A 57,671-nucleotide genomic window follows, 5' to 3' on the forward strand; every position below is an offset into this window, starting at 1 on the left:
GTCCAGTTGCAAGTAGTCATGTGATTTACACGAATGAAGTGAGGGGAAGGCGAAGTTGGTGTGCGCCAGATGTCTGTTCAGCTATTGGCACAGCTTAGTTGAGATTGGTATGAGTGAGAGGAACAAAAAAGGGGGCCTAGGCCCCCTTTTTATTGCTCAATGCTACTGCAGCTTTAGCCGAACAGGCCCTTGAAGAAGTAGAAGAACAGGATCGCAATACCTGCACCCGCTGGGAGGGTGACCACCCAAGATGCGGCGATAGTGGTGATCATACGCAGGTTCAGGGCGCCAATACCCCGCGCCAGGCCAACACCCAATACCGCGCCCACCAGAGTGTGAGTCGTGGAGATTGGCAGGCCGGTACCAGAAGCCAGTACGACGGTGGAGGCCGCACCCAGCTCGGCAGCGAAGCCACGGCTCGGGGTCAGCTCGGTGATTTTCTTACCGATAGTGGCCATTACCTTAAAGCCGTATGTCGCCAGGCCCACCACGATACCGATACCGCCGAGTAGCAATATCCAGGAAGGCATAGTGGATTTAACGGTGATAGCACCGCTCTGGATGGTGTTAACTACGGCAGCCAGGGGGCCAACGGCGTTGGCGACATCGTTGGAGCCGTGAGCGAAGGCCATGGCACAGGCGGTGAAGACCATCAGGATCGCAAATACGCGCTCGACGTTGGCGAAACGGTTTTCAGCTTCAGCTGCCGGGTCGCGCTGGACACGCTTGAGCATGGTGACCCCGATACCGGCGACAGCAAGGCCCACCAGGGCGGCGATACCGGCATCCTGGATAAAGCTGAGCTGGATATTGGCATCTTTAAGAACGTGCTTGAGGCCCTTAGTAAGGGTCACCATGGCAATCATCCAGCCCACTGCAAACATGTAGAAGGGGATGTAGCGCTTGGCATTGTTGAAGGGGTCTTCCGTGTCCAGGATCAGGCGCTGGACACTGCGGAATAACAGGAAAGACAGGGTGCCCGCGAGAACCGGGGAGACCACCCAGCTAGCCACGATGCTGCCCACTTTACCCCAGGCCACTGCATCTGGGGATATACCTACCGCAGAGAAGCCGACAATTGCGCCGACAATAGAGTGGGTGGTGGATACCGGCCAGCCGAGAATACTGGCTACCAGCAGCCAGGTGCCCGCCGCCAGCAGTGCCGAAAGCATACCGTATACCAACAGCTGCGGTTGGGCGGCGAAGACTTCAGAATCGATAATGCCTTTGCGGATGGTTGCGGTAACCTCTCCGCCTGCCAAATAGGCGCCGGCAAATTCAAAGATCATGGCGATAACAATCGCCTGCTTGATAGTCAGTGCACGGGAACCTACGGAGGTACCCATGGCGTTGGCTACGTCGTTGGCACCGACGCCCCAGGCCATAAAGAAGCCTGCCACACAGGCCAAAATCAATAATATATGGCCGTATTGACTAATAATTTCCACGCCAAACCCCCTAACGTGCTAACAACAACTGCAATCGGTTGCCCACGCTGTGGGCGCGATCGGCGAGTTCACCGATCCATTCAATAACCCGGTAGAGGAACATAACGTCCACCGGAGGTAAGTTTTTCTCAATAGCAAACAGCGACGCGCGAATTTCGACTTCAAGCTTGTCTGACTTGCGCTCCAGTTCATCCAGCTCTTCGGTCATGCGTTTGGCGATATCCACCTCGCGCCCGGCAAAGCCGCTTTCCAGCAACTCGTCCAGTTCGTTGATCGCGCGCAGTGCTTGTGCAGAGGTGGCGACAGCGCTCTCCACAAAGGTGGTCATCAAGGATTGGAGAGGTGCGGGAATCTGCATCTTCCTGCCTACAGCCAGACCAGCGATATCCTGGGCAGTGTTGGCTACCTCATCCTGGGCATGCAGCAATTCCAGCAAGTCGGTCCTGGACACAGGCATAAACAGGCTGTCCGGCAGATGCAGGCGCAGGTCTCTCTTGATATCGTCAGCGCGGTTCTCCGAGGCGGAGATGCGCAGTTGGATCTGTTCTGCCTCTTTGAGGTCACCTTTGATCAGTGCTTCAAAGAAGGGGATCAGGTCAGCCGATGCCTCGTGGGCCGTAGCCATATGCTTCTCGATTGGCTTAATCGGAGAGCGGCCAAATAAGTTGGCAATATTCGACAGGGCCATGGTTAGCTCCATTGCTCAGAATGCGAAAACGGCGGCATGGTACCCCAATCGGGGCAACTTCGTAACAGTGCGTTAACAGCGCACTTTCACAGCTTGATGATAGGGCTACAATGCAACGTCGCCATATGAGAATAAAGGGGTTACCAATGGCAGAGAGCAGAGTTGCAGACCGCATACTGGAACTGCGCGGATTACTGGAAGATTTGGTGGGGCAGGGCTTTGTTAGCCGAGAGGATGCCAACCGTATTGTCGGGACCCCGCGGACAGCAGAGCAGGCCCAGATGCACCCGCTCAGCTATATCGCCAGTTGTGACCTGGCCAACCGCAAGCAACCGGGTAGTCTGCTCAATAGTAAAATCCTTAGCGCCTGGTTAGCGGAGAGCTCCTCCCACCCTTTGTATCATATTGATCCTCTGAAGGTTAATGTGAGCGCTGTCACCGAGGTGATGAGCTTCCAATTTGCCAAGCGACACCAAATTCTCTGTGTTGAGGCGAGTACCGAAGAACTTCTGGTGGCGACAGCTCAACCGTTTAACCATGGTTGGGAGGAGCAGCTGGAACATACCACTGGCCGCAGAGTACGCCGTGTGGTGGCTGATCCGGCTGATATCAAGCGACACTGCGTCGAATTCTACTCCCTTTCCAATTCGATCTCTGGTGCAAGCGGCCTTCAGGGAACCTCAACGGCAAATAACTTTGAACAGTTGCTGGAGTTGGGCGCCTTAAAGGACCCTGAAGCTAACGATCAACACATCGTCAATATCGTCGATTGGTTGTTGCAGCACGCCTTTGACCAGCGCGCCAGTGATATCCATATTGAACCGCGCCGGGAAGTGGGACGTATTCGCTTTCGTATCGATGGCGTATTGCACCCGATTCACGAGCTGCCAGACCAGGTAAATGCTGCGGTGACCAGCCGCCTGAAAATCCTCGGGCGCATGAATGTGGCGGAGAAACGCAAGCCTCAGGATGGACGCATCAAGACAAAAAGGCCTGATGGCAACGAAGTGGAGTTGCGCCTCTCCACTCTTCCCACAGCCTTTGGCGAGAAGCTGGTAATGCGGATCTTCGATCCAGAGGTCCTCGCGCGATCTTATTCCGACCTGGGACTGGGTGGTGATGACTTGGCTCGTTGGCAGGCGATGCTGTCACGGCCCAATGGTATTGTGTTGGTTACGGGCCCTACCGGTTCGGGTAAAACCACCACTTTGTATACTGGTCTTAAGCAGTTGGCCACCAGTGCAGTGAATGTTTCCACGGTTGAAGATCCTATCGAAATGGTGGAAGAGAGCTTTAACCAAACCCAGGTTCATCACTCTATTGGCTTTGATTTTGCTGCAGGTATCAGAACCCTGATGCGTCAGGACCCCGATATCATTATGGTTGGTGAGATTCGTGACCTGGAAACCGCTCAGATGGCAGTTCAAGCGGCACTGACAGGCCACCTGGTTATCTCAACCCTGCATACCAATGACGCTCCAACAGCGGTTACCCGCTTATTGGATCTGGGCTTGCCGCATTATTTATTGAAGTCCACCATTCTCGGGGTGATGGCCCAGCGCTTGGTGCGCACACTATGTCCCAGTTGCAAGCAGGAGGACAAAATTGAAGAGGCCGATTGGCAGTCTCTGGTGAAACCCTGGAGAGCGCCGTTACCGGACAAAGTCTACCGGCCGGAAGGTTGCCTGGAGTGTCGTAATACGGGCTATCGTGGGCGTCAGGGAATTTATGAAATCCTGCCATTTAGCGAGTCGGTACAAGCTATTGTCACCTCCGATTGTGATCTACAGCAACTGCGGCGCCAGGCGATGCGCGAAGGTATGAATAGCCTGAGGCTTTCCGGCGCGAAAAAAGTAGCGGCGGGTTTGACCACTGTGGCAGAGGTATTGAGGGTGGCCCCACCGCCGGATATCGCTTTCTAGCTTGGGTGGCCTCTCTGAGATAACTGTTTGAAGATGTAGAGGCCAGTGAAGTGACGCGAGGGGCGGGCTTGCTCGGCCACTCATCATTATCCGATACCATCGCTAGCTATCGGAATGCCGATAGCTAGGCAGAATTGCCCGCTGATATTCGCACCAAGGATCGACCCTCATGTTTGACAACATTCAGTGCCCAAAACCCATCCGCGCTCAACTTCAGTCACTTTGGAATGACTGGTGTGAACTGGCGGAGGCCGCGCTTGTTGTTGAGATGGAGAGCTTGCTGGCAGAGCCATTGCTTGCGCAAGGAGTGGCTCGGAGCTTAATTGGTTCAGAATTTTTTTATCAACAGTGCTGTCGCCGCCCAGAGCTTTTACGGGATTTGTTGCTTAATCAAGATCTTGGACTCTCCCTGCCGACCATAGAAAGTGATGAGGAGTTAGACCTTCAATTGCGCTTATTGCGCAACCGGGTAACGACTGAGGTCATATTTCGCGATTTTGCCGGACAGTGGGATATTCCCCAGGCATGTCTGCGCCTTAGTGAATTGGCAGAGCTATCCATTCGCACGGCGATGCAATGGCACCATGAAAAGTTAGTGGATCGCTATGGGGGGCCTCGTAGTAGAGCTGGCGATAGTCAGTCGATGGTGGTGTTGGGGATGGGCAAATTGGGAGCCCGGGAACTCAATCTCTCATCGGATATTGACCTGATTTTTGCCTACCCTGAGCCCGGTTATACCGATGGCGAAAAGAGTATAGAAAATCAGCAGTTTTTCCAAAAACTCGGTCAGCGCTTGATTAAATCGTTGGATGGAATCAATGCGGATGGTTTTGTTTTTCGTGTAGATATGCGTTTGCGTCCCTACGGTGACAGTGGTCCCCTGGTAAGCCATTTCGCTGCTCTGGAGGACTATTACCAGACTCAGGGGCGTGAATGGGAGCGCTACGCCATGGTCAAAGCTCGCCCTGTTGCTGGCAGGGAGGCGTTTTCTGAAGAGCTGATGGAGTTGTTGCGCCCATTTACTTATCGCCGCTATATCGATTTCAGTGCTATTGATGCTTTGCGTGAAATGAAAGCCTTGATACAGCGGCAAGTGCGCGCTCGCGGTTTAACGGACAATATCAAACTTGGGCGGGGCGGCATACGCGAGTTGGAATTTATTGCCCAGGCATTCCAGTTAATTCGCGGAGGCCGCGAACCCGCGCTGCGCGAGCGCAGCTTGCTCAAGCTACTGCCCCTTTTGGAAAGTGATGGCCATGTTGAACCGGGAGTGGCCAGTGAACTGACCAATTGTTATTTGTTGCTGCGGAGAGTTGAACACGCTCTTCAGGCATACCGGGATCAGCAGACACAGGCGCTCCCAGCTGAGGAGGAAGAAAGGGAAAAATTGGCATTTGCCCTGGGCCGCGATAATTGGGAGCAATTGGAGAGTGAGCTGGTCGATGTTCGTTCCTTAGTTGAGCGGGAGTTCGATACTGTAATCGCTCCACCAGAGGAGATGGCCGCCCCCAGTGTGGCTGAAGAGTGGCAGGGACTCTGGGCAAGTTGCGCCGATGAAACTGCGAATGAAGAGAATTTGCAGATTTTGGAAAGTGCAGGGTTTCTTCCTCCACCGCAGGCACTCGAGCACTTAAAGGAGCTGTGCCAGTCAACAATGGTTGCGGCACTACCTGCTTCTTCCCGTGCGCGCCTGGACCAATTTATGCCTACGCTACTGGCCGCAGCAGGGTTACAGGCTGATCCCTTGTTAGTGCTAACCCGTGTTTTACCTTTAGTGCGCTCAGTACTGCGTCGCAGTGCCTATCTCGTCCTGATTAATGAAAATCCCCCCGTGCTCAACCAGCTGGTGCGCCTCTGTAGTGCCAGTCCGTGGATTGCTGAGCAACTTGCGCGCCATCCAATTCTGCTGGATGAGTTACTGGATTCCCGCAGGTTACTAGCACCCTCTACGGCGGCAGATATTGCCAATGAGCTGCGTCTCGAATTGTTGCGGATCGATCCTGAAGATCTGGAATTGCAAATGGAGGCGCTTCGATATTTTAAACAGAGTCAAAGCCTGCGCATTGCGGCACAAGAGGTGAATGGTGCCCTGCCTTTGATGAAAGTCAGTGATTCCCTTACTTGGTTGGCAGAGGCGATATTGCAGCAGTCATTGCAACTCGCCTGGGCACAGATGGTGGATAAATACGGTGTGCCTGCGGGGGCCTCGGCAGAGGATATGCACTTTGCCATTATCGCCTATGGAAAGCTGGGGGGATTGGAGCTTGGCCACGGTTCTGACCTGGATATTGTTTTTGTGCACGATGCAGATGCGATGCAGGTTACCGACGGTAAAAGCAGTATTGATAACCTGAGCTTTTTTACCCGACTAGCACAGCGACTTATCCACATATTGCAAACCCGTACATTGAGCGGGCCTCTTTATGAGGTAGACACAAGACTGCGCCCTTCGGGTAATTCAGGACTCTTGGTGACTTCATTGGCTGCCTTTGAAAAATACCAGAGGGAGAGTGCCTGGACCTGGGAGCATCAGGCACTGGTGAGAGCTCGGTCTGTCGCCGGTAGTCTCCGCCTGAGTGAGTCGTTTCAACAGTTGCGTACGAAATTGCTTTGCCAGTCGCGAAAGAGCGATAAATTGCGTGATGAGGTGGTGGAAATGCGCAATAAAATGCGTGCGCACCTCGATAAGAGCAACGATAAAAAGTTTGATCTAAAGCACGGTGAGGGCGGTATTGTCGATATTGAATTTATGGTTCAATATGCTGCTCTGGCCTGGGCAAAAACTTCGCCCTCGATCGTGCGGTATACCGATAATATTCGCATTCTCGAAAGTCTAATTGACGCAGGCCTGATGCCGGCCCAACAAGCCGGACATCTGATCGACGCCTACAAAGCCTACCGATCTGAAGGTCATCGCCTGGCACTACAACAACTGCCAGGGATTGTGAGCGATGACCAATTCACAGCGGAAAGAAAGACCGTTCAAACAAACTGGCAGCAATTACTCGGTTAACACCGGGTTTCTACCTGCTGCCCGATTAAACTGTTTTTCAGGATTTGTAGGAGTTACCCATGTCTTTTGCCGACCGCGACGGCGTTATCTGGTTTGATGGTGAATTGGTTCCCTGGCGCGATGCCCGGGTGCATGTCCTCACTCATACCCTGCACTATGGAATGGGGGTGTTTGAAGGCGTACGGGCTTATGAAACCGGTAACGGCGCCAGTATCTTTCGTTTGCAAGAGCACACCCGTCGGTTGTTTCGCTCTGCAAAAATAATGAATATCCCAATGCCCTATAGCACTGATGAGCTGAATGAAGCTCAGCGGCTTGTGGTGCGCGAAAATAACCTGCGCCAAGCGTATCTAAGACCAATGGTATTTTATGGGTCAGAGGGAATGGGGTTGCGCGCAGAAAATCTTTCAACCCATGTGATTGTCGCTTCCTGGGAGTGGCCCAGCTATATGAGCCCCGAGGCGCTGGAGCAGGGGATTAAGGTGAATACCTCCTCATACACCCGACACCATGTGAATATCAGCATGTGTAAGGCGAAAGCCAATGGTAACTATATAAACTCGATGCTGGCGTTACAGGAGGCGGTGCGCAATGGTTGCGAGGAGGCGTTATTACTGGACCCTGAGGGTTATGTTGCTGAGGGTAGTGGAGAAAATGTCTTTATTGTTCGCGATGGGACTATTTATACCCCTGAGCTGACGTCGTGCCTGGATGGGATTACCCGCGATACAGTTATTGAGTTGGCTCGGGAGTGTGGCTACAGGGTAGTAGAGAAGCGTATCACGCGAGATGAAGTCTATATCGCTGATGAAGCGTTTTTTACTGGCACAGCGGCGGAAGTATTGCCTATTAGTGAATTGGATGGGCGTTCTATCGGCAGTGGTCGTCGCGGCCCTATCACAGGGCGTTTGCAAAATCTTTATTTTGATGTGGTACATGGGCGTAGTGCTGCGCATCGGGGCTGGCTCAGTGATGTGGCGGGCCAGGCGGAAGTAAAGATGCGAATAGCATGATGGAAAATAAAAACCCGGCAGATGCCGGGTTTTTATTTTAAGTAAGGCTTACTTAGTAAGAGCTGGTGGTGTCCGGGCGCCCTACGCAGTAATAATCAAAGCCTGCCTCGCGCATTTCCTCTGGTTCGTACTGGTTGCGTCCGTCAAACACAACCGGGGCACTGAGAGCGCTGCTTACTTCATCGATATCAAGAGATTTGAACTGTTGCCATTCGGTCGCGACAATCAGGGCGTCGGCACCCTGTAAAGCCTCTGTCTTGGAGTCGCAAAGGGTCAGGTCTTCGCGATCGCCAAAAATTCGCTGACACTCCTCCATGGCCTCAGGGTCAAATGCCCGCACCTTCGCACCCTGCTCCCACAATCGAGCTAACAGCACACGGCTGGGGGCTTCGCGCATATCATCTGTATTGGGTTTGAATGACAGGCCCCAGAGCGCAAAAGTTTTGCCCTGAATATCTCCGTTAAAATGACGTTGTATTTTTTCGGCGAGATAGTGTTTCTGGCGCTCGTTGCGGGATTCCACGGCGGCGAGAATATCTGCAGCAATGCCCAGCTGTTGAGCCGAGGAAATCAGGGCTTTCACATCTTTCGGGAAACAGGAGCCACCGTAGCCGATACCTGCGTAGATAAACTGGTAGCCAACTCGTGGGTCTGAGCCGATTCCGGCCCGAACTGCTTCAATATCAGCGCCCACTTTATCGGCAATATTTGCCATTTCATTCATAAAGCTGATCTTGGTTGCCAGCATGCAGTTGGCGGCATACTTGGTCAGCTCTGCACTTTTTACGTCCATCACCAGGATTTTTTCGTGATTTCGGTTGAATGGTGCGTACAGGTGGCGAAGCTTCTGCTCTGATTCCTCTTCGGAGGTGCCAATAATAATTCGATCCGGGCGCATACAGTCATTGAGCGCCGACCCCTCCTTGAGGAATTCAGGGTTGGAAATAATATCGAATGGCAGATCAGACCGGTCCCGCTTGGTGAGTTCTTCCTCAACGGCAGCCCGCACCTTATCGGCAGTCCCCACGGGTACTGTGGACTTATTGATAATATATTTCTTGCACTCCATGTATTTGGCGATGGTTCTTGCAACAGTTAACACATGGCGAAGATCTGCTGAGCCGTCCTCATCTGGAGGGGTGCCCACAGCGATAAAGATCAGTTCACCGTGTTCTACGCCAAAGGCGGCATCGGTTGAAAAAGATAGATTGCCTGTGGTGATACTGTTCTTCACCATAGGCTCGAGGCCGGGCTCATAAATGGGGATAATGCCCTGTTTGAGACGATCGATCTTGTCCGCGTCTATATCGATACAAACTACTTTATTGCCAGCTTCAGCTAAGACTGCTGCTTGCACCAGGCCCACATAGCCGGTGCCAAATACGGTTACATTCATCAGTGTGACTCTATCTCTCAGCGGTTACTGTTTTTGAGGGTTACTTTCCTGGATAGTTTTAAAATGGCTCAAACCCCGCTCTTCAATGCTGCTTCGCGCCAGCAGGATAGCTAGGGGAATCCAGTAAAAGAACCAAATATAATTGGGCTTGGCCAAAGGTTGCTGGGCGTATGTCAGCATTGCCAATACACCGAATAGGAACCAGGTGAAGTACAAACCGGGAATCCAGCTCAGAAGCCTCTCTTTGGACCTCACTGTCCACAGGGCTGCGAGTCCTTGCCAGGCACAAGTGGCCACCCCCAATATTCCACTGAAGCGTGCGATATCCAGGAGGAAATTATGTGGATGGGGAACCATTCTGTTTAGCTCGATAAACTTTTTGTGCACTAGGCCTTGACCAAACAGTGGGGATTGCAGGAACTCTTCAAGTGTCTTTTGCCAGAGTGTCATGCGAACGGAATAGGCACTACCCCGGTGTAGAAGAGGCAGATCACCATACAGCGTAAAATAGGCTAGGGGCAGCACGCAAACTATGGCAACAACAACGAGAATCTTCAGCAGTCGTGAAAGGTTGCCGAATACAACCAAAAAGATTGAAAAGCCCGCCATAACAATCGGGACTTTGGTTTGTGACAAAACTATATAGATACAGGAGGTGAGTAAACCTGCTCCTGATAGCCAGCGCCAAATACGGGGTTCTTGGTAGAGACCGTAGCAGCAGAAAAGAGCGTGGAAGCCGAACAGCATTCCTGTTTTATCAATATTGCCCTCTAGAGATACACCTCCAATCCGACGCAGATCTTGTAGGCCCCCTTCAAGGGCATAAGCAATTAACGAAGCAATACCAGATAGCAGCCCAATCGCAATAAGTGCGAGTAACAGCTGATGGAGGATAGTGTCGCCATACTGTTCCAGTAGGAAGTAGGTCGCACAGTAAAATAGAGACAGGTATAACACCAATTTCCAATAGTAATCAGGTTGCCTGTAAACGTCAGCGGTGTCAGGTGAGGCCCACAGGGTTGACAGCGCTAGTATGATTGGGAGGCTGCAAAAGGTTATAAATTGCCAAGAGAACAGGAAGTGATAACTCTTTCTCCATGCCAACAGTAAAAAGGCTGTGGGTAGTAAAGTCAGGTAAAAGCTGGTTTGTATCCCTGAAACCTTAGGAAAAATATAGAAGCCACATACCAGCAGAAATAGTCCCAGAAAGGCCCATTTAAGCAGACCTGAAATCCACAATGAGCTTTGCTGACGGTAAACGGGTTGAGAAAGCTTTTTTAGAGTACTTCCAAGTTCAGGCATATGTGCAGCTATCGACCAAATAGAAAAGGTTGTGTTAGGTGTGCGGAAATAGGCTGTATGGTTGGGTACTATATAAAAGTCTGTTGTCCATGAGCGCTCGAAATTTGGTTTTTGGTGATAATTACGGGGCTCTACACAAAGTAAAAGCGGATATCTGTTTTGTTGAGCGCTTTAATAGGCCTCCTGAGGGCACGGATTTACAATGGCACTTACCGGGTACCCCGCTAACGCCTGAAGGGCAGTATACTGGATGTTTTGGGGCTCCCATAGCCTTGTCACAGTGGCCTCACTGACGGGGGCTAGGTACACTGCCTTATATTCCGGTGATTCAGTAGTTTAGGGGCCTATCTTGCAACTTACTATTTGGCGTTTTTTAGATGGCAACCGGGCCCATGAAAAGCAGAGCGCAGCTCTGATTGAAGGGTTGCGCAGGAGCTATATCGGGGAAGTGCAGGCTTTTGATATATCGCCAGAATATATAGCCAGCCGTATTCTCCTAAAAGCGGGAGAGGATCTGGAAGAGCTCCCCCCCCCCCACTTTCTGATTGGCACAGGTCGCCGCAGCCGACTACCGATGCTAGCTGCCCGTTGCCGGTTTGGTGGTCGCACGGTGGCAATTAACCGCCCTTTGTTACCCTACAGCTGGTTTGATTTTGCGGTCGTCCCCGAACACGATCGTCCGCCCCCTCTACCTAATGTGATTGTGAGTCAGGGTGCGCTGACGGAACCGCTCGAGAGCGATGTGCTGCAGCCCGGAAGGGGGCTTATTTTATTGGGTGGACCCAGCAAGCACTACAGTTGGGATACCCTCTCAATCCGAGAGCAGGTTGAGAAATTATTGGCTCACCCCTTGAGTTGGTGTATCTCTGACAGTCGGAGAACACCGGCGGGCACCATGGAGCAGCTGGAGAAAAGTCGTGTTGAGTTGGTTGACTGGCGCTCTTGTCCGGCGGGCTGGCTTCAGAAGCAGTTGTCGGAAGCGGAAACAATCTGGGTCACTGAGGACAGTATCTCTATGCTATTCGAGTCGTTACAAAGTCGGGCCCAAGTCGGTGTAATTCGGGTTCCGAGTCGCAGCAAGTCCAATAAGGTGCGTTCAGCGGTATTAAGACTTTTGGATCAAGGCTTGGTTAGTGAAAAACTCGAGCTGAAGGCGAGAGGCCAGCGTGAACCCCTGGATCAATACCTATTGTGCGCTCAAGCATTGTTGCGTCGATCAGGCTTGCCTAGCCGTTAGCGCTTGAGCCCCTCAGCTTCAAATTTTCGCCAGGGGGTTTCCTTATCGGAAATCTCCCATTCGACTCTCAGCCACATCCGCTCGATACGGCGACGGATATAGCGTTTCGCAAAGTAGCTGGAGACTTTTGGTAGGGGCAGAAAAGAAGCGCAACCCAGTCCATCTATCAGGTAGGTTTGCAGTTCGCCCTGCTCTTTTCGCAAGACCAGGTTGTGGGCAATCAGGTTTTTCGTGAGAACCTCATACTCAAGCAGCCACTCAGAAAAACGCTGTAAAGATGTACGTACCTCTACATTGAGACCGTATTTGTTCAGGTATTGGCGCAGGGTGGGCGCTGGATTTCCATCACTGTCCAGAATCATATCGGTGACAGCTGCGGGGCCTAGGTTGGTCTCCTGAATTCCATACCAGCGTGGTAGATGCTGCCAAAGCTCATCTCGATTATCGGCAAGCGCCCGTTGGCTGTAGCCTTCCAGCTCGCGAAGATTGTCGTCGAAATATGACTCTCCACGCCAAGTTTTATACCAGGGCGCCCGTCCCAGTAGTTCAGCCGTTCGCCCTGGTCGCATCACTTTGACACAGATTTCAGGCCGCTCCGGGTGTCGGTAGCAAAAGCGATTGCCTCCACTGGCAAAAGGCTCGCTTTGGCTCAAATTAATCACTCGGGTTCGCTCCGGTACGCTCTGTGAGTAGGCTTTTGTAGATTTCAATGGTGTGTTCGGCCTGTCTTCCCAAAGTGAAATCGGTAGATAGGTGAGGCTTCTGTTCAGGGCTGTCGAGCAGCTCTTGAGTACGCACGAATAAAGCTTTTGAATCATTGATATCAACTAGCCCTTGAGGGAAACAGGCATTTAGCGACTCTGCCGGGCCCCCAATGTTATAACCGATAATAGGTGTGCCAATCGCAGCGGACTCTATAACGGTTCTGCCAAATGGCTCGGGTCGACGTGATAGGTTATACACCAAACTGGACGCACTATACCAGTGGCGTATATCACTACGATGACCAACCAGGGTAAGGTGGTTCTCAAGCTTCATTGAGCGAATTTTTTGTTCCAATTCATCGGCATAGTGCTGCTTATTCTTCTCCGCTCCGCCGAGAATGATGCCGTGGACATCAGAACGGTTTTGGATTAGCTGATGAATTAGATCGATAAAGTCTTCTTGTCCCTTCCAGCGGGTCAGCCTGCCGGGTAAGAGGAGCCAGCGCTTGCCAACAAGCTGGGGGAAATCCTGGTGTACTTTTTGGTACCAGGACTCCGGTGGCTGTACATCAGGATTGAACTCATCTGTATCTACACCCCGATAAACGATCTGTGGGGGACGCTTTAGATCGTTTGCATAGTTCTCCAGTAAGTAGCTATTCACACACTCTGATATTGCGATTACCTGCTCGGTTTTCGCCATAATTGCACTGTATCGATTTATTGAGTAAAGGCCATGAGCCGTGCTGACAAGGCGGGGGCGCCCAGCGGAGTCAAGACTTCGCCAGGCAAGATAGGCTAGCCAAGCCGGAACCCTGGAACGCACATGGATGATGTCGGGCTTCTCACGAGAGATAATCTCTCGAAGTGGCCTGACCTGTAACAGGCTAAAGAAAGACTTCTTGTGGATTGGAAGTTCAATATGGGCTGAGCCTTCAGCTTTCAGTTGCTCGACCATGCTTCCCCCGCTGGAAACAACGATTGACTGATGACCGCCTGCTACCAGATAGCGGGCAAGATCAACGGTCCCCCTCTCAACCCCCCCAGAGTTCAGTGCGGGTAAAAGCTGCATAATTTTCATGGGGAGATATACCAGGGCTTATAAGAATAGTTTTTTGAATTAATTTGACTAATGGGTTGCGTTTTAGCAGGGAAGGTCAGGCACGAGCATATAAAATGGATCATAGATGCCCTGATAAAGCATTTGGCAAAAGTGGTATTATAGACAGGTCATTCTTAAGGGTATAGGCTGATTCTTTTTTAACCCAGCTCAGAAAGCTTATATCCGATTTGTTCTTGGCCGTAATCTGGAGTTTACATTGCACCCCTTGTTAGTGATCTGTATTTGTACTTATCAGCGACCAGAGCGGCTTCGCAGTTCTCTGCAAAGTCTGGCCAAGCTCCAGCTACCTACAGGCTTAAATGTGGCTGCACTGGTTGTCGATAATGATTCGGACACTCAGGCTGGTAGAGAAGTTGTGGAGGAGTTGTCGGGAAGCTTTCCCTTCTCCCTCAACTGTGCTGTAGAAGAGCGGCGGGGAATCCCTTGTGCACGCAATCGCTGTATCGATGAACTGGATAACATGGGGGCTGACTACCTGGTTTTCATTGATGATGATGAGTGGGTAGAGCCCGATTGGTTAATCCAGCTATATGATTACTCGCAAAAGCTGGGGGGCAGTAGCGTGGTTTGTGGCAGTGTTGTTCGGCGTTGGCCGGATTCTGTGCCTGCCTATTACTCACGTATTTTTTATCGACAGAAACGAAAGACTGGAGAACAGCTCAACTACTGTGCGACCAGCAATGTATTAATACCGATGAGCAGTACTCGCTCGTTAGGCCTGAGGTTTAATGAGCAGGATCCTCTTGGTGCCGGTACAGATGTGATTTTTTTCACAGAGTTTAAGGCCAAGGGCGGAAAGATTGTTTACTGCCTGGAGGCGAGGGTTTACGAAGCTGTGCCGGAGAGTCGCGCCAATATGCGTTGGTTGTCGCGTAGAAAATTCTCCGCTGGTATCACTCTGGCAAAGCATAAACTTGCCAAAGGTCGCGGTCATACCAGTATCTTTGTATCGGCTCTGGGGCAATTGTTGATCTCCAGCATAGGCTGTATTTTAGGATTGATTTTCGGTGGAAAGCGCTTGGGTTCTGGGCCTTGGCTCCGCGCCTGCCGTTCAGCCGGCATGGCTTGTGGTGTTTTTGGGGTGCGCTCTGAGTTTTACCGGGTGGTCGATCACTAATGGCCTGAGGCCTTCCTTACGGGGGTGTTTTACCTGGGAGAGATAACCGTCATCATTGCACTTTCTTTGGTGGCAATATTGATCTTTAGGTGATCCCTGCTTCATGCAAATATTTTATTCCTGGCTCTTCCGCCTGTTTTTACCTGTTGTCCTTCTACGTCTCTGGTGGAGAGGGCGTAGTCAGCCGGCCTATCGGTTGCGTTTAAGAGAGCGTCTGGGGCAGGTTCCAAAAAGGCACAGCCGTGCACCGTTAATCTGGGTCCATTCTGTATCTGTAGGGGAGACCCTAGCCGCCGTACCAGTTATCTCTAAATTGGCTGCGCGACATACAGACTGGCAGTGGCTGGTAACGACTACAACTCCAACCGGGTCTGAGCGGGTGAAGGAAGCCCTGCAGCCAATTCTTGGCGGCCGCTTACTTCACTATTACCTCCCCTATGATCTCCCTGAATGCCTGGTACCATTTCTCAATGCGCTTAGCCCGAGTGCATTGGTGATTATAGAGACTGAGCTTTGGCCCAACCTACTCAAGCTCTGCTCGAGCAGGAAGATCCCAATTTTATTGGCCAATGCACGTCTCAGTGAAAAATCTGCACGAGGTTACGGGCGTTTTCCCTCTTTGAGTCGAACAATGTTAAACAACCTGGATCGTGTTGTTGCGCAATATCCCGCGGATATGCAGCGGTTTGTCGATCTGGGATTACCAGAGGAAAAAGCAGTAGCCAACGGAAATATCAAGTTTGACCTCAGTATTGATATGGGACTGGCCAGTGAAGCCCAGGCGCTGGCGCACCAGTGGCGGGGGGAGTCTTCCAGGCCTATATGGCTGGCGGCTAGTACCCATGTGGGTGAGGATGAGGTGATCTTGGATGCCTTCTCTATTTTGAAGAGAGAAATTAAAGATCTATTACTCGTGTTGGTGCCCAGGCATCCACAGCGCTTTGATGGTGTTGCCCGCCTGTGTCGGGAGCGTGGCTTTGCCTTGGTTCGAAGGAGTGAAGGCACAGCCATTAAAGCTAGTGATGAGGTTATTCTGGGAGACACCATGGGGGAGTTGCTGCGCTTCTATGGGGCCAGTGATATTGCTTTTGTGGGAGGTAGCCTGGTCTCTGTTGGTGGCCACAATATGATTGAACCCGCTGCCTGGGGTGTACCAGTTATTTCCGGTCCCCACCTGCATAACTTTGCCACTGTATCCAGTTTGTTACAGGAGGCTGGAGCCATGGTTGTAGTCGAAGACAGTGAATCGATGGCTTCACAAGTTCAGGCTTGGCTGGAAGATGTGGGGCAAAGAAAAGCCGCCGGTCAGAGAGGGAAAAAAGTAGCTTCAGAAAATAGTGGTGCTTTGCAGCGCTTACTGGGCGAAGTGGAGCGGCTGGCTACACAAAATGAAGACCAGAGAGAGAATAAAAATCCTGCTCTCTGGTAGATGCGTATACGCAGTTACTTCGAAGGTGCTGGAAGACTGGTACCGCCAGTTTCCTCCACGCGAGAGACGTTACTTGCAGGGTTCAGCATCATATCCAGATCCTGAAGGTCTTTAGGGGATAAGAGTCCTGCAGCTTGCTTCAAGCTCAGTGAGTTTAGAATGTAGTCGTACAGCGAGTTGGCGTAGTCAGTTTGTGAGTCAAACAGGGTCCGCTGAGCCAGGAGCACATCTACAATATTTCGGGTGCCTACTTCGTATCCTGCCTGAGTGGCATCCAATGCACTCTTGGCAGAAACGACGGCTTGCTCTCGGGCCGCTACTCTCGATACATCGGTGACAACAGCGCGGTGCAGGGTGCGCGTGGTTTGTATGGTATCTCTCTCTGCAAGGACGCTAAGGTCCTGGGCCTGGAAGGCTTGGTTTCTAGCCTGGCGACGGTTGGCACTGAGAAGGCCACCAGTAAAGATGGGCACATTTACAGTTACCCCTGCACTTGTTCCCCATTGGTCAATATCTTGCGGGTAACGTACAAATTGGCTGCCCGTTATGTCGCTGAATCGATTTTTCTCGTTACCATCTTGAGTGAGTTTATTATAAGAAAGCGAGCCAGTGACTGTGGGTAGGTGTTCACTGGCTTCCGCTCGCGCGTTATAGCGGGCGGCATCGGCGCCAAGTCGTGCAGCTTTAAGGACAAAGTTGTTGGCGAGGGCAAACTCAACCCAATCGGCGCGATCTGAAGGCACCGGCGGAGCTACCTGGAAGTCATCTACCAGAGGAGCTACTTGATCATGGTAGCCTCCGGTCAATACTGATAGGGCATCAAAGTTACTGAGGAGGTTGTCTTGAGCTGTTAAACGCCGGGCAACGGAACTGTCATAGGCAGCCTGGGAGTCGTAGACATCAGTAATTGCTGTTAGACCGACTTCAAAGCGCTGTTGCGTCTGTTCCAGCTGTTTAGCCAGGGCTTGTTCTTCGGCAGCAGCTGCCTCGAGGACGTCATAAGCACGCAATACATCAAAGTAGGCGGTGGCGACACGAATCATCATTTCTTGCTGGTTAGCACTGAATTCTGCTGTCGCCTGCTCTGTTAATCTCTTGCCCTGTTGATAATCGAACCAGGCTGGGGCGTCAAAAATAGCCTGGGTCAGGTTGGCACTATAGGTTCTTTCCTGTAAGGAATTGCTAGTTTGGCTTCTAAAATCCACTAGTTCGACATCATTGTCGTCGTCATTATCAGTCAAATCCAGTAACTGAGCAGAATTCCGGCTGCTATCAGAGTGAGTTCTAGCGGCTTCGAAAGTAGCATTAACCTGAGGAAGCAGGAATGCGCGGAACTGATATTTGGCCTCGATACCCGCGTGGTAAGCGGCGCGATCAGCTGCTAATTGAGGATCATTCTCCAGGGCCTGTGTATAGATATCCCACAGGGTGTCGGCTTGCGCCTGCATGGCGCCCAGGCCCAGCAGCGTAGCGGCGATTAGTTTTTTCAGCGGACGCAACTTGCGGCCTTGCGGCTCTGTGCGGTTACTTCTTTTCATCTGTTTCGACTTCCTGTGGAGGGTACGGTCTTCAAGCTTTTGCAAGTTATTTGGAGCTGGTGTCATGTAGTGGGGATTTAGAGGGCTCCAGCTTGCGGTTATTACTAATATTGCCAGTCTCCCCAATAGCAGTCGCGAGAGTTTACCCGGGGTCAAACCGACCGTCGAGACGGCAATCGGCTTTTTGCTATATCTTCGTTAAACCGACACCTATGTGCGTTTATCGGTAATTTCTTGGCAATAACTAGGGCCCATTGAATAAGGTTGAGGGCCTATATTTCAATAGACGCGCCTCATAAGCATTTGGATGCGGCAAAAATTGTGCAGAATAAGGCAAGGACTGACTGTCCATGAATGAGGAGCGCAACGCAGTGCTGACCAATTGGCAGAGGGTCTGTCACGAATGCGATCTACTTTTAACCGGCGGCTTGGCGCCTCCGGGACAAAAGCTAATTTGCCCACGATGTCGCTGTACTTTGCATCGCAATGGCAATCATAGTATTTACTACACTCTGGCTCTCAGTCTAACCGGCCTATTACTGTTCATTCCCTCTGTTAGCTTGCCGTTGCTCGACTTTTCCCTGTTCTCATTTGGTGCAGAAAGTACCTTGCTTAATGGCGTTTACTCTCTTTTCAAGGCAGGGTTTATTTGGCTCTCGGCGCTGGTGCTTTTCTGTAGCGTTTTGGCTCCGGTAGGTAAATTCGCCCTGTTGTTATTTATTTGTTGGGGCAGTGCTTGGGCCTGGCTTGACCGACCGGTATCCAATGCTGTTCGTTTTTACCAGCACGTAAAAGAGTGGGGCATGCTCGATGTCTATATGCTCGGAATTTTGGTGGCCCTGATTAAATTACGGGATTTGGGCAAGATGGAGGTAGAACCGGGGCTGTACTGTTTTGGTGCCATGATGCTACTGGCAAATCTCTCTTCCCTGAGTTTTGACCAAACAGCAATTTGGCACCGCTTAGCACAGCGTCGTGCGCTTAAGGGACAAGCTTGTGAATAGCGTACCAAATAAAGGTTTAAAAAAAGGCTTAACCAGCTGCCTGTGCTGTCATCAATTAATTATTCTTCCCCAAAATGGTCGTTGCCGATGTCCGCGCTGTGGAGCGAGAGTACACAGCAGAATCGAAGGAAGCTTGATGTTAACTTGGGCTCTGACGATTACTGGCACTTTATTGCTTTTACCTGCCAATGTGTTACCGATAATGACAGTAGTTTATTTAGGTGCCGGTGACCCCAGCACCATCATTAGCGGGGTCATGCAACTCTATAACTCGGGAATGTGGGGAATAGCTTTAATTGTCTTTGTTGCCAGTATTGCAGTTCCTGTGATGAAGCTACTGGGATTGGGATTGCTCCTGATCCAAATTCAGTTGCGCCTGTCCTTCGACCCCATTCAGTCCATGAAAATATATCGAGTAGTTTCCGGCATCGGGCGCTGGTCACTCTTAGACTTATTTATGATTTCAATTTTGGTGTCGCTAGTGGATATGGGATTTATTTCCCAGGTAACTGCTGGAGCTGGTGCTACGGCTTTTGCCTCTGTGGTAGTGGTGACCATGTTGGCGGCACGAACTTTCGATTCCCGTTTAATTTGGGATGCCTATGACGGAGATTTATATGAGTCTGCAGTAGAGCCAGAAACGGCTCATAGGAGCGCCGCAGAAAATGGCTGATGAGCTGCCCCCGCAGGATACGAGTGATGCGTCTCGCTTGGATGGAGGTGCTCAGCGGGGAGTAGTGCGCGCAAGCAGGGGATTACCCCTAGTGTGGATTTTACCTTTGATCGCGGGGCTGATTGCTCTCTGGTTGCTATATCAGGATTTGTCAGAGGGAGACGTTAAAGCCACTATTTTATTTCATTCTGGCGACGGCCTGGTAAAAGGAAAAACGGTGGTCAAATATTCCGGGGTCGATATTGGTATGGTCCAGGATGTGCGCCTTGTACCTAATGCGAAAGAGCTGAATGGAGCCGATGGCGTTCTGGCCGAAGTTAGTTTAAATCGCAGTGCAGAATATTTATTGGTAGAGGGCACTGAGTTTTGGGTAGTAAAACCCGAGTTATCTATTACCGGTATTAGCGGTTTGGAAACTCTACTTTCAGGCAATTACATTGCCGTTGAATCAGGTAGTGGAAAGCGCAAGCGCAACTTTGTTGCCCTGGATCAGCCTCCTGCATTTATCCGTGGGGATGGTTTACGTGTTGTTTTGCAGTCCCGTCGTTTGGGCTCTTTAAGTCGAGGATCGCCAGTATATTATCGTCAGTTGCGAGTCGGTCAGGTAGCGGATTACCGTTTGGATCGAAACGGAACTGAAGTCAGTATCGAATTATTTATTCGTCGGGAATATGCCTATCTGGTTCATCGGGGCAGCCGCTTTTGGAATAGTTCGGGGATCTCTATCGAAGGCGGTATTAGCGGTATCAGTGTCAATTTAGAATCCCTGGCAGCACTTTTTGCCGGAGGCGTAAGTTTTTATACCCCGGAAAATCAACGTCAGTCTCCACTCGCTGTAAATGGTAGTGAGTTTGAGTTATATAAAAATTTTGCCGCAGCAGATGCGGGAATTCCAGTGACATTAAATTTCGATCAGGGGGTGAATGTTACTCCGGATTCTACGAAGGTTTACTACCAGGGCATACAGGTAGGCGAAGTCAGTGGGACCAAGGCAAACCGCCGTTTGAATGGTATGGAAGTCAAAGTTCTGATGGATCCGACAACGGATGAATTGCTCACCGAAAATACACGTTTTTGGCTAGCCCCCCCGAGCTTCGATTTTACTGGCGGACTAAACGATTTAATCCAAGGTAATCGCATAGAAGTAGATTTGCGCAAAGGACAGCGCTCCCAGCGCAATTTCACTGCGCGAACCTCTGCGCCACCGATGGACCCCCGTGTGCCGGGGCTGCATTTACGCCTCACTTCACGCAATCCCGGGTCTTTGCAGCGGGGCGCGCCGGTTTATTTTCGCCGTATAGAGGTAGGAAAAGTGCAGGGAATGGAATTGCGTAGGGATGGCGAGGGGGTAGAAGTTTATGTGGTGATAGAGCCCCGCTATACCCACTTTGTGCAGGAAGGCGTTCGGTTCTGGAATGTGAGCGGATTGCGGGCTACAGCAAGCTTGACCGAAGGGGTGGAAGTGGAGGCAGATTCGCTGATGTCACTTCTGCGCGGCGGTATCGCCTTTGGCATACGCCGGGAAGACCTTGGAAAAGGCGGGCAGGCAAAAAATGGAGACCAGTTCCCTCTTTTCAGCAGTCGGGAAGCGGCTATGGAGGGGGGAATACAAATTCAAGTCAGCCTTGTCAGTGCCGAGGGGCTGAGAGTTGGAGCACCGTTGCGCTACCGCGGGGTACAAGTTGGAGAGATTACTCGCCTGAGACTCGATCGCTCTTTGGGCGAGGTGTGGGCCAGGGCCAAGCTTTATCATCGCGGAGAGCAGTTTGCTCGGGAGGGCACACGTATATGGGTGGTTTCCCCGCAAATTAGCATCGATAAGATTGCCCATTTGGATACCCTGATTACAGGGCGCTACCTGGCGCTTGAGCCTGGCTTAGGAGATCCACAGACAAAGTTTTACGCTTTGGAACAGGCACCGGAAGAGGATCTTGCAGAAACTTTTACTCGCCCTGGACTGGGAATTATCCTGGATGCTGCGAGGCGAGGATCTCTGGTAACAGGGAGTCCGGTTTATTATCGTCAGGTAAAAGTGGGAGAGGTTACAGGTTTTTCCTTGGGGGAGTATGCTGATCGAGTGTATATCTATGTTCATATCGAACCCCAATACCAGCCCCTGGTGCGAGAGCACACGGTGTTTTGGAATGCCAGTGGCGTCGATGTGAATTTCGGCCTGAAAAGTGGGCTTAATATCAACACAGAATCGGCTCAGGCCCTGTTACAGGGGGGGATCGCATTTGCCACGCCAGAAGCCCCTTTTATGGGATTTGAAGTGGAGTCGGGCAGCCATTTCCCTCTCTACCCGAAAGCTGAACCCAAGTGGTATACCTGGAGTCCTAAGATAGAACTTTACGGCACGGTCGAACCAGTAAAATAAGTACGGGAATGTAGGAGTTTTTATGCGCTATTTATTAACAGGCTTGCTGAGTATCTTGGTATTGGCGGGTTGCCAGGAGATACAGGTTGAAAAAGCCGCTACCGGGGAGCCACCGGTTGCCTTTGCCACGTATAAATGGGGGGTAGCGCCGTTGAGTGGCTCAGAAGATGCCTCTGCCCAGCTGGTGGAGTTGGATGAAGAAATGCGCGATACCGTTGCCGCAGAGTTACAGCAACGAGGATATCGCCAAGTCTCCCAGGACCAGGATGCGGATATGGTGGTGGATTACCAGGTTGCAGTAGTCGATGAGTTTTTCTCCGGTGATACCCGGGATCCCAGCTGGGACAAACAGTTTGATAGCAATGCTCCACAGGATGTAGTGGAACTACCGCCCCTGACAGATGCCCCCTTGGTGATTATGAGTGTGGGTATTGGGCGCCCGGGCGGGGCTGTGATTTGGGGGGGGAGAGCCAGCGAATTGTTAACACGCCCCGATAGTATTGAGCAGCGTCAACGACTGATCGCCAATGGGGTTAGCGCTCTTTTGCGGGATTTGCCCCCGGCCTATCAATAAGTACGATTTGGCACGAAATGAAAAATACGATTTAGCAGCCACCGGGTATTCGGTGGCTGCCATTCTCCGCTAGCGCCCTTTCTTCATCAGGTTTTCGTATAGATCAATATAGGAATCGACGATAACCTGTTTCGCATATGTCGTTGCGTACTCCTCGGCCGCATTTTCGATCAAGCTTTGGCGCAATTCCGGCGACTCGATAACGGACTTCATGGCTTTGGCCAGTTCATCAGCATTATCGATAGGGGTAATCAGACCGGTTTTGCCACTGGTAATCACTTCTCCAGGGCCCTGAGAGTCCGTCGCCACTATAGGGCAGCGATGGGCCCAGGACTCCATCACAATAGAGCCCAGGCCCTCATGTCGAGAAGGGCACACGAACATATCCGCAGTGCGCATTAACGTGGTGACATCGTTGCGCCAACCCAGGAAGCGTACTCTCTCCTCCAGGCCAAGCTGGTGACACAGAGATTTCAATTTACTCTCTTCGGGACCGCTACCAGCGAGCCACAGAGTGGCGTTGGGTACCTGGGTGAATGAATGCAGGAGGGTGTCGAACCCTTTATTGATATGTAGGCGGCCTGCAGCCAGGATCAGGGGCCGGTCTTCCGGAGTATTGAAGCTATTTCTAGGCAGCGGATTAACTGGTGTCTCATCGGCAAAATTGGGGATATGGAAAATCTTATCCTTGGGGATGCCTCCGTCCCTTAAATGCTGGCAGATACCTTTACTGATGCCGATCCAATAATCTGCGTGACGGTAATACTTCAGGTTATAATAGTGCCCTAGGCGGCTTACCAATCGGTATTTTTCAGAGTTGGGGGTGATTGAAGTTGCACGTCCCATCCAAGTCATCACGATATCCGGTTGCCATTGGTTCAGGGCATCCCGGTATTTTTTTCGGCCGAGAAAATCCAGCTTGCCACCAAATTTAAAACCTTCGGTTTCAACATTGTTGCTACGCAGTGCCTGTACCCGGTGATCGTGGTTGCGAATAAACGCTTTTTCTGTAATTTCGCTGCGGGGATTTAATCCACTGACGAGACGCACAAAGAAATTCTCAGCACCACCGTGCTCAGCACCGGCGAGTATCTGTGCGACTCGAATTGGGTTATTACTCATAATCTATTGCATCTGATCGAATAGAGTGGGTGCAACACTACCTGAGTGTGCCATCCAGATTGATATCTTGAGCCCAAGCATAGTCGTGGCTAAAAGGCTGTAAGCTTGTGGCTTCGACAATGTACTGAGCGTAGAGCTTCGAGTTCATTTCATTGTGGAAAAACTCCCTGGCCCGTGCGGCCCAGGCGCGTCGCTTGGCATCGTCACCGTTAAATTCGCGGATTTTTTCCAGTAGGTCCTGCTCATTGGAGAAATAAACGACGCTCTCAGCAGGCAACAAGTCATCAAAATGTAATTTATCACTGGTGAACTGCAAAATACCGTTGCCTGCCAACTGCGCCATACGTGCTGAGGAATACCAGTAATGGGTATCCTGGCGATTGAAATTCAATCCCATTTTGGTTTGAGATAGAGCGTGGTCGTAGTCGCGGCCCCAAACGGGAGCCTCGCCGAAGCTGCCATAGGTTTTAAAGTTCAGCGAATCCCCCAGGGCATCTTTCAGGTTTTTAACCATTTGCAGACGCTTGGTGAAATTATTGCTGTTACTGCAGAAAAGCAGGTCGATGGCTAAATCTGTGCGTTCAGCGTTATTGAGGTTTTCAATCGAGGGTTCAACCGGGTTCGGCATGTGATATACACGAGCACCAAAGCCCTCAAATATTTTCAGTTCTCTTCGCCCGGTGGATACAAAAACTGCATCGGCGACTTCCGCGCGGTATTTGATTCGCTCGACATTGCTGGGAACAAAGAGGGGATCATTATTGCAGTGAGCGATAAAGCAATTGGGCAGGCGTTGCTTAATGGCCTTCAGGGTGTCGTTAGTGATCATATCGCAGTGGCCTGCGATGATCAGGTCTGGCTCAAAGGCCTCGACAGTTTCCATTAAGCGTCGGTTCGCCTTTTTTACACCCAGGTCGCGAATACCAAAGGGAGCCTCAAACGCGGCGATATCGCGGTCGCTGAACACTTGGGTGTAGTGGTCATTTTTAATCAGGCCGAAGGTGAGCTTTTGTGCCCAGCTAACCCTTGTCTTGCCATAGCGCCGTAGCTGCTGATAGGCGATATTCAGCACTCTCATGTTGTGTACTCTCGAAATTCAACACGGAAACCCGGATAGCCTCTGCAGTCAGCGGCTGGTACGGTGGGCGCAGAGTATAACAGCTGGTACCCCGGTCTTGTCGCGGAAGCAGCGCAGCAAAACCGAAACCTAGGGAACGACGAACCATGCCACAAGATAACAGTCGAACTGATTTAAACCCGGAGTTCACCGCTGATTCGGTAGAAATAATTTCCAGGGAAACCGTGTTTAAGGGATTTTTCACTATGGTGCGCCTGCGATTGCGCCACCGCTTGTTTCGCGGGGGTTGGAGCAATGAAATAGAGCGGGAACTGTTTCAGCGCGGAGAGGCCGTTGGAGTCTTACTTTACGATCCTGTCAGGGACCTGTTGGCGCTAACCGAGCAGTTCCGAACAGGTGCCCTGGGGCGCCCAGCAGGGCCTTGGTGTCTTGAAGTGGTAGCCGGTATGGTGGAGAAAGGGGAGAGTCTGGAGGATGTAGCGCGCAGAGAGGTGTTGGAAGAGTCTGGATGTACTGTGGACGACCTGCATTTTATCCACAGCTATATCCCCAGCCCAGGGGGCAGCTCGGAGCGGATACATCTGTATTGTGCCCTGGTAGATTTGGAGCAGGCCGAGGGCGTATTCGGCTTGGCTGAGGAAAATGAGGATATCCGTTTGCGGGTATTCCCGAGGCAGAACGTCGTAGATGCGATGCGGGGGAATTACGGCCCGGGAGAAAACCCGATAGACAATGCCACCACACTGATTTCGGTGCAGTGGCTAGAGTTAAATCGGAAGCAGTTTACTCATATGACGCCACCCGCCTGAGCGGTCACAGCTCTTTGCGCTACTTTACCCGCACAAAAGGTAAACTGAGATGTAAGTCACGGCGGCAAATGAATTGGAGTGTTGATAATGGCTCTAGTACGTGAGGTAGGTGCGCACCAGCGCAGGCAGATGAAAATGTCGCCAAATGGCAACGGTAAAGCAGTATATCGCGTCGATTTACCGTCTTATCATGCCGACTGCGACGCTAACTACCTACGTCTACTGAGGCTGCTACCTGAGCTTTCAGAGAGAGAGCAATGGTGCTATCAAATCCCTGGTGGCAGCTTAAAGCTGAGAGTGGTAGCGAGATCCAGGTACACCACAGAAGTGTCACTGGACGCAGAGGTAAATCTCAGTGAAAGCCACTGGCTGGCATCTCCCAACCTGACCGCTCGTCTCTATCACGATGCGCGGATGGCAGAGGTGATAGCAGTTAATGGCTGTGGACCGGTAGGTGGTAAAGGAGTGGATATCGCTTACCCAAATTCCCGTATGCAGCGCGCAGATGAGAGGCCTCAGGCCAACCGTTTTCTCGGTGAGTGGCTTGAGTACTGTCTTGCAAATGGTCGCGCAGAATTTCAATTAGTGCTGGATGGCCGAAAAATTTAATTCTGCGGTAGAACACATGGATGTGATTACAAGGTGAGCAAGTGATTCGCGAGCACAATGAGCCTAGCAGGTCCGATAAGACCAATTCATATCGTCTGATCCAAATAACAGACCCACACATCGGCAGCCGGCCGGATTATCAATTACTGGGTTTGGATACCGGTCATACTTTGGATGAGGTACTGTCCGCAATCGTTTCCAGGCAGCAGGCAGCGCAGCTGCTGGTGGCGACAGGAGATATTAGCGCGAATGGGGCCGAGGCCTCTTACCGCCGGTTTCTTCAGAAAATGCGCAGGGTGCAGAAACCTTGGTATTGGCTACCGGGGAATCACGACTTAAGCTCTCGTATGAAACAGCTAGCCCCACAACGCTGTACAGAAGTGGTTGCCCTAGGAAATTGGCGCCTCTTGCTTCTCGATACCAGTGTTGAAAACCAGATATGTGGCGGTCTCAGCGAAGCTCAGCTTGAGCGTTTGCAGCTGCTGCTTTGGGAAACCCGGGAACACCCGGTAATGATCATGATGCACCACCAACCGGTACAGGTGGGTAGTAAGTGGATTGATGGCCATATGTTGCGAGATGGACGTGAGCAACTCTTGCAAATGGTATCCAAAGCGCCCCAAGTCAAAGCGCTCGTGTGGGGCCATGTACATCAGCAGTTTGATAATCATGAGGGCCGGGTCGGCTTACATGCGACACCTTCCACGTCTGTACAATTTACTCCGGGTAGTGGGCCTTTTGCTGTAGACGACGAGATGCCGGGATATCGTTGGTTCGATTTATATGATGACGGTAGCTATAAAACCGGGGTCGAACGGGTTGAGGTTTCAAAATACTCTGTCGATTTTGCGTCTTCCGGCTACTGAGTCACCTCTCTTTGAAATGTGCCTACTTTTTTGAAGTCCCACTTTGTGGGATTTCTATCGTTTTATTTGAGAGTTTCTAGCTCGCCTTTATTTGTAAAGCCTCCCTTTACGAACTTACCATTATCTTTTTTGTCTTCTGACCGTACAATGAAATTTCCCCAGACTTATGATCATTGATGATATTTGTTTAATGGGGCATACCAGAATCAATAGTAGTATTTGACAGTTGATAAAATACGCTAATAGGTACTGGGGTTTTATTTGTGCTACTGCCCCTCATTTCGTGCGTATTTTACAGCTACTCCGTCAGTTAAGTGGATAACATCGGGAAGTGAGGAATAATAATGAACAGAATATTTGTTTTACCGCTCATTGGCTTGGCGTTATTAGTCGGCGCCTGTGCTCATGATCCCAGTAAGGTGGGGGACTCAAAGTTGGCTGAACAGGAGGATAGCCAAGGTTTAGTTCCCAGATCCAGCTCGTTGGATGAAGTTGCCGCAGCCTTTGCTTTTGATATGAGCGGCTCCAAAGTGTTTATTGCTCCTGTGCAAATTGATTACACCAAGCGCTTTTCTTCGGTGCCGCGTACCCGCTACAGAGAGAAAGATTACGAGCTGGATGATAGGGACCTGCAGCAGATGAATGCACTGCTGGTCAAAACGTTTGCAGAGAAGTTTCTCGAACCCCGTAACAGTGTGGTAGCAGAGGAGCAGGAAGAGGCAGATTACACATTGTCCCTGTCCCTGGAGAAATTTTCGGTAGCCGCACCCCTGGACCCCTCTCCCTGGACTTGGCGCGTCTACACCGAGCAGAGTGCCTATGGCGTACTGGTTGGAACTCTTTATGATCGAGAGGGCAATGCAGTGATGCGCTTCCGGGATCGCCGCGATATCGGTGAGAACTTTGGTGCCTATGGCCCGGGTGGACGCTTGGAGCGCTTTACCAGTGTTACTTTCTGGTCTGATATGCGTGTAGATATGGGGCGGGCCTTTGCCAGTTTGAATCGCACATTGCTGTGATTCCCACACGGTTTGAGGCTTCTGGTTACATAGCGCCCCCGATTGACGATATGGGCGCTATAATCACCGCCTATGCAAACTAATGATCTTCAGGGAAGGCCGGTGCTGATATATCTGCACGGCTTCCTTTCATCACCACAGTCCTTCAAATGCCAGTTGATGCGGGAACGGCTCCAGGCCCAATACCCGCATGTTACCTTCTGTGCACCGCAGATTCCTCCCTATACAGAGGAGGCGCAGAAATCTTTGGTGGCTCTTGTGGAGGGTCTCCTTCGGCAGTCCGATAGGGGACCCATTGGATTGGTGGGGAGTTCTATGGGGGGCTTTTGGTGCACTTACCTTGGTGAGCGCTTCCGATTGCCCGCTGTACTGATAAATCCCGCAGTGCGCCCCGCGCGCTTTATTCCAGCCTATGTGGGGAAGGTTTTAAAACCCTATAGCGGTGAAGAAGAGGAATTCCGTCTTACCCAGGTTGATGTAGATGCCATGCAGCGGGTACAGGCTGAATTGGAGAAGCCGTTGCAGAGTCGCTACTGGTTACTCGCCCAGCGCGGGGATGAAGTTTTGGATTATCGCGATGCGCAGGATTTCTACCAAGGGCAACGCCAGACCATTGAAGACGGTGGCGATCATAGTTTTCAGGAGTTCGCACGCTATTGCGACCCTATCACCGAATTTCTATTTAACGAGCAGTAATCAATAAGAATTATGGCTAATTATTCCGCCGAAGATATTGAGGTACTCACGGGACTAGATCCGGTGCGCAAGCGCCCCGGGATGTATACCGATACCGCACGCCCAAATCACCTGGCTCAGGAGGTAATCGACAACAGTGTCGACGAAGCTCTCGCCGGACATGCCAAGAAAATTGAAGTGGTGTTACACAAGGACCACTCGCTTTCTGTCAGCGACAACGGCCGCGGTATGCCCGTCGATATCCACCCTGAGCAGGGACGGCCTGGTGTAGAGGTTATCCTTTCCACCCTGCACGCCGGCGGTAAGTTTTCCAATGATAATTACCAATTCTCCGGCGGCCTTCACGGCGTCGGTGTCTCGGTGGTTAATGCCCTCTCAAAAGTGCTGGAAGTTACGATCCAGCGAGATGGCAAAGTTCATCGCATTGGCTTTAAGGATGGTGAAAAGGCCTCCGATCTGGAAGTAGTAGGTGAGTGCGGCAAGCGCACAACAGGCACCAGTGTTCGCTTCTTACCAGATCCCCAATATTTTGATTCCGCTAAATTTTCAGTGGTGCGCCTAAGACACCTTCTGCGTGCCAAGGCGGTGCTCTGCCCGGGCCTCACGGTTACGTTTATCAATGAGCAGGATGGCGAGTCCGATGAGTGGTATTACGAAGATGGCCTCAAGGACTATTTGGCCGCTGCAAATCAGGGTTGGGAAGTACTGCCAGCAGAGCCATTTGTAGGCAGTTTTGCAGCTACTACTGAGGCGGCAGATTGGGCCGTTCAATGGTTGCCAGAGGGTGGAGAAGTCACCGCCGAATCCTACGTAAACTTGATTCCCACCGCTCAGGGCGGTACCCATGTCAACGGTTTGCGGGCTGGCCTGCTGGAAGCAATGCGCGAATACTGTGAAATCCGCAATCTGCTACCGCGCGGAATTAAATTGGGACCAGAAGATATTTGGAGCCAGTGTTCTTACGTTCTCTCTGCCAAACTGGCTGATCCCCAATTCTCGGGCCAGACAAAAGAAAGACTTTCCTCCCGTGAAGCGACCGCATTTATTTCCGGTGTCGCTAAAGATGCATTCAGTTTGTGGCTAAATCAGCATACGGAAGAGGGCGATAAACTGGCGGAACTGTGTATTGGCAATGCACAGAAGCGCATGCGCTCCGCAAAAAAAGTTGCACGTAAAAAAGTTACTCAGGGACCGGCCTTGCCTGGAAAACTGGCAGACTGCTCCAGTGGCGATACCACGCGTTCTGAACTCTTCCTGGTGGAAGGAGATTCAGCCGGTGGCTCTGCCAAGCAGGCGCGAGACCGGGAGTTCCAAGCTATCATGCCTCTGCGCGGTAAAATCCTGAATACGTGGGAAGTTGACTCAGGGGAAATTCTCGCTAGCCAGGAGGTACATGATATCGCTGTAGCCCTCGGTGTGGACCCGGGCAGCGATAACCTGGAAGGCTTGCGTTACAACAAGATCTGTATCCTCGCCGATGCCGACTCGGACGGTCTGCACATTGCCACGTTGTTATGCGCGCTTTTCTTACGTCATTTCCGACCGTTGGTCACTAAGGGCCATGTCTATGTGGCCATGCCCCCACTGTTCCGAATTGATATCGGTAAAGACGTTTATTATGCGCTGGATGAATCTGAGAAACAGGGCATCCTTGATCGTATCAGTGCAGAAAAGAAAAAGGGCAAGATTCAGGTAACCCGATTTAAGGGATTGGGAGAAATGAATCCTATGCAATTGCGTGAAACTACGATGGACCCCAATACCCGACGTCTCGTACAGCTTTACATAGATTCAGGAGATGACAGTAATCAATTACTAGATATGCTCCTGGCTAAAAAGCGTGCTGGAGACCGCAAGCAGTGGCTGGAAAGTAAAGGGAATCTGGCTGAAGTAGGTTAAATTCTAATTAATCTCAGATCTATTTTTCTTAGGTTGCCTTAGTTTACTAGGGCAACAATTTAAAGCTCTATGGAAGGTGTTTTGTGAAATTAAGCCATTTATTTATCTTATTTGTTTTTTTAGTTTCTCCTTTAACCGGATTGGCCAAAGACATTCAGTCTTTGCTAAATCAGGAAGTAGATAACTTTATAGCTGAATTAAAAGGTGAAGATAACTTAGCTTTAACCAAAGCTGCTAATCGTATTACAGGATCTGGATTAAGTGATGAACGTTTATTTGATGTGGCTGAACAGCTTCTCCTGGAAAAACACCAGGCGAATATGACAGTTGCTCAACGTGATGAACAAGTGATTAGTGAAATCGTTAATTTGTTACGTACACTTTCGTCATCTGGGAATACAAAATATTCCCCCACTATCAATAAGATAATGCGTGAAAGTGGTAATCGTGCGATTAGAAATCGAGCGAAGCATGTGCTGACCAAGTTTAGTTTTTATCAAAAGCGCAATGCATTGATGCAGAATATGGAAGGCCATGTAGCCACTAATAGCTTGCATACTACACGGTTATTAAATTTGCTCAATAGTAACGATATGATTATGCAAAGATTTGCCGCTGAGGAAGTTGTCCGTGACGGAACTGCTGAAGTTGCAATTCAGGAGTGGTTTTACCAGGCGGTAGAGAAGGATGTTCGACAGCCTGTAGATAAACTGCATATCGATACACTCGCTTGGTACTGCAAAGCACTAGGTACGGTTAATAAAAGTGAGTACAAGGAATTTCTGAACTCTATCGCTAATGATAGAAATGTACACAGAAAAATCAGAAGACACGTTAAGAAAATTCTCGGTTAGGTAGCTATAACTGAGCGAAATGCCTTTTTCATTTCGCTCATAACTCATCTTTCACCCTCCTCTCCTGTTTTCTGTTGGCATAGAAATATGTTTAACACATGTGGCCGCGATTTTCTTTAGGTTGATATACGTCATCTCTTCCTTCTCGGTTTAATCTTGGCGGGTGCATTTACTTACTAATTTAAAATTTCTGAAATTTAATGGCAGAGGAATTGTTTTTGCTTTTATCTAAAGGTTATGTCGTTGGCTGATTGTATATAGGGTATTCAGGCGTGCAAGTATTTGTTTCTGCTTGGTGAGATCTATTAGATGACAATAATATTAGAGTTGTGGATACGTTAACCTTCTTCTTGTTTTCTTAGGTCGTCAGTCTTCCAGATGCCTAGAAATAGGAAATGAACGTTACAGGGTAGGTGATTATATAATTTTGGTAATAGAACGTTATCTGTTGGTAAATCTGTAAAATATAAGAGTTGGCACTAAAAGCTATGTAAATTACCGTCTTGTTCGAAGGAGTAGAGCCGGATTATGGTATGGGATACATTAAGTGCCGTTGGTGAGCTTGTTGGTGCCTTTGCGGTTGTCGCATCTTTAGTCTATCTTGCCGCTTTAATAAGAGTTCAGAATAAAGAATCGAAGATCGCTTCTATGCATGAAATATCCATTGCTCATCGAGAAGCTGTGGCAGCAATATGTGACGGACCAATGGCAGACATCTTTGCGAAGGCGATGAAGGATTTTGATTTTTTGTCGAGTGCCGATACTTTAAGGATCATTGGTTTTGTATATCGTTTTTTTAAGATCTGGGAAGAAGCTTATTTCCAATACAAGGCAAACAGACTCGATTTTACTATTTGGGACTCAATGACTCGTCAATATACAGCATACTTATCAATGGAACCTTTTAAAAGGATATGGGAGTTGCGCTCTGAATATGTAGCCCCCGAATTCCGTGAGTATGTCAACTCAAGAAAACCAGTGGATTTGGTTTTACCAAATTCAATTAGTAATAGGGGTGACTCCAAAGGTTAATCTTAAATCATACCTTAATAGGACTGTGATTTATCTAGATGTTGTAAAAGGAATCGTCATATTAAATTTGGCTACTGGTAGCATCACTCTCAACAAGATCAATAATAATCCAATTGTGAAAGAGATATTTTCTCTTTCTGAGTACCAGTAGAAGGTTGTGTAACCGATAGTCAATCAAAATATATAATGAATGAATATTGTGAGGTCATGGGAGTTAGTAAATCCAAGGTGAGGCCGTGGACTCGAAAATTATATGCAGGGCGAGCTGGAAGAGTTGTTGAGTATCTAATATCTTGAGCTCCAAATAAATATTGGAATACTTACAAATTTTTGTTGCAAGAAATTATCACTACATCTTTTTAAGCTGTTTTCATGCATAAAAGGTATGAGATACGATAAAATAATACTCTATTATCTGAATGACTAGAAGTTCACATTTCTTATTTTTGACGCACGAAAATTTTTAAGCTGCCATCTATTCATCGATTTATTTTGTGTAAACATGTGAGATATCTGGTTTCAAGCTGCTAAAAAATTATCCGTATTTTTGTTGGCTAAGAAATTTTGAGTCACATTTCTTTATAAGAACGTACCCTCAAGTTCGGACAGATGTCTAGCCATTAAAGACTTTTAGTTGGACCTGTTGTTCTAATTCGGAGGGTAAAAATATATTTTTTAAAAAAAGTTCACTCTGTCAGTTGAATCTTGTAGGCTGCTTAAAAGTATCAGTGTGTTTAGATGGCTGTTTCATTATGAGTGCCTTATAAAGTCTCGGTTGTAATGTGAAGAATGATAGTTTATAGATTAAATTAACAAATTATATTTATAGATATTACTATTGGTTTCGTATTGGTCGTTTGCTCTATTTGATGTGCAGGATGATTGGCGCAAACCCAATAATAAAAGGTAAATAGTATAGACGTTGATAAGTGTTTTACACTTTGTTTAGTAGTTATTACTGCCGGCTGCTGAATAAATAAAATATACATAATAATGTCTGCTCGTCTGAGTGTTTGATTTTTATGTTTTATGTTTTTTCATGCTGGTTAATTAGTTATTGTGAATTCAAGAATGAATTTCTAAGTCTTAATTGGCAAATTAATAAAGCAGTCTGAGCCCTTAATCCTGTCAAGGCTCTAAAAGAGAATCAAACCTAAGTCTATAAAAGGGGATGTTTATTTACGAATATATTCGAAGTTCATTCTAATTTTACTTCTTGCAGTGGTTCTTGTTGGAAATATTTTAGTGCTAAGACGATGCGAGAATAGTCTGTATTTTCGTGTTGGCAATAAAAATTATATCTAATTAAGAGCTAATGATAAGAGAGTTTTGAAAAATGATACGATGACCTATAAGGAAAGCATATAGTGAAATTTAATATTAACCTAGCAATCTTGATGTTCAGTGTATATCTTTCAGGTTGTAATGGATCTTCGAGTGGGGGAGATAATCCAGACACAGGTGGCGAGCTTACAGCTGCTACGATGGCGGTCCATTATGAGAAACCTAAAACGCTAACCTTTCGCTGGAGCGATGTTTCTGGGGCAACTTATTATCAGTTATTTGAAAATGCTGATGGGCACTCTGGCTTTGAACCTATTGGAAATCCCATTGCGCCAAAAGAAGAGCGCATTGAATTAGTGGTGCCTTTATTCAAAAAGCTTAATGCCCAATACTTATTGCAAACCTGCGATGATCAGAGATGTATCGATTCTGATGCAGTAGCGATTGATCAGGATGTGATAGGTAGTATCGGTTATTTTAAACCCAGTAATACGGATGCTGACGATCAGTTTGGTTGGAATCTAGCAATTAGCGATGATGGCAACCTGCTTGCAGTAGGTGCTCCTCGCGAAGATAGCGGTGGTGACCAAGAGGATAACCTGACACCTGATTCAGGTGCAGTTTATATTTTTAGTCGGGAAGATGGCGAATGGACACAGCAAGCCTATCTTAAGTCTCCAGATCCTCAAGAAGCTGCAGAGTTTGGAACTGCATTGAGCCTTAGCGATGATGGTTATACGCTTGCAGTAGGCGCATTCAAGGAGAACGGGGAAAATGATAATTTTTCTGCGGGCGCTGTTCATATTTTTTCCCGAAGTAATGAAGGTTGGGTCCATAGCGCCCGACTTCAAGCAGACAATCAAGGAAATAATGACCTATTTGGCTATGCCCTTAGCCTTAGTGGGAATGGTTCTACTTTAGCAGTAACCGCACCCAGTGAAGATGGTGGTCTTGATGGCGATTCTATTGAAGATTCTGGAGCGGTATATATGTTCCGTAATGAGGAGGGAAGTTGGTCACAGTATGCCTATATTAAGGCTGCTGATAGTTCTGAGGGGTTAGGTTTTGGTTCTTCGATAAGCCTTGATGATGCCGGTGCTTCATTCGCAGTTGGGGCTTATGCTGACAATGCAGAGGCAGGTTCCGTTTATCTATACCAGTTGGATGGTGAATCCTGGGTGGAAGATAGTAAGATATCGGCTAGTAATCCTGTCGCTGGTGATTGGTTTGGATTTGCGCTCAATTTAAGTGGTAATGGGCAAATTCTAGCAGTTGGCGCCCCATTACAAAGTGAATCTAACAGTGGCTCTGCCTACATTTTTTCTCGAAAAGAAAACGCTTGGGAGCAAACTGCCTATTTGAAAGCTTCCAATCCTCATGTATCGGCTTACTTTGGAGAGGCGGTAAACCTGAGTGATGATGGCAGTTTTATCGCCGTGGGAGCATGGGGAGAGAAAAGCTATAGCCAAGGATTGTTCGGAGATAGTACAGACGAATCTTCAACTAGAGCAGGAGCCGTTTATACCTATTTATTTAATGGCGTAGACTGGTCTAGTGAAGCTTATATTAAGGCGAGCAACACAGACTCGGGAGACCATTTTGGTGGCTCTGTTGCGCTAAGTGGAGATGGAGCTAGTTTAGCAGTAGGGGCGAACGGTGAGGATGGAGCGGATAGCGGTTTGTTCGCAAACCCTGAGAGCAATGAAGCTGAAAATGCAGGAGCGGTCTATATTTATTAATTGGGCTGTATAATTTGTATTTACGTATAAGGTTAGTTGTTTGAGTTTAAATGGTATTTTTATTATTAATCTAGACCGAACGGAATACGTACAATGTAAATTTTAGAGATCTTTATTCTAAGTATAGATTTTAGGCTGCTCAGGTAAATCAAAAGATTTTCCTAGAGCAGCAATATATCTAGAGTTTTAGCTAAAGCTTAGCTGGATAGTGAAAGAAAAGGATATCTTTAAAATTTATAACTCTCTTTAAGTCTGAGCTTGTAATCAAGCTCAGCTAGTGAAATGTGAGTTTGGTTCTAAATTTTAATATCATACTTATCTCTAGTTCAATTCTTTAATGCATAAGTATTTGCTCGCTTTTTTTTGAGTAGATGGCGCGAAGTACTTTTTTGCTAATCTGAGGCAGTCCTTCTATCGATATTGGGGAGGCAGCAAAATGTGTGGGCTGCTAGCTGTATTTTCAAATACCGTTGTATACAACGGGGAACAGATTTATCGAGCATTACAGCCCCTTTCCCATCGAGGGCCTGATGGTGAAGGGTTCTGGTCATCAGGAGATGGACGGGCCTGGCTGGCTCATAAGCGCCTCAGTATTATTGACTTGGAAGGTGGTCAGCAGCCACTATTAAGTGATGATGGAGAGATAGCCTGCATTGTTAATGGTGAATTTTATAATTATTTAGAGATAAAAGATGATTTGATAAGGCGGAACTATCGTTTTCTTACACAATCGGATAGTGAAATACTTATCGGCCTATATCAAGAGTTTGGTGTTTATTGCCTGGAATATCTACGAGGGGAATTTTCTTTCGTACTTTACGATAAAAGAAAAAACTTAATATTTTCTGCTCGAGATAGGTTTGGAATAAAACCTCTATTTTATTATTGGACAGATGGATGCTTGTGTTTTGCATCAGAAGTTAAGGCCTTCAAAGCGCTTGGCTTGCCGATAGATTGGAATCCACATACTTTTTTGCAAGAAATTAGCTTCTTGCATGCTCCAGCTTCTAGTTTGTTTAACAATATTCATGAGCTTCCTCCTGGTCATTATGGTTTGGCCTATTTGGATGATCTACAATTTTCGACTCATCTTTATTGGAATTTACACTTCCCCACTATTGCGGAACAAGGAAGTATTGTTTTCGATGAGAAAGAGGTTATTAGTGAGGTGCGCGAGCGCTTCTCTGAATCGATTAAGTTAAGGCTCAAAGCTGATGTACCTGTTGCCTGCTATTTGAGTGGTGGCATAGATGCCTCCTCCGTGCTTGGTATAGCGCAAGGTATGGTGGATAAGCCGATCGATGCATTCACCTTATCTTTTGATCATCCGGCCTATGATGAGTCCTCTAACGCAAAATCCATGACTGATTACTTGGGAAGTAATTATCACCCTGTTGAAATTGGTTGTGACACACTGATCTCTTGCTTTGAGGATACTGCTTATACCGGCGAAAAAATGTTCTTTAACGGTAACGCTATCACTAAATATGTTCTAAGCCGAGTTGTTCGAGAGCACGGTTATAAAGTGGTTATTACTGGGGATGGAGCAGATGAGGTATTTTCTGGTTACGGTTGGTTCAGGCAAGATTTTATCGAAAATTATTTAGATACAATTCCAAAAAAAGAAAAGCAAGCTATCTTGCAGAAATTGCAGTCTGGTGATCCTGTTTCCGAAGGCGTTTTTATGGCCTCTACAAGAATGCATCAGTCACAGGTGGTGAAGTCAGCCCTTGGCTTCTTTCCAAACTGGATGCAGAGCTTTATGGATATGGGCACAAAGATATTCCCATTGTTTTGTGAGGATTATGCCAAGTATATACAGCACTTACAGCCCGCAGAAACCCTGTTGCAACACTTGGGAGGTGCCTTTTCAGTTAAGAACAGGTCTATTTTATCAAAAAGTCTATATACCTTTACCAAGTCTATGCTGCCCCACTATGTTCTTACAATGATGGGGGATAGAACAGAAATGGCTCACTCTATCGAAGGGCGCCTACCGTTTCTGGATCATCACCTGGTTGAGTATGTCTCAGTATTGCCGGATAAATACAAGATTCGCGGGTTAACGGAGAAATATATACTCAGAGAAGCCATGAAGCCTGTATTAACAGAGCAAGTATACAAGAAGCAAAAACAGCCTCTTTGGACTCCGCCACTTACAGATAAGAAAAACAGGAAACTTCATGAATATATGAAGGATATTGTTCATAGCCGTGCAACTTTGGATATGCCGTTTTTGGATCATAAGAAGGCAATTAGATTTTTTGAGAAGAGTGATAGCTTATTGCAAGCCGATCAGAATGTTGTTGATGCTGTAAAATACCTTATCGTGAGTGGTATTTTGTTGCACAAGCGATTGATTATGTCTTAGGATTTAATTTTATACTTCAGATGGTTTTGATGGTTTACTTTGGATATTTAAATAAAAGCTAAAATAACAATTCTTTAGCAGGATTTGCAGTGCAGGAATTTATCTAAATTGAGCCCGAATAAAATACTTCTATCCGGGCGTTTTGGTATTCTAGTTTCTCCCAGCAATTACCCCGCCATCAATGTCCCAAATGGCTCCAGTTACCCAACTTGCTTTGTCGCTTAAAAGAAAATCTACGACATCAGCGATGTCCTGGGGAGTACCAACTCTGCCAATAGGGTGAAAGCTATCGAAGGAGGCAAGTGCTTGGTCTATTTCCCCCGAATCGATAAAGGATTCATAAATAGGCGTCTTAACCACCGCAGGGGATACTGCATTAACCCGAATATTGTGATCGGCCAGCTCCATCGCCATATGTTGGGTGAGCGAATGTAAACCGGCTTTGGCCATAGAATAGGCAGAGGAGGGTGTCGCCTTTACCGATTGCTTGGCCCACATGGAGCCAATATTCACTACACTCCCTCCGCCGTTGTCTACCATGTTTCTTGTTACGGCCTGGCTAATAAAGAAGGTGGCACGGTTGAGGTCGAGATAAGTGTCGTAGTCTTCCCGGGTATGTTCAAGAAATGCAGTAGGATTAAAATATCCAGCGGCGTTTACCAGGTATTTAAAATGATGATTGCTGGATTTTATATATTCGATAATATTGCTGATATCAGCCTGTTGATAGAGGTCTGCCTGAAGTGCTTCTGCAGAGCCCATCTGAGTTAATTCGTTGTGGGCTCTTTCAAGTTTGTTGAGATTATTGCCAATAATAACTGTGTGAATTCCCTGTTTCACCAGCAGGTTTGCAATGGCGAGTCCCATACCACTGGAACCACCAACGATTAAGGCAACTTCTTTTTGTTCAGTAGAATCTGGTCTTTTAGTGGAGTCACTCATATTATTTCCTCACTGAGATATGCTCATTACGTGAGTGGAGTTTAGAAAAGAACCGGATAGGTTGAAAAGTAAGCACAAAATGGTGCACTAGTTACTTTTTGGTAAGTATTGATGAAATCAGAGAAAAATATGCTCACGCGAAAGCGCCCGCCCAAGAGAAGTGCCAGAATGGTTGAGACTATCTATGGCTGTAAATGGTCCCTTACTGTCTATCAGCTTCTGGCTAGAGGGGTAAATCGACCGGGGGAAATGGTTCGCAGCGTTGAGGGTTTGACTACCAAAGTCCTGAATGAATGTTTACGTAGAAATATGGAGTTCGGGATACTGGAGCGGATCAGCTATGCAGAGATTCCTCCCCGTGTGGAATATAACGTTACAGAATTTGGACAGAAATTCCTGAGAATACTGGACGACTTGGAAAAGCTACAAGAAGAAATTGACGGCTCAGATTTATCTGAAAGTAAATAACTTTATCCCACCAATACCTTCGAGTTACACTAAGTGTCTAAATGATACTTGTCTCTCCCTATGAATGAAAAAGACTATATAGCTCGTTATGAGAAGCGTAACTTTGACGCTCCTTTAGTTACTGTGGATGCAGTTCTATTTACCTATCACGAAGGCTTTCTCAAGGTGTTATTGGTTAAGCGCTCTGCTCACCCAGAGAAAGGGAAGTGGGCTTTGCCTGGAGGATTTGTCTCTGAAACCGAAGATAATAGTCTGGAGGCGACAGCTAACCGAAAGCTAAAAGAAAAGACATCAGTTATACCGCCCTATTTAGAGCAGCTTTATACTTTTGGAGGGCCCAGCAGGGATAAACGGGGGTGGTCGGTAACGGTTGCCTATACTGCCTTGATTGCCCACCAATGCTGTGCAAGTGCAATCAATACTGTGTCGAGTGTGGACTGGTTGCCTTACTCTCAGATATCTCAATTATCTCTGGCTTTTGATCATCTGGAAATTATTAGTCGTGCCCATGAGCGTTTGGTTCAAAAAGCGCTCTATACTATTGTGCCTGCATTTGCATTACCGGAAACTTTTACCTTGCCAGAGTTGCAGCAAGTACATGAGGCAATAATTGGGAAACCAATACAGAAAAAATCATTTCGCAGGCGAATTGAGCAGGCAAATCTGTTAGTAGATACTGGTGAAAAACGTTCTGAAAAAGGTCGGCCTGCAGCGCTCTATCGTTTGAGTGAAAGCTCCGCTGATCATAAATTTATAAGAAATCTAGAGCTTTAACTGAAAAATAGTTTAGCTTCTTAAGATAAAAAATTATTAACTAATTTTTTATCTAGCTCAATCAAGTATTGGTATCCATAAGTACTATTTTCCAGGCCAGAGAGTAAACTGAAAGGAAGTTCCGAATCGTACTCTCTGGTAAGTGCTGCAAGCCCGCAGGCAATTGCGGCGACACTATCAGTATCACCACCAAAATCTATACAGGTCTTCAATAGTCCAAGGAAGTCTCGATTACTTTGTAGTGCTGTATTTACCGCAGCCAAGGTTTCTAAGGCATCACAGTTGACCTTGCCAGACCAGCTTCCTATTAATTTTAGGTTGAGCTTTTTCTCAATAAGCTTGGGCAACTCAATTAGAGCTGATTTTTGGTAGATTAATAGATGTGCCATTAGGGCAACTGCTTGAGCAGATAAGATCCCCTCTTCGGTATTGTGCGTAACGCTAGCTTGGCATTTAGCCACTGTTAGTAGTTGATCAATATCGGGAATGAGCCCAAGGGGTACTGAGCGCATTGCAGCTCCGTTACGTTTGCTGTGAGGCCTTATCTTGCGAGTTAAATCCTTTCCAGTTTCACAGCTATCGAGAAGGCCTTGAAAGCCTGATGCATATCCAAGGCGAGGATCACGCTTATAAGTGTGGATAAAAGCTTGTGCAAAGTCCGTTTCTTGGGGATTCGAATTCTCAAGAAGGAGCTCAGCAATAGCCAAGCTCATCTGAGTATCGTCGGTATAACAACCGGGTTTGATGCCAAGGGGATGAGAGATATACCCGTTAGCATGATTGTTATTGTTAATAATCTCACGGCTACAAAACTCAAATCCGGCTCCGTAGGCATCTCCAACCGCAATTTCCAATAACATCAAAGCCCCCTAAAAGATTACCGATTAGTTAATATTAACTGGCAACAGCCAATACATCTCTACCTTCAACAATAACAGCCCGTTCTCGAATAGTTTCCAAGTCTTGTTCTATAAGTAACTTTCCGTTGCGGTATACGGTTTTTAGCAAATTATTACGGCTACCAATATCTTGCTCACGAATAGTGTAGGGCGTTCCGTCGGGACGATTTATTAATGCCAAGCGCCCTCTCTTGGAGCGCTTACCGCTATCGGTCGCGGGGTCTTTGTAAACATCCCGCCATAGGCCATCGACTCGAACCGCACTGGCTTTCATGGCGAATCTCATGGTATCTCGGTTAACTTTTTGTAAAAGCTCACCTCCCATACCGAAGCTAATATTTTCAGCGCTCTGTTTTCTGGCTTTCATTGCGCTGAGGATGCCCTCAATGGTGTGTAGAGAAATCCCGTCACCCTGGATCACCCGAATAAAGTCAGGAAGTACTCGGAAACCTTTACTATTAATGGTCGCTCCGAATATTCTCATCAAGCGCTCAATAGTCTGAGAGACTATATCAACGGGATCGCCGCTATCCGGGCGAATTACCAGGGTGCCGCCATTATTTTCTACCCTCTCCTTTAATTCACCGCCCCAGATATTCTCGATAGCACTCCAAAGATCATAGCTGTCACTCACTACAGCGACCAGACGATTGTCACCGCTGAATTGCGTCAGCATATTTTCATAGGCTTTGGCTTCCTGCTCGCGTCCCCAACTGGTCATGGTGCTGTGCTCTGCAGCGGGTATTGAAAATCCGGCCATTGGGGCTGCGTAGTAGCGGCGGCCGGCGAGTACGGCGGCAATGGTGTCTGTGCCTTGGAAATTTACCAGGTGGGCCAGGCCCCCAATCGCAGCTGTTTCTTCGCTGCTAGCACCGCGTGCGCCAAAGTCATGTAGCTTGAAGGACAGTGAGTCGAGGCCCTCAGCAGTTTCCAGTAAATATCGTTGAATGACCTTTTTGGCTTCCCGGCTTTGGGTGGCAACTGTGGTGGGGTACCAAATTGCGCGCAGCAGGGCGGTTTCGATATAGCTGGTTAGCCAGAAGCACTTAGGGTCTGTATTGACTACTTGGACTAAGACATTCCTAGTCGGAATAACGCTGCCCTCGGGAACTGCTTGAATCTCAATGGGCAGGTAACCCTGATGCTCCTGGAGAATGTATTCCCATCCCTCGCGATTAAATGGCAGGCCATGGGCCAGACAGAGCTCCTCTGCCTCTTCGATGTGCTCTGCGTTGATTGGCGTAGTCAGGTACTGCTTGATAAATGCCTGTAGGCCAAAGAAAACAGCCTCTTTGAACTGGCCACCCCGGCTCTCGATATAGCTGCTGACATACTGGGTTCCCTCTGGGTACTGAAGGTAGTGGCTGGTTTTATAGCTGTCGACATTCAGGATTGGGTTGTACTGGTTCATCGCGGAAATCCTCCGTGAGTAGTTGTTAGCACCGGTCTCTCCAGTGCGGGCCTTGCCAATTATTGTCTAAAAGACACTAATAGAGCTAATAGTGTCTTTTGGATACTAAGTTGTCAAGTGTCGGCGTGTTTTTTTGGGTATTGGTGGGGTAATGCGAGTTGTTGAATGTGCAAGAGGTGGCAATTGGCCACCTCCTACCAGCTTTAGGCGCCGCCAATCAGGGATTGAATGATGAAATAGTGGTCTTCAAATAGCTGCTGAGGGTCCAGATCAGCGAGGGGAACCCAGCGGGCATGGCGAGCGTCGTCACCGCCCTTTACCTTGGGAAGCTGTTGGCTGGGAGCCAGTTCTATGTAATAGGCGTGCGTGATGGTCCTTCCACGAGCCGAGCGATAGGGTTCATCGAATACATCCTGCCGGCGTATAGATCCTTTCAACACTGGTGTCGGGACTTTAAGGCGTGTTTCCTCTCGCAATTCTCGCAGGCAAGCATCGATCAGTCGCTCACCGGGGTCGACAAAACCACCGGGCAGCGCCCATAAACCCCGCCCGGGAAAAGCTCGTCGCTCTATCAGCAGGATATGGCCAGATTGGACCACTACAGCATCGACAGTAACGTGAGTTGGCGGATAGGGAGCGGTGGCCCAGGAGGATCTGTAGCGCTGGATAAATGCCATTTCTTCGCGCATTTCGCCGTAGGCTGGATTGGTCTCCACAAACTCTCTTAATGCGCCAATAGTGCCCTCTGGCAATTGCATTTCCTGACCGAGTGAATTCAACAGGCTATCGGCGCTGTCGGTAAATAGTGCCTCCCTAAAGGGGGTTGCACTGATTTCGTTGTGATTCTCCACCCCAAGGGATTCCCACTGGGGGAAGAGGTTGAGGTAAAAACCGCTCTGGTCTTTCTGGTGCCCGATTAATGCAATTTGGGGTGGCTTGTGGGGAATGCTGTGATGAGCAGTCACTATGCCGTTAACGGAGTTTTGTACATTGCGTACCCACAGTTCATCATTGTAAGGCACATCCATTAAAGGTAGGCAGGTCAGGCGCTTGTTGTCACTCTCGCTTAAGCTTTTCCTGATAAATTGTTCCCGCTCGCGATGAGTCCAGGGGTTGCGAGGATTGCGGGGCTGGTTGGCGGAGCCAATCAGGATAATCAGGTGCTGGGCCTGAGCTAATCCGCACTGGACTACTTTTAGATGTCCGGAATGGAATGGCTGGAATCGACCGATAAAAACGGCAAAATCGTAGTGCTGGGCCATAGCAGCAAGCTCCTTGCTGTGAATAAACCCCGGTCTCTCCAGGGCTTGAATAATGGGTCTTGAAATATTATGTGTCTAATAGACACTAATGGCAAGTGGGCTTAAATTCAATTTTTAGTGGTTTATCGAAGAGGTGGGGTTATATTTCAGTGTCCGAGCCGATTTACTTTTTTTGAGTGTATGAGTAGAACTGATGTGCCGCTGGTTGTTGTTCATTTCCTTATTGAGTTTGGAAGCCTTTGCGCAGGAAATAGAGCCATTTACTACTGATGGTTGTAGCGCATTTCCCGATGGAACTTTTGATCAACAGGAGTTGTGGCTCGACTGCTGTATTGCCCATGATTATGCCTACTGGAAAGGGGGCACATACGATGAACGCGAGCAGGCGGATAAAGATCTGGAGGTCTGTGTAGCTGGAACCGGGGAAGAAGAAGTTGCACTAATGATGTTACTGGGAGTTCGGGTTGGCGGTACGCCTTTTTTACCCACCCCATTTCGCTGGGGGTATGGCTGGCCCTATTTGCGTGGCTACAAGGCTTTGTCACCGGTGGAATTACAGGCAATAAAACAATCAGAGGGTGAACTTTGACGGTAATCAGGAAAAGATAGTCACAGAGACAAATTGTTCGCGTTTATTTGAGGTACTTTATTCAATGGGACTAACAGCTAAAGCCTGTAAATAAATATCTGCAAAACCCTCCTTGAGCCACTGCATCAAATTGCGCACCCGTAATAATTGGTGGCGTAGGGGCGGGCATACCATCGAGAGCTCGGTAGACTCAGACCAGCCGGGCAGAATTTCAACCAGGCGTCCACTGGCAATATCTGCCTGGACATAGATATCTGCTAGCCGGGTAATTCCAAGTCCCTCAATTGCAGCGCGATGCATTACCCTTCCGCTAATCAATTTAGTGCTGTTTTCAACTTGCACAACCTGTTGATTCTTACCTCGTGTTAGCAGCCATTGATCCACACTGCCGGAAATTAGCGGTACAGATGCTAAGTCAGCAGGTTTTTCTATAGGTCCATATTCTTGAAGGAACTTTGGGCTGGCTACGTATCGGGTTTTGATAGTGTGAAGTTTACGCACGATTAGAGAGGAGTCCGGCAAACTGCCCATACGAATAACCAAATCGTACTGGTCTTGAATCAAATCTACTCGGGTGCTGGAAAAGTCCAGATGAACTCTAACTCCTGGATTGGCCTGCTGAAACTTGATCACCAGCGGAGCAATTAAGCTCTCCCCGATAACGCCACCAACAGCGTTGATGCGGATGTTTCCCTCCAGTCCTCCCTTTGATTCACTGGCCCACTCGGCGGCTGAATCCAACTGCTGCATCGCTTGTTTGCAACGCAAATAGTAACCCTCACCAATCTCGGTAAGACGCAGTTGTCTTGTCGTGCGGTAGAGAAGCTGTATATCCAGGGTTGTTTCCAGCTCTGTGACCAGTTGGCTCAAATTGGCCTTGGAAAAGCCGCTGTCCCGCGCTGCAGCGGTGAAGCTTCCGGCATCGGCGACCTGAATAAATGCACGAATAGCGCGCCATGAGATATTGTTCATAAAAACCAAACAATGTTTTCCGATTGGTTGGGCTAATCATATTAGTCGGAATTCCTATACTGGGTCTACTTAAACAAAACTATCCGTCGGGATAACTCATTGAAGGAGAGAGAGCCCATGTCCAAACCACTCGTTGTTATTACTGGAGCCAGTTCAGGTATTGGTGCTGCCATTGCTCAACATATGTCTGCTGCCGGGCACCCTCTATTATTGTTGGCAAGACGTGTGGACAAACTGGAAGCTTTAAATCTGCCAAATACTCTTTGCAGGAAAGTGGATGTGACTGATATGGCAGCCTTGCGCGAGGCAATTCGTGAGGCTGAGACTCAGTTTGGTCCGGTTGATTGCCTGATTAACAATGCCGGCAAAATGTTATTGGGCAATATTGAAACCCAGAACCCCGATGAGTGGCGGCAAATGTTTGATGTGAATGTATTGGCCTTACTTAACGGTATGCAGGCGGTTTTGGAAGATATGAAAGCTCGCCACTCTGGGACTATTATCAATATCAGTTCTATTGCCGGTGTAAAAACATTTATCAATCATGCCGCGTACTGCGGTACCAAATATGCTGTCTCTGCTATTGGTGAAACCGTGCGTGAGGAAGTGGCGCCTAGCGGAGTACGTGTAATGACTATATGCCCCGGCGCGGTGGAAACAGAGCTGCTAAGCCACACTACCTCAGCAGAAATTATTGAGGCCTATCAACAATGGAAAGAATCCATTGGTGGCGCAATTAATGCAGAGGATATTGCTCGCACAGCACTGTTCATGTACTCCCAGCCCCAGCATGTGAATATTCGAGAGGTTCAAATTGCAGCAACAGGGCAGGGACAGTAATTCTGATTTTGTACCGCCCAAGCACTAATCGTTTTTCCAAGTAATATTTCTTTTGTTAATATCGCCAGCTTAAGCCAGCTAATCGGAGTGGCTTAGGCTGGAAGGGATAGTAAAAGACATGGAGATACCAGTGCGAAGAACGATTTTAATTGCCGGCCTGATTTTATGTTCCTCTGCGTTTGCACAGCAAATTACAGATGAGCAAGAGAGTGGCGTTGCGGAAGCGGCAAAATCAGTAATGTCTAACATCGTCAGTTTTGGCAAAAACCTGATGGATGGCGCCAGTGAAGGTGTGGTTGATGGGCGTAAATCAGGGCAGAGTACTGATGGTTCTGTTCTTATCAATACCCTGGAAGACCTCAATAAGTATCTGGAAACCGATGTTATCGCAGTGACGGCCCATGCAGAGAGTGGTTGCTATGTTGAAGTTGGTTTTAAAAATCAAAATGACTTCCCTGTGAGGTTAATCGACCTGGATAACTCCGAGGCAGTGATTCTTATTGACCAGGATGGCTATGCAACCAACTTGTTTAGGGGCAAAGGAAACCCCGAAGAACTTACGATCCCTAGTAATGCTGGACGCAAACAAAAGTTCTACTTTGCTATAGAGTGGGATCAAGTGCGTGAAATCCGAATTCTCGGTAAAGTCATGCAACCATAGCCAGTAACTGGCGTTGAAGAGAAGTGGAGCTGTGGCTGGGGTTGTGGATACCCAGCCTGCTACGCGGCTAATCCACTTCTTGAAATAGCTTTTGAATAGATGAGAAGTCCAAATCACTACCTCCGCGCAAATTGAGAATTCCATAGAGATTGCGCGCCATTGAGCCGAGAGGCGTATAGCTTTTACTTTGAGTGGCGGCTTCCTGGGCCAACCCCAGGTCCTTACACATAAGTCTTACCATAAATCCACCGCTATAGTTTTTACTCGCTGGAACTTCGGGCATTACTCCGGGATAGGGATTGTAATTTTGTAGGGACCAATTGGCTCCTGAACTCTTTAACATAATGTCGGAGAGCACATTGGGGTCGAGTCCATTAGCTACCCCCATTTGTAGGGCTTCAGCGGTACCGATCATATGAATAGCCAGCAGCATATTGTTACAAATCTTTGCTGTTTGGCCAGATCCCGCTGCTCCGGCATAGAAAATATTGCTACCCATTGGCTCTAGAACTTCCCGGGCCCTGTCGACATCACCGGCCTCTCCACCACACATAAAACTCAAAGTTCCTTTGGTAGCACCCGCCACCCCCCCGGAAACCGGGGCTTCTATGGCTTGTAGGCCTTTGATTCTGGCTTCACGAATAAGGCGCTTAGAACTGTTGGAAGAAATAGTGGAGCAGTCGATAATCAAACAGTCGCGAGAAATACTGTCGAGCAGTTTGTCGGTATCAATATACAGGCACTCAACCGCCGCGCTATTAGGCAGCATACTTACCACAAAATCTGCTTCCTCGACGGACTCTTGGGGAGAGGAACACTTTTTGATACCGCTTTCTACAGCGGTATCCAGTATTTCAGTGACCGGGTCAAACCCTTTAACTTCAAAGCCCGCCTTGACCAGGTTGGTGGCCATAGGCAGTCCCATATGGCCTAACCCTAAAAATGCGACTGTTTTAGTCATGCTGCTCTCCGGGTAACATTATTTGAGCTGTATGGTTAAGTTGGCATGCTCTGCATGCTCTATATCACTGTCAAACCAGCGTGCCGTAACAGTTTTGGTTTCGGTATAAAACCGTACAGCTTGTTTTCCATAAGCGTGTTGATCACCATAAAAAGACGCTCGCCAGCCGGTAAAGCTAAAGAAAGGTAATGGAACTGGAATAGGTACGTTAATACCGACTTGGCCCACTAATATTTCGTGCTGAAACTTGCGTGCGGCAGCGCCACTAGCCGTAAATATTGAGGTGCCATTGCCGTAGGGGCAGTTATTGATTAATTGGATTGCTTCTTCCAGGGAGTCGGCATTTACCAGGCAAAGTACGGGACCAAAAATCTCGTCGGTATAGATCGACATGTCCGAGGTAACATTGGCAAATAGGGTGGGACCAACCCAGTTCCCATTGGGAAACCCTTCGACAGTAATTTCAGAGCCATCTAACACACAGCAGGCGCCTTCCTTTTTGCCCTGGGCGATATACCCAAGCACCCTCTCACGAGCAGCGGGTGATATTAGTGGGCCGAAGCCCGCTTGCGTATCCTTCCAATGACCGGGCTTGATAGCTGACATAGCGTCTTTAATGTCGTCTACCCATTGTTGTGTCTCCCCAACAAGTACAGCGACGGAAATCGCCATGCAGCGTTGCCCGGCAGCTCCGATGGATGATCCAACAATATTATTAATAGCCGCAGCCTTATTGGCATCGGGCATCACGACCATATGGTTTTTGGCACCGGCAAAAGCTTGAACTCGTTTTAGGTGCTGGGTACCCGTCTGGTAAATATGCCGCCCCACGGGGACTGAACCAACGAATGAAATGGCCTGAATGCCGGGATGCGTTAGAAGAAAATCCACCTGTTCCCTGCCGCCATGTACTACCTGTAAAACACCTGCAGGAGCGCCAGCTTCAGCAAATAATTCGGCCAGTTTGCAAGGCGTGACAGGGTCCTGTTCAGAAGGTTTCAGAATAAAAGTATTCCCACAGGCAATCGCCATTGGAAACATCCATAGTGGAATCATTGCGGGGAAATTAAATGGTGTGATCCCCGCACAAACTCCAATAGGTTGTAGATAGGAGTAACAGTCGATGGTGTTGGCAACATTCTCTACGGTTTCACCCATCATTAGTGAAGCGATATTGGCTGCATGCTCAACAACCTCAATACCGCGCCAGACGTCCCCTTTGGCATCCTCAAAAGTTTTACCTGTTTCCTCGCTGAGGATTTCAGCCAGCAGCTCCTGATTTTCTTTCAGAAGCGCCTGATACCTCAACATAATCCGTGCCCTTGCGGTAACCGGCGTATTTCGCCATTGGTCAAATGTTTCTTTGGCGGAAATTACTGCATTTTCCAGTTCAGTCGGGGTAGACAATGGTGCCTGTGTAATAACATCGCCGGTAGCGGGGTTGGTTACATCCAGCCACTCAGTACTTTTGGACTGAATCCACTCACCACCAATCAATATTGGCAACTTGGAAGGAATATTCTTATTCATGTTAATTAAAGCGCCGAGAGGAGGGAATTTTATCCAACAGTTTAGGTGTTTATTCGCGATTAAAGAGGAATATCACGCTGCTTTTATGACTATCCACTTTTATTGAGTAGAAGGTTGATTGACCAAAAAATTAAAATAAATGTATTTGATTATCTTTGTAGAATAGATCGCAAATAATTAATATCCATAAGAAATGAAAAAATAATTTTGCACTGTACGGCTAGTATCTTGTGACTGGCAATTCGGCTTTGGATTAATGTCCAGCTTAAACGTTGTTGTCGTAATGTAACTAGTGAAGAATAAAAGAGGATTATTCAATGTATTTTATGATAAAAAGAATACTGATTGTAATCGGATTAATGATATCTCCCATATTTGTTGGTGCTACCACTCTAAGTGACTTAAGTGCACATGAGCCTAGCTCTGACGAAACCTGGGCCGAGCAATGGTTCTATAACATTGCAATTCCCGATGTGGGATATTTCAAAGTTAGTTTACAAACCTATATTGCACCTGACTTTGCAGTTGCCAAGCCTAAAGCCTATATCCATTTAGCTTTTTCTTCAGAGACCGGAGCTACCACGAAGTATGATCTCTTTTATGATGAAGTGATCTTGAAGCACCCCGAAGGCATTGATGCGTTCTACTATGAAGTCCCGGGAGTAGTTGTGGCCGATGAGCAGGGTGTACAGGTCTTACATCCAGATTTCTTGTTTAATATGGAGTGGGCTGGTGAACACCACCATTACTGGCATGGGTTAAATCCCGGTCAAACCCCTTTTGGATTTATTCCTGAGATACCTGGGGTAGGAGGAAAGTGGTTCCTATATACGGTCGGTACCCCAGTCAATTACAGTTATTTTGATGGTTCTATGTCTCTAGCCGGTGCTGGCTATGCGCAATTGGATAAGGGCTGGTATGACAAAGAATCCAGTGCCGGTATGATCTATTCAATGGGGCTAACAGATGACCTCTACTATATGATTACCGGAGCTAAACTGGGTGAATCAGAGATTGAAATGTGGGCGGGGCGATATGTTTCTGAGGAGCATGACCTGATTTTTTTACCGGCTTTTAATGGTTTCTCTGTTAAGCGGGAAGCAGACGCCTGTTCAGGTTATCTACAAGTTGAACTTAACAAAATTTCATACAAGTTAGTTGTCGAAGCAAAAGCAGACATTGCCAGCTTTTATCCACTGGAGTTTCCCTCTGTAATTATTTTTGGTGGTGAGCAGAGTTATATGAAATCCATGCAGGCAGATGTCAACTTCTATCTGTATCAATTTGGACAGCTGAAGGAGCAAATTCAAATTCCTCAGGCCTTGCTCGAATTTAGTGGGCCATTGGCGTGTGATGATTTTTTTGACTAAAGAAGAGTGGTATAAAAGAAGAAGTTATTGGGTTTGCAGGAGTTAAATTAACTCCTGCAAATACTTTATTGTATCTGATCGAGAGCGTATTGTATCCATGCAAAGAAAATAGGTTTGTGAAATTTGTGTGAGCAATTGCATAGCTTTGAGGCATTTTAGTTGTACATAGTTCTTTATGAAAAAGCTTAAATTCAATGTTTTTGGTAGAGAGGTTTTGATCGAAAGGCAGTCGAATAGCTGGGCCACATTCTATCAGGGCAATGAAGGTAAGCGTCGCAGTGCCGGGATATCAATACCTTCGGAAATTAGTGAGAAAGATTTAGCCCAATACTTGGCAGATATCTGCCATGAATGGGCAAGTGAGCGGTACCCTGTTGTGGTGCGTATAGATGTAGAGTAAATATGTTGGCAAGTAAATAAAGATGAGAATAGGGGGGCTTTAAATCCATTTCATTGGTTAAAGTAAAATCAGTTTTTTCCCTGTGCCGGGTAGTGTTATTTGTGTGTTTAAGTTGGCTACTATTACTTTCTGTCTTATAAGGTAAATAGTGAATATTTTCATGTGACAAATAGAAAATATGGGTTGGTCTTTTGAGCGCTGCTGACATACTAATTTCCTACCGGGGAAGATTGTCTTAATAGGAGAGGTGTTCAATGAATAAAGCGTTACTTATAATTGATATGCAGAATGATTTCGTTCTGCCGGGCGCTCCATGTCGAATTTTTGGTGCTTATTCTACGATATCTAAGGTTAGGCGTGTTTTAGAATTTTTCAGGAAGCATAACCTGCCGATATTTCATGTTGTTCGGGAGTATCGAGAGGACGGTAGTGATATTGAAAATTTCAGGTATCAGGATTTTATGACTAATAAAAAATATGCCGTTCCAAATACACCTGGATGTAAAATTATAGATGAGTTACAACCATTTGAGGGGGAATATAAAATCATTAAAAATAGGTTTAGTGGTTTTATGAATACTGAACTGGACTCCATTCTAAGACGTTTAAAAATTAATGAGCTAGTTGTTACCGGTACTCAGTACCCAAACTGTGTTAGGGCCACAGTTTATGATGCGGTTTGCTTGCATTACGAGGTAACCATTATTACTGATGCAACCTCAGCCCAAACGATAGAGATTGCCAAGGCCAATATTGTCGATATGAAAAACATTGGTGTAAAGTTTTTATCCAGTGATGAGTTGATACGAGCTATGAGCCCCTAGGTGTTAATAATTTAGATGTTAATATTGTTTTTCCTGAGGGGCATGTTTCATGTACTGGTGTATTAAGTAATATTGTTGGATTTTTAAAATACAAAAATTAAAAGTCAGTTGAATAGGGAGCAAGCGAAACAGGTCCTAAAGGCACCTGCTTCATAATGATAATTGTAATTGTGAATTTATTTATTGGGCTGTCTAATTTACTCCAAATTTATTCGGGAAATTTCCTCTTTATGACTAAAGCCGTTAGTCTCAAGATTAGTTTTCAATTCTAGTGTATAGGTGAGCAGGGTATAGTCTTTGGCATCGGCTTTACAGGTAAAGCCCATGGATTTTGCGAAACTGTCCACTCGTCTATTTTGTGCTGACTCAATCGAATAGATTCGTTCAAGCCCCTGATCCTGGGCGCAGTTGATGAGTCGCTTTAACATTAAGCGTCCCAAACCTAACCCCTGCCAGTCATCGCTCACCACAACGGCACACTCACAAGCGCGTCCGTCAACGTCAAGTGCGTAGTGTGCTATAGCAACGGCTCTCTGTGCTCTGTCACTACTGCAGAGTGCAATAAAAGCTTCATGTACATGGTGGTCGTTATCGGTGAGTAACTCCAATAGCTTTTGGCTGGCTTTACAGCTTCCGCCAATAAAGCGATCGCGGCGAGTTTCTGGAGACAACTGTTCAATTAATTCTTTCTCAAGCTGGCCATCACTGCGACAGATGGGGCGTATCGAGACTTTGCGTCCATTGCCGAGGGTGATCAGCTCAACTTGGTGTTCAGTATTCACACTGTTGTTGGGTGACATAACGGTTCCTATCCTGGCTGCTTTGAGCAGCTTTGTTTTACAAGTTCGCAACGGGATGGGGTATCTCAAAGATAGACGCTCGCGCTGCGAACGTGAAACTATGTTACGGTCCTGAAGACGACCTCCCCAACAACTGCTCTGTATAAACCTATAAAGGAAAGGAGTTTGGCAGGGTGAAACTATACAGTCAGCCTTTGTGTGGTATAGTACCGCCGCTGATTTTTCTCAGCTGCGTCATTTGTAGGCCGGTGATCCGCCGGTAGCCCCTCCGGAACTTTTCAAAAATTCTTCCAGGAAATTTCTACTGAATGCCGCGCGCCGGTTACGAGGACTGGCGATTAGACGGCTGTACACGCTGGGAGCAATACAGGCTCCCGATGTCGACTCCGATTTCTCTCTTCATTCCCTCAGGGGGAGTGAGTGTGTTTGATTGCGCCTGCGGCGCAGTTCGAGGTTTTTTTATGTTGTTTGAAGATCTGGGCCTTGCCCAGGAGATTGCCCGTGCCGTTGCAGAGCAGGGATACACTGCGCCTACGCCAATCCAGGCACAAGCTATTCCAGCGGTAATGAAGGGCAGCGATATTATGGCCGCAGCCCAAACTGGTACCGGTAAGACGGCTGGCTTCACTTTGCCGCTGTTGCATCGTCTTAGCCAGGGGGAGCGCGCTAGAAAAGGGCAAGTACGCGCACTGGTACTCACTCCAACCCGTGAATTGGCGGCTCAGGTTTTCGATAATGTGCAGGGGTACAGCCAGTACCTGCCTATGCGCCATGCGGTGGTGTTTGGTGGTGTGAAGATCAACCCCCAGATTTCTCGTCTGCGAGGCGGAGCGGATATTTTGGTAGCTACCCCTGGGCGCTTGCTGGATCTGCACAATCAAGGGGCAATTCGCTTCGATCGCTTAGAAGCCCTGGTACTTGATGAAGCAGACCGCATGCTAGATATGGGCTTCATTCACGATATCAAACGAGTATTGAGGATTTTACCGGCTAAGCGTCAGAACCTTCTATTCTCCGCAACTTTTTCACCAGATATTCGTCAGCTGGCGAAAGGCTTGGTAAAAGACCCGCTGGAAATTGATGTCAGTCCACGCAACTCCACTACTAAAACGGTGCGACAGAAACTCCATCCTGTGGATAAGACTCGAAAAACGAAACTGCTTAGTCATTTGATTAGGGTGAATAACTGGCACCAAGCCTTGGTCTTTAGTCGAACTAAACATGGTGCCAACAGGCTGGTGAAGCAGCTCGAAGGTGACGGCATCCTGGCAGCAGCCATTCATGGTAATAAAAGTCAAAATGCACGAACTCGTGCCCTGGCGGACTTTAAGGCTGGCAAGGTTCAGATTCTTGTGGCGACTGATATCGCGGCCCGAGGCATCGACATTGACCAACTGCCCCAGGTAGTAAATTTTGATTTGCCCAATGTGCCTGAGGACTATGTCCACCGTATTGGCCGCACAGGGCGTGCGGGCGCTCAGGGGCAAGCGGTATCCCTTGTTAGCGCTGATGAGATTAAGCAGCTTCGGGATATTGAGCGCTTGATCGGCAAGCCAATTCCGCGTGAGGAAATTGAAGAGTTTGAGCCGGACCACCAGGTGCCCGCATCCGGTAATCCAAAGCGGGGTGGGTTGCAAAAGCCCGGCTCCAGCAAGCGCCCTGCGAGTAACTCTCAGAAGAGTGAAGGGCGGCGTGAAGCGCGCGGCAATAGCGAGGAACGTCGGGGCAACCGCGGCAATGGACGCGGTAAGCCTGAGGGGCGTGGAAATTCTAGCGGCCGCAGTGGTAACGCCTCTGCGGGTAAAGGGGCCCCAGCCAAGCGCGTGGGCGGTAACGGTAAAGGGCGCGGTGCTGAGGCTGGTCGCAGTGATGGACAGAAACCACAACGAGCTCCGAGACGGCGTCCTACTACTAGAGGGCGCTCTGAAAGTGCCTAGTATTTTGCTGGACTCTTAATGCCGATAATAAGGTATTCACCTGCGAAGGTGTTGTAATCTTTAATATCGAGTTATAAGAGTAACAAGCATCTAAAAAAGAGCCTCAAAATGAGGCTCTTTTTACATTTACTGTTTTTTATAGTTCGCCATATAATCCAAAGTTAACAGGGTCAGCGCTTCAGTGCCCTTGCGCAAAGCATCCTCATCCACATAGAAAAGCGGTGAGTGATTGCTTGGCGCTTGGCTGGCATCCTGATCCCTAGGAGTTACTCCCAGGAAATAGAAAAAGCCAGGGACCTCATTGGCGTAGTAGGAGAAATCTTCTGCCCCCGTGATTTTGGGTACTTCTACAACATTCTTGTCGCCGACAGCAGATCTCAGAATAGGCAGGGCCATTTCTGTCAGCTCTGCATTATTTATCGTTACCGGATAGCCTTCCAGAATCTCCACATCTGCGCTTGCACCGGAGCTTTTAGCAATTAACTCCGCAGTGGTTTTTAAGCGTTTGAAAATTTCTGCACGGTTATCCATATCAAAATTACGGATGGTGCCATTCAGATAGACACTATCGGGAATGATATTGTTGCGGACACCACCGTCAATACGTCCGAAAGAAACGACTGCGGGCTCTTTGGTGATGTCGATCTGGCGGCTGACAATGGCTTGGGTGCCCATTACGACTTGTGCGGCGGCGACAATAGGGTCCACTCCACCCCAGGGGCGTGAGCCATGGGTTTGGCGGCCATTGATGGTAATACGGAATTCATCGGCAGCGGCCATAAGCGGGCCCGAGCGATAGCCGATGACGCCGGTGGGTAGCGAGGAAGTGACATGCTGGCCAAAGGCCACGTCCGGCTTGTACTTCTTGAAGATCCCTTCTTTGAGCATCAACTCCGCGCCACCTTCTTCATTGTCCGGTGCGCCTTCTTCTGCGGGCTGGAATATAAACAAGACGTTTCCAGCCAGCTCATCGCGAAGGCCTGCCAGGACCTCGGCAGTGCCCATCAGCATGGCCACATGGGTATCGTGGCCACAGGCATGCATAACGCCAACATCTTTACCTTGGTAAGTGGTTCTCGCTTTGGAAGCGAAGGGCACATCGGTTCTCTCGGTGACTGGCAGAGCGTCCATGTCCGCGCGCAAGGCAACAGTTGGTCCCGGTTTTCCGCCTCTCAAAAAGCCCACAAGGCCGGTATGGGCGATACCGGTTTCCACTTCAAGGCCCAGTGCACGTAAGTGTTTTTCAATATATTTGGCTGTTTCAAATTCGCGATTGCCCAGTTCTGGGTTCTGATGCAGGTGGCGGCGCCACTCAATCACTTTGGACTCAGTGTTTTCCAGCAATTGCTGAGGCTTAGGATCGCTTGCAGAAGCATGGGTAGCTAGCAGCGATGCACCGATTGCGATGGGCAGGAGCAGTTTTTTCACAGCACAATTCCTTCATTCTCATTATCGTCGGCTGATTCTACCCCAGATTTTGCGTAACGGACTCCCTCGAGCTGGCTTGCCTTTATATATTTTGAGTTTCCGCTGTTGACATGATGAACCGAACGGTTCAAGATGTTCTACATATGTTGTGGAAAGAGCTATAACCACAGAACAATGAGGGTTGCAGGCGGCTCTCAAGGTTTTCACGAGACTGAGTGGCACAGAAAGTTATACTGATTGGTCATAGGTTGTAAATAATTAGAGATGTTTAACTTGTCGAGCCCTCTAATTATTTCTTAGGGGATAATTAACGAGTTAATTTGTAATGATAACAATAGGCAGGTTACTAATATATCTGTATGTCTCAGGCATATATAAATAATTATTATATTTATTGTTAGATTTACGACACTGTAAATTAGGTGTTCTCTTAACTCGGTGGCTCTCTCGTGGTCGCCCCTGTGTTGGGGAAAGTTAAGCTTTGCCTGATTATTGGCTACCATTACTTACAAAGAAGTGGTTCTTATAGCGCCTAAAGCGATAACTCTTTATTGATGTCTCGGCCACATTTACGGTTTGGCTGATGGCATTAGTGTACCTTTTTATCAAATTTTGTAGCTGATCTTATATTGGCTATTACGGGATTCTGTGGCCGTAAGTAAATATTCATTTCTTAGGTTGTTGATTAATTATTTTTTTATCAAGTTGTTTGAAGGAGCTGATTTAATGTCATCCCCCCAATTACCTTCGAATTGGGTCAGCCGTTATGCGGATTGGCTTATTCGATATCGATGGCTGGTAGCCATTGGCGCACTACTGTTAGCCTTCTTTGCGGTAAGTGGAGCAAGATTCCTGGGTTTCAACAATGATTACCGGGCATTCTTTAGTGAAGCTAATCCTCAACTACAAGCTTATGAGCAAATCCAGCGCACTTACACTAAGAATGACAATATTCTGTTTGCGGTAGTGCCTAAAGATGGCAATGCCTTTTCCAATGATGCCCTGGCAGCCGTAGAGGAGATGACCGAGAAATCCTGGTTGTTACCCTATGCGCTGCGGGTGGATTCAATCACCAACTTCCAGCACACCATTGCTGAGGAAGATGACCTCCTGGTACAGGACTTGGTGGAAAATGCCAGCAATTTAGATGCCGAAACCCTGGCCTATATCAAGGCTGTAGCGCTGGCAGATCCCACCTTGAAGGAGCGCCTGGTAAATAATGATGGTTCCGTTACAGGGATAAATATCACCTTCCAGCTTCCACAAAAATCCATGCATGAAACCCCTGAAGCGGCTGAAGCTGCACAGGCATTGATGGAAGAGATTGAGGCAAAATACGATGTAGAGGTCTATGCGACCGGTATTATTTTACTGAGTAATGCATTTTTTGAAGCCTCTCAGTCAGATATGAGCACTTTAGTTCCGCTCATGTATCTGGTGATTATTGCGGTTGTATTTTTGTTGGTGCGGAGCTTCAGTGCGACTTTTGCAGCGCTGTTGGTTATCGTCTTCTCCATGGCCGCAGGCATGGGTTTGGCCGGTTTTATAGGTGTTAAATTGACACCGCCCTCCGCTTCTGCGCCCACCATTATCATGACTCTTGCAGTGGCGGACTCGATACATATATTGGTGAGTCTGTTTGCTGCAATGCGCCGTGGACTCAGCAA

Annotated in this window: 49 protein-coding genes (2 of these 49 only partly in view); 30 read left to right on the forward strand and 19 right to left on the reverse strand. The window is 48.1% G+C overall.

Annotation, left to right across the window (positions count from 1 at the left end; translation table 11 throughout):
- The 3 genes from ACJJIR_RS01510 to ACJJIR_RS01520 form a co-directional block, all read right to left on the reverse strand.
- Positions 1-20, reverse strand: the 5' end (the start) of a protein-coding gene (locus ACJJIR_RS01510) for a thiamine pyrophosphate-binding protein (protein WP_444907068.1). Its footprint begins 1,672 nt before the window's first position; only the first 20 of its 1,692 coding nucleotides appear in the window; it begins with the start codon at positions 18-20; its stop codon lies beyond the left edge, outside the window.
- Positions 21-173: 153 nt separating this feature from the next.
- Positions 174-1,448, reverse strand: coding sequence for an inorganic phosphate transporter (locus ACJJIR_RS01515; protein ID WP_282930993.1), 1,275 nt, complete (start codon positions 1,446-1,448; stop codon positions 174-176).
- A 10-nt stretch (positions 1,449-1,458) separates the two neighbouring features.
- Positions 1,459-2,136: a TIGR00153 family protein gene (locus ACJJIR_RS01520; RefSeq protein ID WP_444907069.1), complete on the reverse strand. Its 678-nt coding sequence runs from the start codon at positions 2,134-2,136 to the stop codon at positions 1,459-1,461.
- A gap of 146 nt (positions 2,137-2,282) precedes the next feature.
- Between ACJJIR_RS01520 and tfpB the strand changes: the two genes are divergently transcribed.
- From tfpB to ACJJIR_RS01535, 3 genes are all read left to right on the forward strand, one after another.
- A complete protein-coding gene (gene tfpB, locus ACJJIR_RS01525) occupies positions 2,283-4,058 on the forward strand; it encodes a type IV pilus assembly ATPase TfpB (protein WP_444907070.1) in 1,776 nt (591 codons plus the stop codon).
- Between the two features lie 169 nt (positions 4,059-4,227).
- Positions 4,228-7,071, forward strand: a complete 2,844-nt coding sequence (glnE, locus tag ACJJIR_RS01530; protein ID WP_444907071.1) for a bifunctional [glutamate--ammonia ligase]-adenylyl-L-tyrosine phosphorylase/[glutamate--ammonia-ligase] adenylyltransferase — start codon at positions 4,228-4,230, stop codon at positions 7,069-7,071.
- 59 nt (positions 7,072-7,130) lie between these two features.
- Positions 7,131-8,084, forward strand: coding sequence for a branched-chain amino acid transaminase (locus ACJJIR_RS01535; protein WP_444907072.1), 954 nt, complete (start codon positions 7,131-7,133; stop codon positions 8,082-8,084).
- 52 nt (positions 8,085-8,136) lie between these two features.
- Here ACJJIR_RS01535 and ACJJIR_RS01540 read toward each other — a convergent pair whose 3' ends face one another.
- Together ACJJIR_RS01540 and ACJJIR_RS01545 are read right to left on the reverse strand one after the other, a co-directional pair.
- Positions 8,137-9,480 carry a UDP-glucose dehydrogenase family protein gene (locus ACJJIR_RS01540; RefSeq protein ID WP_444907073.1) on the reverse strand — a complete coding sequence of 448 codons (1,344 nt, stop codon included), beginning with the start codon at positions 9,478-9,480 and terminating at the stop codon, positions 8,137-8,139.
- 24 nt (positions 9,481-9,504) lie between these two features.
- Positions 9,505-10,437: an O-antigen ligase family protein gene (locus ACJJIR_RS01545; protein WP_444907074.1), complete on the reverse strand. Its 933-nt coding sequence runs from the start codon at positions 10,435-10,437 to the stop codon at positions 9,505-9,507.
- Positions 10,438-11,131: 694 nt separating this feature from the next.
- Between ACJJIR_RS01545 and ACJJIR_RS01550 the strand changes: the two genes are divergently transcribed.
- Entirely contained in the window at positions 11,132-12,019 is an 888-nt protein-coding gene (locus tag ACJJIR_RS01550; RefSeq protein WP_444907075.1) for an ELM1/GtrOC1 family putative glycosyltransferase, read from the forward strand.
- Here the strand turns inward: ACJJIR_RS01550 and ACJJIR_RS01555 are convergent.
- Together ACJJIR_RS01555 and ACJJIR_RS01560 are read right to left on the reverse strand one after the other, a co-directional pair.
- A complete protein-coding gene (locus tag ACJJIR_RS01555; protein ID WP_444907076.1) occupies positions 12,016-12,681 on the reverse strand; it encodes a YrbL family protein in 666 nt (221 codons plus the stop codon). The two genes, ACJJIR_RS01550 and ACJJIR_RS01555, sit on opposite strands and share 4 nt — an antisense overlap.
- Positions 12,674-13,804, reverse strand: coding sequence for a glycosyltransferase family 4 protein (locus ACJJIR_RS01560; protein ID WP_444907077.1), 1,131 nt, complete (start codon positions 13,802-13,804; stop codon positions 12,674-12,676). The genes ACJJIR_RS01555 and ACJJIR_RS01560 overlap by 8 nt, the downstream gene beginning before the upstream one ends.
- Positions 13,805-14,042: 238 nt before the next feature.
- Here ACJJIR_RS01560 and ACJJIR_RS01565 point away from each other — a divergent pair, with 238 nt between their 5' ends.
- Both ACJJIR_RS01565 and waaA read left to right on the forward strand, forming a co-directional pair.
- On the forward strand, positions 14,043-14,963 hold the full coding sequence (locus ACJJIR_RS01565) for a glycosyltransferase family 2 protein (RefSeq protein ID WP_444907078.1): 921 nt from the start codon (positions 14,043-14,045) through the stop codon (positions 14,961-14,963).
- A gap of 103 nt (positions 14,964-15,066) precedes the next feature.
- On the forward strand, positions 15,067-16,392 hold the full coding sequence (waaA, locus tag ACJJIR_RS01570; protein WP_444907079.1) for a lipid IV(A) 3-deoxy-D-manno-octulosonic acid transferase: 1,326 nt from the start codon (positions 15,067-15,069) through the stop codon (positions 16,390-16,392).
- A 14-nt stretch (positions 16,393-16,406) separates the two neighbouring features.
- Here waaA and ACJJIR_RS01575 read toward each other — a convergent pair whose 3' ends face one another.
- Positions 16,407-17,930, reverse strand: coding sequence for a TolC family outer membrane protein (locus tag ACJJIR_RS01575; RefSeq protein WP_413663552.1), 1,524 nt, complete (start codon positions 17,928-17,930; stop codon positions 16,407-16,409).
- Between the two features lie 350 nt (positions 17,931-18,280).
- Here ACJJIR_RS01575 and ACJJIR_RS01580 point away from each other — a divergent pair, with 350 nt between their 5' ends.
- The 4 genes from ACJJIR_RS01580 (at position 18,281) to ACJJIR_RS01595 (ending at position 22,558) form a co-directional block, all read left to right on the forward strand.
- Positions 18,281-18,934, forward strand: a complete 654-nt coding sequence (locus tag ACJJIR_RS01580) for a paraquat-inducible protein A (protein ID WP_444907080.1) — start codon at positions 18,281-18,283, stop codon at positions 18,932-18,934.
- A 136-nt stretch (positions 18,935-19,070) separates the two neighbouring features.
- Positions 19,071-19,607 carry a paraquat-inducible protein A gene (locus ACJJIR_RS01585; RefSeq protein WP_413663550.1) on the forward strand — a complete coding sequence of 179 codons (537 nt, stop codon included), beginning with the start codon at positions 19,071-19,073 and terminating at the stop codon, positions 19,605-19,607.
- The gene (locus tag ACJJIR_RS01590; RefSeq protein WP_444907081.1) at positions 19,600-21,984 is read left to right on the forward strand and encodes a PqiB family protein; all 2,385 of its coding nucleotides are present in this window, start codon (positions 19,600-19,602) and stop codon (positions 21,982-21,984) included. Before ACJJIR_RS01585 ends, ACJJIR_RS01590 begins: the two co-directional genes overlap by 8 nt.
- A gap of 22 nt (positions 21,985-22,006) precedes the next feature.
- Positions 22,007-22,558, forward strand: a complete 552-nt coding sequence (locus ACJJIR_RS01595) for a DUF4136 domain-containing protein (RefSeq protein ID WP_413663548.1) — start codon at positions 22,007-22,009, stop codon at positions 22,556-22,558.
- Positions 22,559-22,627: 69 nt separating this feature from the next.
- On the opposite strand, the gene ACJJIR_RS01600 is transcribed toward ACJJIR_RS01595, so the two are convergent.
- On the reverse strand, positions 22,628-23,680 hold the full coding sequence (locus ACJJIR_RS01600; RefSeq protein ID WP_444907082.1) for a glycosyltransferase: 1,053 nt from the start codon (positions 23,678-23,680) through the stop codon (positions 22,628-22,630).
- A gap of 37 nt (positions 23,681-23,717) precedes the next feature.
- The gene (locus ACJJIR_RS01605) at positions 23,718-24,758 is read right to left on the reverse strand and encodes a glycosyltransferase family protein (protein WP_444907083.1); all 1,041 of its coding nucleotides are present in this window, start codon (positions 24,756-24,758) and stop codon (positions 23,718-23,720) included.
- Between the two features lie 146 nt (positions 24,759-24,904).
- On the opposite strand from ACJJIR_RS01605, the gene ACJJIR_RS01610 reads away from it, so the two are divergent.
- The 10 genes from ACJJIR_RS01610 to asnB all read left to right on the forward strand — a co-directional run bounded on the left by ACJJIR_RS01610 (position 24,905) and on the right by asnB (position 37,936).
- A complete protein-coding gene (locus ACJJIR_RS01610; RefSeq protein WP_444907084.1) occupies positions 24,905-25,567 on the forward strand; it encodes an NUDIX domain-containing protein in 663 nt (220 codons plus the stop codon).
- An 87-nt stretch (positions 25,568-25,654) separates the two neighbouring features.
- Positions 25,655-26,176 (forward strand): DUF1249 domain-containing protein, encoded by a 522-nt coding sequence (locus ACJJIR_RS01615; protein ID WP_444907085.1) that lies wholly within the window; start codon positions 25,655-25,657, stop codon positions 26,174-26,176.
- Positions 26,177-26,217: 41 nt separating this feature from the next.
- Positions 26,218-27,042 carry a 3',5'-cyclic-AMP phosphodiesterase gene (gene cpdA / locus ACJJIR_RS01620; protein WP_444892187.1) on the forward strand — a complete coding sequence of 275 codons (825 nt, stop codon included), beginning with the start codon at positions 26,218-26,220 and terminating at the stop codon, positions 27,040-27,042.
- A gap of 344 nt (positions 27,043-27,386) precedes the next feature.
- Positions 27,387-28,061 carry a hypothetical protein gene (locus tag ACJJIR_RS01625; protein WP_444907086.1) on the forward strand — a complete coding sequence of 225 codons (675 nt, stop codon included), beginning with the start codon at positions 27,387-27,389 and terminating at the stop codon, positions 28,059-28,061.
- Between the two features lie 102 nt (positions 28,062-28,163).
- A complete protein-coding gene (locus tag ACJJIR_RS01630) occupies positions 28,164-28,757 on the forward strand; it encodes a YqiA/YcfP family alpha/beta fold hydrolase (RefSeq protein WP_444907087.1) in 594 nt (197 codons plus the stop codon).
- A 12-nt stretch (positions 28,758-28,769) separates the two neighbouring features.
- A complete protein-coding gene (parE, locus tag ACJJIR_RS01635) occupies positions 28,770-30,656 on the forward strand; it encodes a DNA topoisomerase IV subunit B (RefSeq protein WP_444907088.1) in 1,887 nt (628 codons plus the stop codon).
- Between the two features lie 83 nt (positions 30,657-30,739).
- Complete coding sequence (locus ACJJIR_RS01640; protein WP_444907089.1) at positions 30,740-31,510, forward strand: hypothetical protein; 771 nt, start codon at positions 30,740-30,742, stop codon at positions 31,508-31,510.
- Between the two features lie 528 nt (positions 31,511-32,038).
- The gene (locus ACJJIR_RS01645; protein WP_444907090.1) at positions 32,039-32,542 is read left to right on the forward strand and encodes a hypothetical protein; all 504 of its coding nucleotides are present in this window, start codon (positions 32,039-32,041) and stop codon (positions 32,540-32,542) included.
- Positions 32,543-33,909: 1,367 nt separating this feature from the next.
- A complete protein-coding gene (locus ACJJIR_RS01650) occupies positions 33,910-35,565 on the forward strand; it encodes a histidine kinase (RefSeq protein ID WP_444907091.1) in 1,656 nt (551 codons plus the stop codon).
- Positions 35,566-36,001: 436 nt separating this feature from the next.
- Positions 36,002-37,936, forward strand: coding sequence for an asparagine synthase (glutamine-hydrolyzing) (gene asnB / locus ACJJIR_RS01655; protein WP_444907092.1), 1,935 nt, complete (start codon positions 36,002-36,004; stop codon positions 37,934-37,936).
- A gap of 150 nt (positions 37,937-38,086) precedes the next feature.
- On the opposite strand, the gene ACJJIR_RS01660 is transcribed toward asnB, so the two are convergent.
- Positions 38,087-38,878 (reverse strand): SDR family NAD(P)-dependent oxidoreductase, encoded by a 792-nt coding sequence (locus tag ACJJIR_RS01660; protein ID WP_444907093.1) that lies wholly within the window; start codon positions 38,876-38,878, stop codon positions 38,087-38,089.
- A gap of 111 nt (positions 38,879-38,989) precedes the next feature.
- On the opposite strand from ACJJIR_RS01660, the gene ACJJIR_RS01665 reads away from it, so the two are divergent.
- Together ACJJIR_RS01665 and ACJJIR_RS01670 are read left to right on the forward strand one after the other, a co-directional pair.
- The gene (locus tag ACJJIR_RS01665; protein ID WP_444907094.1) at positions 38,990-39,346 is read left to right on the forward strand and encodes a winged helix-turn-helix transcriptional regulator; all 357 of its coding nucleotides are present in this window, start codon (positions 38,990-38,992) and stop codon (positions 39,344-39,346) included.
- Between the two features lie 60 nt (positions 39,347-39,406).
- Entirely contained in the window at positions 39,407-40,120 is a 714-nt protein-coding gene (locus ACJJIR_RS01670) for an NUDIX hydrolase (protein WP_444907095.1), read from the forward strand.
- Positions 40,121-40,140: 20 nt separating this feature from the next.
- On the opposite strand, the gene ACJJIR_RS01675 is transcribed toward ACJJIR_RS01670, so the two are convergent.
- The 3 genes from ACJJIR_RS01675 to ACJJIR_RS01685 all read right to left on the reverse strand — a co-directional run bounded on the left by ACJJIR_RS01675 (position 40,141) and on the right by ACJJIR_RS01685 (position 43,692).
- The gene (locus tag ACJJIR_RS01675; protein ID WP_444907096.1) at positions 40,141-40,980 is read right to left on the reverse strand and encodes an ADP-ribosylglycohydrolase family protein; all 840 of its coding nucleotides are present in this window, start codon (positions 40,978-40,980) and stop codon (positions 40,141-40,143) included.
- Between the two features lie 34 nt (positions 40,981-41,014).
- On the reverse strand, positions 41,015-42,430 hold the full coding sequence (locus ACJJIR_RS01680; protein WP_444907097.1) for a nicotinate phosphoribosyltransferase: 1,416 nt from the start codon (positions 42,428-42,430) through the stop codon (positions 41,015-41,017).
- 203 nt (positions 42,431-42,633) lie between these two features.
- Positions 42,634-43,692: a bifunctional nicotinamide-nucleotide adenylyltransferase/Nudix hydroxylase gene (locus ACJJIR_RS01685; protein ID WP_444907098.1), complete on the reverse strand. Its 1,059-nt coding sequence runs from the start codon at positions 43,690-43,692 to the stop codon at positions 42,634-42,636.
- Positions 43,693-43,885: 193 nt separating this feature from the next.
- On the opposite strand from ACJJIR_RS01685, the gene ACJJIR_RS01690 reads away from it, so the two are divergent.
- The gene (locus ACJJIR_RS01690; RefSeq protein ID WP_282931030.1) at positions 43,886-44,281 is read left to right on the forward strand and encodes an FAD-binding oxidoreductase; all 396 of its coding nucleotides are present in this window, start codon (positions 43,886-43,888) and stop codon (positions 44,279-44,281) included.
- A gap of 57 nt (positions 44,282-44,338) precedes the next feature.
- Here the strand turns inward: ACJJIR_RS01690 and ACJJIR_RS01695 are convergent, their stop codons facing one another.
- On the reverse strand, positions 44,339-45,253 hold the full coding sequence (locus tag ACJJIR_RS01695) for a LysR family transcriptional regulator (RefSeq protein WP_413663530.1): 915 nt from the start codon (positions 45,251-45,253) through the stop codon (positions 44,339-44,341).
- 117 nt (positions 45,254-45,370) lie between these two features.
- Between ACJJIR_RS01695 and ACJJIR_RS01700 the strand changes: the two genes are divergently transcribed.
- Positions 45,371-46,093, forward strand: coding sequence for an SDR family oxidoreductase (locus tag ACJJIR_RS01700; RefSeq protein WP_444907099.1), 723 nt, complete (start codon positions 45,371-45,373; stop codon positions 46,091-46,093).
- 130 nt (positions 46,094-46,223) lie between these two features.
- Positions 46,224-46,754, forward strand: a complete 531-nt coding sequence (locus tag ACJJIR_RS01705) for a hypothetical protein (protein ID WP_444907100.1) — start codon at positions 46,224-46,226, stop codon at positions 46,752-46,754.
- 67 nt (positions 46,755-46,821) lie between these two features.
- Here ACJJIR_RS01705 and mmsB read toward each other — a convergent pair whose 3' ends face one another.
- Together mmsB and ACJJIR_RS01715 are read right to left on the reverse strand one after the other, a co-directional pair.
- The gene (gene mmsB / locus ACJJIR_RS01710) at positions 46,822-47,715 is read right to left on the reverse strand and encodes a 3-hydroxyisobutyrate dehydrogenase (RefSeq protein ID WP_444907101.1); all 894 of its coding nucleotides are present in this window, start codon (positions 47,713-47,715) and stop codon (positions 46,822-46,824) included.
- 18 nt (positions 47,716-47,733) lie between these two features.
- Positions 47,734-49,245 (reverse strand): CoA-acylating methylmalonate-semialdehyde dehydrogenase, encoded by a 1,512-nt coding sequence (locus tag ACJJIR_RS01715; protein ID WP_444907102.1) that lies wholly within the window; start codon positions 49,243-49,245, stop codon positions 47,734-47,736.
- A 317-nt stretch (positions 49,246-49,562) separates the two neighbouring features.
- On the opposite strand from ACJJIR_RS01715, the gene ACJJIR_RS01720 reads away from it, so the two are divergent.
- The 3 genes from ACJJIR_RS01720 (at position 49,563) to ACJJIR_RS01730 (ending at position 51,839) form a co-directional block, all read left to right on the forward strand.
- Positions 49,563-50,615, forward strand: a complete 1,053-nt coding sequence (locus ACJJIR_RS01720; RefSeq protein ID WP_444907103.1) for a hypothetical protein — start codon at positions 49,563-49,565, stop codon at positions 50,613-50,615.
- Between the two features lie 175 nt (positions 50,616-50,790).
- A complete protein-coding gene (locus tag ACJJIR_RS01725) occupies positions 50,791-51,015 on the forward strand; it encodes a DUF7661 family protein (RefSeq protein WP_444907104.1) in 225 nt (74 codons plus the stop codon).
- 254 nt (positions 51,016-51,269) lie between these two features.
- A complete protein-coding gene (locus tag ACJJIR_RS01730; protein WP_444907105.1) occupies positions 51,270-51,839 on the forward strand; it encodes a cysteine hydrolase family protein in 570 nt (189 codons plus the stop codon).
- A gap of 197 nt (positions 51,840-52,036) precedes the next feature.
- On the opposite strand, the gene ACJJIR_RS01735 is transcribed toward ACJJIR_RS01730, so the two are convergent.
- Entirely contained in the window at positions 52,037-52,639 is a 603-nt protein-coding gene (locus ACJJIR_RS01735) for a GNAT family N-acetyltransferase (RefSeq protein WP_444907106.1), read from the reverse strand.
- 461 nt (positions 52,640-53,100) lie between these two features.
- Between ACJJIR_RS01735 and ACJJIR_RS01740 the strand changes: the two genes are divergently transcribed.
- The gene (locus ACJJIR_RS01740; RefSeq protein WP_444908396.1) at positions 53,101-54,576 is read left to right on the forward strand and encodes a DEAD/DEAH box helicase; all 1,476 of its coding nucleotides are present in this window, start codon (positions 53,101-53,103) and stop codon (positions 54,574-54,576) included.
- Positions 54,577-54,702: 126 nt separating this feature from the next.
- Here the strand turns inward: ACJJIR_RS01740 and ACJJIR_RS01745 are convergent, their stop codons facing one another.
- Entirely contained in the window at positions 54,703-56,004 is a 1,302-nt protein-coding gene (locus ACJJIR_RS01745) for a M20 family metallopeptidase (protein ID WP_444907107.1), read from the reverse strand.
- A 726-nt stretch (positions 56,005-56,730) separates the two neighbouring features.
- On the opposite strand from ACJJIR_RS01745, the gene ACJJIR_RS01750 reads away from it, so the two are divergent.
- On the forward strand, positions 56,731-57,671 hold the 5' end (the start) of the coding sequence (locus ACJJIR_RS01750; protein WP_444907108.1) for an efflux RND transporter permease subunit. 1,417 nt of this gene lie beyond the right edge of the window; only the first 941 of its 2,358 coding nucleotides appear in the window; it begins with the start codon at positions 56,731-56,733; its stop codon lies beyond the right edge, outside the window.

The sequence above is a fragment of the Microbulbifer maximicatervae (SeqCode) genome (assembly GCF_052467385.1).

What these genes read in the sequence shown, in the direction of transcription:
- ACJJIR_RS01740 (WP_444908396.1), top strand. Translation starts at nt 53,101, where the DNA reads ATGTTGTTTGAAGATCTGGGCCTTGCCCAGGAGATTGCCCGTGCCGTT.
- ACJJIR_RS01560 (WP_444907077.1), bottom strand. Translation starts at nt 13,804, where the DNA reads ATGAAAATTATGCAGCTTTTACCCGCACTGAACTCTGGGGGGGTTGAG.
- ACJJIR_RS01675 (WP_444907096.1), bottom strand. Translation starts at nt 40,980, where the DNA reads ATGTTATTGGAAATTGCGGTTGGAGATGCCTACGGAGCCGGATTTGAG.
- ACJJIR_RS01520 (WP_444907069.1), bottom strand. Translation starts at nt 2,136, where the DNA reads ATGGCCCTGTCGAATATTGCCAACTTATTTGGCCGCTCTCCGATTAAG.
- ACJJIR_RS01590 (WP_444907081.1), top strand. Translation starts at nt 19,600, where the DNA reads ATGGCTGATGAGCTGCCCCCGCAGGATACGAGTGATGCGTCTCGCTTG.
- ACJJIR_RS01605 (WP_444907083.1), bottom strand. Translation starts at nt 24,758, where the DNA reads ATGAGAGTGCTGAATATCGCCTATCAGCAGCTACGGCGCTATGGCAAG.
- ACJJIR_RS01735 (WP_444907106.1), bottom strand. Translation starts at nt 52,639, where the DNA reads ATGTCACCCAACAACAGTGTGAATACTGAACACCAAGTTGAGCTGATC.
- ACJJIR_RS01680 (WP_444907097.1), bottom strand. Translation starts at nt 42,430, where the DNA reads ATGAACCAGTACAACCCAATCCTGAATGTCGACAGCTATAAAACCAGC.
- ACJJIR_RS01715 (WP_444907102.1), bottom strand. Translation starts at nt 49,245, where the DNA reads ATGAATAAGAATATTCCTTCCAAGTTGCCAATATTGATTGGTGGTGAG.
- waaA (WP_444907079.1), top strand. Translation starts at nt 15,067, where the DNA reads ATGCAAATATTTTATTCCTGGCTCTTCCGCCTGTTTTTACCTGTTGTC.
- ACJJIR_RS01665 (WP_444907094.1), top strand. Translation starts at nt 38,990, where the DNA reads ATGAAATCAGAGAAAAATATGCTCACGCGAAAGCGCCCGCCCAAGAGA.
- ACJJIR_RS01660 (WP_444907093.1), bottom strand. Translation starts at nt 38,878, where the DNA reads ATGAGTGACTCCACTAAAAGACCAGATTCTACTGAACAAAAAGAAGTT.
- ACJJIR_RS01600 (WP_444907082.1), bottom strand. Translation starts at nt 23,680, where the DNA reads ATGAGTAATAACCCAATTCGAGTCGCACAGATACTCGCCGGTGCTGAG.
- ACJJIR_RS01585 (WP_413663550.1), top strand. Translation starts at nt 19,071, where the DNA reads ATGTTAACTTGGGCTCTGACGATTACTGGCACTTTATTGCTTTTACCT.
- ACJJIR_RS01595 (WP_413663548.1), top strand. Translation starts at nt 22,007, where the DNA reads ATGCGCTATTTATTAACAGGCTTGCTGAGTATCTTGGTATTGGCGGGT.
- asnB (WP_444907092.1), top strand. Translation starts at nt 36,002, where the DNA reads ATGTGTGGGCTGCTAGCTGTATTTTCAAATACCGTTGTATACAACGGG.
- tfpB (WP_444907070.1), top strand. Translation starts at nt 2,283, where the DNA reads ATGGCAGAGAGCAGAGTTGCAGACCGCATACTGGAACTGCGCGGATTA.
- ACJJIR_RS01615 (WP_444907085.1), top strand. Translation starts at nt 25,655, where the DNA reads ATGGCTCTAGTACGTGAGGTAGGTGCGCACCAGCGCAGGCAGATGAAA.
- ACJJIR_RS01580 (WP_444907080.1), top strand. Translation starts at nt 18,281, where the DNA reads ATGAATGAGGAGCGCAACGCAGTGCTGACCAATTGGCAGAGGGTCTGT.
- ACJJIR_RS01690 (WP_282931030.1), top strand. Translation starts at nt 43,886, where the DNA reads ATGTGCCGCTGGTTGTTGTTCATTTCCTTATTGAGTTTGGAAGCCTTT.
- ACJJIR_RS01685 (WP_444907098.1), bottom strand. Translation starts at nt 43,692, where the DNA reads ATGGCCCAGCACTACGATTTTGCCGTTTTTATCGGTCGATTCCAGCCA.
- ACJJIR_RS01670 (WP_444907095.1), top strand. Translation starts at nt 39,407, where the DNA reads ATGAATGAAAAAGACTATATAGCTCGTTATGAGAAGCGTAACTTTGAC.
- ACJJIR_RS01625 (WP_444907086.1), top strand. Translation starts at nt 27,387, where the DNA reads ATGAACAGAATATTTGTTTTACCGCTCATTGGCTTGGCGTTATTAGTC.
- ACJJIR_RS01575 (WP_413663552.1), bottom strand. Translation starts at nt 17,930, where the DNA reads ATGAAAAGAAGTAACCGCACAGAGCCGCAAGGCCGCAAGTTGCGTCCG.
- ACJJIR_RS01610 (WP_444907084.1), top strand. Translation starts at nt 24,905, where the DNA reads ATGCCACAAGATAACAGTCGAACTGATTTAAACCCGGAGTTCACCGCT.
- parE (WP_444907088.1), top strand. Translation starts at nt 28,770, where the DNA reads ATGGCTAATTATTCCGCCGAAGATATTGAGGTACTCACGGGACTAGAT.
- ACJJIR_RS01730 (WP_444907105.1), top strand. Translation starts at nt 51,270, where the DNA reads ATGAATAAAGCGTTACTTATAATTGATATGCAGAATGATTTCGTTCTG.
- mmsB (WP_444907101.1), bottom strand. Translation starts at nt 47,715, where the DNA reads ATGACTAAAACAGTCGCATTTTTAGGGTTAGGCCATATGGGACTGCCT.
- ACJJIR_RS01540 (WP_444907073.1), bottom strand. Translation starts at nt 9,480, where the DNA reads ATGAATGTAACCGTATTTGGCACCGGCTATGTGGGCCTGGTGCAAGCA.
- glnE (WP_444907071.1), top strand. Translation starts at nt 4,228, where the DNA reads ATGTTTGACAACATTCAGTGCCCAAAACCCATCCGCGCTCAACTTCAG.
- ACJJIR_RS01725 (WP_444907104.1), top strand. Translation starts at nt 50,791, where the DNA reads ATGAAAAAGCTTAAATTCAATGTTTTTGGTAGAGAGGTTTTGATCGAA.
- ACJJIR_RS01700 (WP_444907099.1), top strand. Translation starts at nt 45,371, where the DNA reads ATGTCCAAACCACTCGTTGTTATTACTGGAGCCAGTTCAGGTATTGGT.
- ACJJIR_RS01695 (WP_413663530.1), bottom strand. Translation starts at nt 45,253, where the DNA reads ATGAACAATATCTCATGGCGCGCTATTCGTGCATTTATTCAGGTCGCC.
- ACJJIR_RS01720 (WP_444907103.1), top strand. Translation starts at nt 49,563, where the DNA reads ATGTATTTTATGATAAAAAGAATACTGATTGTAATCGGATTAATGATA.
- ACJJIR_RS01645 (WP_444907090.1), top strand. Translation starts at nt 32,039, where the DNA reads ATGGTATGGGATACATTAAGTGCCGTTGGTGAGCTTGTTGGTGCCTTT.
- ACJJIR_RS01535 (WP_444907072.1), top strand. Translation starts at nt 7,131, where the DNA reads ATGTCTTTTGCCGACCGCGACGGCGTTATCTGGTTTGATGGTGAATTG.